58 protein-coding genes and 1 pseudogene (1 of these 59 only partly in view) are annotated in these 57,141 nt (G+C 69.3%); 53 read left to right on the top strand and 6 right to left on the bottom strand.

The features are described 5' to 3' along the window. The 5 genes from FPZ47_RS04575 to rplL all read left to right on the top strand — a co-directional run. Nucleotides 1-2,851, top strand: the 3' portion of a protein-coding gene (locus FPZ47_RS04575) for a glycoside hydrolase family 38 N-terminal domain-containing protein (RefSeq protein WP_144951053.1). Its footprint begins 1,334 nt before the window's first position; the window shows 2,851 of its 4,185 coding nt (coding positions 1,335-4,185); its start codon lies off the left edge, out of view; its stop codon occupies nt 2,849-2,851. Then, nucleotides 2,848-3,465, top strand: coding sequence for a DUF7158 domain-containing protein (locus tag FPZ47_RS04570; protein ID WP_168209360.1), 618 nt, complete (start codon nt 2,848-2,850; stop codon nt 3,463-3,465). The genes FPZ47_RS04575 and FPZ47_RS04570 overlap by 4 nt, the downstream gene beginning before the upstream one ends. Before the next feature lie 5 nt (nt 3,466-3,470). Then, the gene (locus tag FPZ47_RS04565; RefSeq protein ID WP_144951050.1) at nt 3,471-4,394 is read left to right on the top strand and encodes an ROK family protein; all 924 of its coding nucleotides are present in this window, start codon (nt 3,471-3,473) and stop codon (nt 4,392-4,394) included. Nucleotides 4,395-4,675: 281 nt separating this feature from the next. Then, on the top strand, nt 4,676-5,287 hold the full coding sequence (gene rplJ / locus FPZ47_RS04560; RefSeq protein ID WP_144951048.1) for a 50S ribosomal protein L10: 612 nt from the start codon (nt 4,676-4,678) through the stop codon (nt 5,285-5,287). 32 nt (nt 5,288-5,319) lie between these two features. Next, nucleotides 5,320-5,712, top strand: coding sequence for a 50S ribosomal protein L7/L12 (gene rplL / locus FPZ47_RS04555; RefSeq protein ID WP_144951047.1), 393 nt, complete (start codon nt 5,320-5,322; stop codon nt 5,710-5,712). A 51-nt stretch (nt 5,713-5,763) separates the two neighbouring features. On the opposite strand, the gene FPZ47_RS04550 is transcribed toward rplL, so the two are convergent. After that, complete coding sequence (locus FPZ47_RS04550) at nt 5,764-6,474, bottom strand: TetR/AcrR family transcriptional regulator (RefSeq protein WP_210419833.1); 711 nt, start codon at nt 6,472-6,474, stop codon at nt 5,764-5,766. A gap of 62 nt (nt 6,475-6,536) precedes the next feature. Between FPZ47_RS04550 and FPZ47_RS04545 the strand changes: the two genes are divergently transcribed. The 10 genes and pseudogenes from FPZ47_RS04545 (at nt 6,537) to FPZ47_RS04500 (ending at nt 23,184) form a co-directional block, all read left to right on the top strand. Continuing rightward, entirely contained in the window at nt 6,537-8,018 is a 1,482-nt protein-coding gene (locus FPZ47_RS04545) for a carotenoid oxygenase family protein (protein ID WP_144951044.1), read from the top strand. Nucleotides 8,019-8,179: 161 nt separating this feature from the next. Then, complete coding sequence (locus FPZ47_RS04540) at nt 8,180-9,190, top strand: ABC transporter ATP-binding protein (protein ID WP_144951042.1); 1,011 nt, start codon at nt 8,180-8,182, stop codon at nt 9,188-9,190. A gap of 420 nt (nt 9,191-9,610) precedes the next feature. Then, complete coding sequence (rpoB, locus tag FPZ47_RS04535) at nt 9,611-13,135, top strand: DNA-directed RNA polymerase subunit beta (protein ID WP_144951040.1); 3,525 nt, start codon at nt 9,611-9,613, stop codon at nt 13,133-13,135. A gap of 40 nt (nt 13,136-13,175) precedes the next feature. Continuing rightward, nucleotides 13,176-17,126, top strand: a complete 3,951-nt coding sequence (locus tag FPZ47_RS04530; protein ID WP_144951038.1) for a DNA-directed RNA polymerase subunit beta' — start codon at nt 13,176-13,178, stop codon at nt 17,124-17,126. A gap of 146 nt (nt 17,127-17,272) precedes the next feature. Beyond that, nucleotides 17,273-18,220, top strand: coding sequence for a type IV toxin-antitoxin system AbiEi family antitoxin domain-containing protein (locus FPZ47_RS04525; RefSeq protein ID WP_246133377.1), 948 nt, complete (start codon nt 17,273-17,275; stop codon nt 18,218-18,220). 10 nt (nt 18,221-18,230) lie between these two features. Then, on the top strand, nt 18,231-18,989 hold the full coding sequence (locus FPZ47_RS04520) for a deoxyribonuclease IV (protein WP_144951036.1): 759 nt from the start codon (nt 18,231-18,233) through the stop codon (nt 18,987-18,989). Nucleotides 18,990-19,040: 51 nt separating this feature from the next. Further along, entirely contained in the window at nt 19,041-20,669 is a 1,629-nt protein-coding gene (locus tag FPZ47_RS04515; protein WP_144951034.1) for an acyl-CoA dehydrogenase family protein, read from the top strand. An 85-nt stretch (nt 20,670-20,754) separates the two neighbouring features. Continuing rightward, nucleotides 20,755-21,694 (top strand): annotated as a pseudogene (locus FPZ47_RS04510) (crotonase/enoyl-CoA hydratase family protein). 3 nt (nt 21,695-21,697) lie between these two features. Beyond that, entirely contained in the window at nt 21,698-22,420 is a 723-nt protein-coding gene (locus FPZ47_RS04505; protein WP_144951032.1) for a PaaX family transcriptional regulator C-terminal domain-containing protein, read from the top strand. Then, nucleotides 22,417-23,184 (top strand): crotonase/enoyl-CoA hydratase family protein, encoded by a 768-nt coding sequence (locus tag FPZ47_RS04500; protein ID WP_144951030.1) that lies wholly within the window; start codon nt 22,417-22,419, stop codon nt 23,182-23,184. Before FPZ47_RS04505 ends, FPZ47_RS04500 begins: the two co-directional genes overlap by 4 nt. 4 nt (nt 23,185-23,188) lie before the next feature. Here FPZ47_RS04500 and FPZ47_RS04495 read toward each other — a convergent pair whose 3' ends face one another. Together FPZ47_RS04495 and FPZ47_RS04490 are read right to left on the bottom strand one after the other, a co-directional pair. Beyond that, nucleotides 23,189-23,677: a DUF3060 domain-containing protein gene (locus FPZ47_RS04495; RefSeq protein ID WP_144951062.1), complete on the bottom strand. Its 489-nt coding sequence runs from the start codon at nt 23,675-23,677 to the stop codon at nt 23,189-23,191. A gap of 55 nt (nt 23,678-23,732) precedes the next feature. Continuing rightward, complete coding sequence (locus FPZ47_RS04490; RefSeq protein WP_144951028.1) at nt 23,733-24,110, bottom strand: DUF3060 domain-containing protein; 378 nt, start codon at nt 24,108-24,110, stop codon at nt 23,733-23,735. A 152-nt stretch (nt 24,111-24,262) separates the two neighbouring features. Here FPZ47_RS04490 and FPZ47_RS04485 point away from each other — a divergent pair, with 152 nt between their 5' ends. The 7 genes from FPZ47_RS04485 to FPZ47_RS04455 all read left to right on the top strand — a co-directional run bounded on the left by FPZ47_RS04485 (nt 24,263) and on the right by FPZ47_RS04455 (nt 31,920). Beyond that, entirely contained in the window at nt 24,263-24,916 is a 654-nt protein-coding gene (locus FPZ47_RS04485) for a TetR/AcrR family transcriptional regulator (protein ID WP_144951026.1), read from the top strand. Between the two features lie 270 nt (nt 24,917-25,186). Continuing rightward, nucleotides 25,187-25,561, top strand: a complete 375-nt coding sequence (gene rpsL, locus FPZ47_RS04480) for a 30S ribosomal protein S12 (RefSeq protein ID WP_007167812.1) — start codon at nt 25,187-25,189, stop codon at nt 25,559-25,561. Continuing rightward, nucleotides 25,561-26,031: a 30S ribosomal protein S7 gene (rpsG, locus tag FPZ47_RS04475; protein WP_044509806.1), complete on the top strand. Its 471-nt coding sequence runs from the start codon at nt 25,561-25,563 to the stop codon at nt 26,029-26,031. The genes rpsL and rpsG overlap by 1 nt, the downstream gene beginning before the upstream one ends. A gap of 82 nt (nt 26,032-26,113) precedes the next feature. After that, nucleotides 26,114-28,219 (top strand): elongation factor G, encoded by a 2,106-nt coding sequence (gene fusA, locus FPZ47_RS04470; protein WP_144951024.1) that lies wholly within the window; start codon nt 26,114-26,116, stop codon nt 28,217-28,219. A gap of 164 nt (nt 28,220-28,383) precedes the next feature. After that, nucleotides 28,384-29,574 carry an elongation factor Tu gene (gene tuf, locus FPZ47_RS04465; protein WP_144951022.1) on the top strand — a complete coding sequence of 397 codons (1,191 nt, stop codon included), beginning with the start codon at nt 28,384-28,386 and terminating at the stop codon, nt 29,572-29,574. Nucleotides 29,575-29,886: 312 nt separating this feature from the next. Further along, nucleotides 29,887-30,705, top strand: a complete 819-nt coding sequence (locus FPZ47_RS04460; RefSeq protein WP_168209359.1) for a mycofactocin-coupled SDR family oxidoreductase — start codon at nt 29,887-29,889, stop codon at nt 30,703-30,705. A 9-nt stretch (nt 30,706-30,714) separates the two neighbouring features. Further along, nucleotides 30,715-31,920, top strand: a complete 1,206-nt coding sequence (locus FPZ47_RS04455) for an NAD(P)/FAD-dependent oxidoreductase (protein WP_425461773.1) — start codon at nt 30,715-30,717, stop codon at nt 31,918-31,920. Between the two features lie 28 nt (nt 31,921-31,948). Here the strand turns inward: FPZ47_RS04455 and FPZ47_RS04450 are convergent, their stop codons facing one another. Further along, nucleotides 31,949-32,971: a DUF2332 domain-containing protein gene (locus FPZ47_RS04450; protein ID WP_246133379.1), complete on the bottom strand. Its 1,023-nt coding sequence runs from the start codon at nt 32,969-32,971 to the stop codon at nt 31,949-31,951. A gap of 20 nt (nt 32,972-32,991) precedes the next feature. Continuing rightward, on the bottom strand, nt 32,992-33,585 hold the full coding sequence (gene mftR, locus FPZ47_RS04445) for a mycofactocin system transcriptional regulator (protein WP_144951013.1): 594 nt from the start codon (nt 33,583-33,585) through the stop codon (nt 32,992-32,994). 99 nt (nt 33,586-33,684) lie between these two features. Between mftR and mftA the strand changes: the two genes are divergently transcribed. The 7 genes from mftA (at nt 33,685) to mftG (ending at nt 40,299) form a co-directional block, all read left to right on the top strand. Then, complete coding sequence (mftA, locus tag FPZ47_RS04440; protein WP_144951011.1) at nt 33,685-33,774, top strand: mycofactocin precursor MftA; 90 nt, start codon at nt 33,685-33,687, stop codon at nt 33,772-33,774. Between the two features lie 4 nt (nt 33,775-33,778). Beyond that, a complete protein-coding gene (gene mftB, locus FPZ47_RS04435) occupies nt 33,779-34,051 on the top strand; it encodes a mycofactocin biosynthesis chaperone MftB (protein ID WP_144951009.1) in 273 nt (90 codons plus the stop codon). Further along, the gene (mftC, locus tag FPZ47_RS04430; RefSeq protein ID WP_144951007.1) at nt 34,048-35,241 is read left to right on the top strand and encodes a mycofactocin radical SAM maturase; all 1,194 of its coding nucleotides are present in this window, start codon (nt 34,048-34,050) and stop codon (nt 35,239-35,241) included. Before mftB ends, mftC begins: the two co-directional genes overlap by 4 nt. Before the next feature lie 2 nt (nt 35,242-35,243). Next, a complete protein-coding gene (mftD, locus tag FPZ47_RS04425) occupies nt 35,244-36,431 on the top strand; it encodes a pre-mycofactocin synthase MftD (RefSeq protein WP_145039334.1) in 1,188 nt (395 codons plus the stop codon). A 139-nt stretch (nt 36,432-36,570) separates the two neighbouring features. Then, nucleotides 36,571-37,296, top strand: a complete 726-nt coding sequence (gene mftE / locus FPZ47_RS04420; RefSeq protein WP_144949681.1) for a mycofactocin biosynthesis peptidyl-dipeptidase MftE — start codon at nt 36,571-36,573, stop codon at nt 37,294-37,296. After that, nucleotides 37,293-38,705 carry a mycofactocin biosynthesis glycosyltransferase MftF gene (gene mftF, locus FPZ47_RS04415; protein ID WP_144949683.1) on the top strand — a complete coding sequence of 471 codons (1,413 nt, stop codon included), beginning with the start codon at nt 37,293-37,295 and terminating at the stop codon, nt 38,703-38,705. Before mftE ends, mftF begins: the two co-directional genes overlap by 4 nt. Before the next feature lie 154 nt (nt 38,706-38,859). Then, a complete protein-coding gene (mftG, locus tag FPZ47_RS04410) occupies nt 38,860-40,299 on the top strand; it encodes a mycofactocin dehydrogenase MftG (protein ID WP_144949685.1) in 1,440 nt (479 codons plus the stop codon). A gap of 36 nt (nt 40,300-40,335) precedes the next feature. Here mftG and FPZ47_RS30170 read toward each other — a convergent pair whose 3' ends face one another. Continuing rightward, a complete protein-coding gene (locus FPZ47_RS30170; RefSeq protein WP_144949687.1) occupies nt 40,336-41,202 on the bottom strand; it encodes a PE family protein in 867 nt (288 codons plus the stop codon). Between the two features lie 1,358 nt (nt 41,203-42,560). Between FPZ47_RS30170 and rpsJ the strand changes: the two genes are divergently transcribed. The 24 genes from rpsJ to rplO all read left to right on the top strand — a co-directional run bounded on the left by rpsJ (nt 42,561) and on the right by rplO (nt 57,056). After that, the gene (gene rpsJ / locus FPZ47_RS04395; protein WP_003873519.1) at nt 42,561-42,866 is read left to right on the top strand and encodes a 30S ribosomal protein S10; all 306 of its coding nucleotides are present in this window, start codon (nt 42,561-42,563) and stop codon (nt 42,864-42,866) included. A gap of 15 nt (nt 42,867-42,881) precedes the next feature. Further along, a complete protein-coding gene (gene rplC, locus FPZ47_RS04390) occupies nt 42,882-43,535 on the top strand; it encodes a 50S ribosomal protein L3 (protein WP_144949691.1) in 654 nt (217 codons plus the stop codon). Beyond that, on the top strand, nt 43,535-44,188 hold the full coding sequence (gene rplD / locus FPZ47_RS04385; protein ID WP_144949693.1) for a 50S ribosomal protein L4: 654 nt from the start codon (nt 43,535-43,537) through the stop codon (nt 44,186-44,188). Before rplC ends, rplD begins: the two co-directional genes overlap by 1 nt. Then, complete coding sequence (rplW, locus tag FPZ47_RS04380; protein WP_144949695.1) at nt 44,188-44,490, top strand: 50S ribosomal protein L23; 303 nt, start codon at nt 44,188-44,190, stop codon at nt 44,488-44,490. The genes rplD and rplW overlap by 1 nt, the downstream gene beginning before the upstream one ends. Nucleotides 44,491-44,519: 29 nt before the next feature. After that, complete coding sequence (gene rplB, locus FPZ47_RS04375) at nt 44,520-45,362, top strand: 50S ribosomal protein L2 (protein ID WP_144949697.1); 843 nt, start codon at nt 44,520-44,522, stop codon at nt 45,360-45,362. A 17-nt stretch (nt 45,363-45,379) separates the two neighbouring features. Then, nucleotides 45,380-45,661, top strand: a complete 282-nt coding sequence (gene rpsS / locus FPZ47_RS04370) for a 30S ribosomal protein S19 (RefSeq protein ID WP_010908582.1) — start codon at nt 45,380-45,382, stop codon at nt 45,659-45,661. Then, nucleotides 45,658-46,179 carry a 50S ribosomal protein L22 gene (gene rplV / locus FPZ47_RS04365; protein WP_144949699.1) on the top strand — a complete coding sequence of 174 codons (522 nt, stop codon included), beginning with the start codon at nt 45,658-45,660 and terminating at the stop codon, nt 46,177-46,179. The genes rpsS and rplV overlap by 4 nt, the downstream gene beginning before the upstream one ends. Beyond that, nucleotides 46,179-47,015: a 30S ribosomal protein S3 gene (gene rpsC, locus FPZ47_RS04360; protein ID WP_144949701.1), complete on the top strand. Its 837-nt coding sequence runs from the start codon at nt 46,179-46,181 to the stop codon at nt 47,013-47,015. The genes rplV and rpsC overlap by 1 nt, the downstream gene beginning before the upstream one ends. Before the next feature lie 3 nt (nt 47,016-47,018). Further along, the gene (gene rplP / locus FPZ47_RS04355; RefSeq protein WP_144949703.1) at nt 47,019-47,435 is read left to right on the top strand and encodes a 50S ribosomal protein L16; all 417 of its coding nucleotides are present in this window, start codon (nt 47,019-47,021) and stop codon (nt 47,433-47,435) included. Further along, nucleotides 47,435-47,677, top strand: a complete 243-nt coding sequence (rpmC, locus tag FPZ47_RS04350; RefSeq protein ID WP_144949705.1) for a 50S ribosomal protein L29 — start codon at nt 47,435-47,437, stop codon at nt 47,675-47,677. Before rplP ends, rpmC begins: the two co-directional genes overlap by 1 nt. Further along, nucleotides 47,677-47,982: a 30S ribosomal protein S17 gene (rpsQ, locus tag FPZ47_RS04345; protein ID WP_144949707.1), complete on the top strand. Its 306-nt coding sequence runs from the start codon at nt 47,677-47,679 to the stop codon at nt 47,980-47,982. The genes rpmC and rpsQ overlap by 1 nt, the downstream gene beginning before the upstream one ends. Nucleotides 47,983-48,162: 180 nt before the next feature. Beyond that, nucleotides 48,163-50,538: an arylsulfatase gene (locus FPZ47_RS04340; RefSeq protein ID WP_246133305.1), complete on the top strand. Its 2,376-nt coding sequence runs from the start codon at nt 48,163-48,165 to the stop codon at nt 50,536-50,538. 145 nt (nt 50,539-50,683) lie between these two features. Next, the gene (locus tag FPZ47_RS04335; protein ID WP_144949711.1) at nt 50,684-51,613 is read left to right on the top strand and encodes a DUF4436 domain-containing protein; all 930 of its coding nucleotides are present in this window, start codon (nt 50,684-50,686) and stop codon (nt 51,611-51,613) included. A gap of 34 nt (nt 51,614-51,647) precedes the next feature. Beyond that, entirely contained in the window at nt 51,648-52,517 is an 870-nt protein-coding gene (locus FPZ47_RS04330) for a formylglycine-generating enzyme family protein (RefSeq protein ID WP_144949713.1), read from the top strand. 234 nt (nt 52,518-52,751) lie between these two features. Then, nucleotides 52,752-53,120 (top strand): 50S ribosomal protein L14, encoded by a 369-nt coding sequence (gene rplN, locus FPZ47_RS04325; protein ID WP_003403649.1) that lies wholly within the window; start codon nt 52,752-52,754, stop codon nt 53,118-53,120. Beyond that, entirely contained in the window at nt 53,121-53,438 is a 318-nt protein-coding gene (rplX, locus tag FPZ47_RS04320) for a 50S ribosomal protein L24 (protein ID WP_144949715.1), read from the top strand. Next, a complete protein-coding gene (gene rplE, locus FPZ47_RS04315; RefSeq protein WP_144949717.1) occupies nt 53,438-54,001 on the top strand; it encodes a 50S ribosomal protein L5 in 564 nt (187 codons plus the stop codon). Before rplX ends, rplE begins: the two co-directional genes overlap by 1 nt. A gap of 2 nt (nt 54,002-54,003) precedes the next feature. Next, a complete protein-coding gene (locus FPZ47_RS04310; protein ID WP_144949719.1) occupies nt 54,004-54,189 on the top strand; it encodes a type Z 30S ribosomal protein S14 in 186 nt (61 codons plus the stop codon). A 157-nt stretch (nt 54,190-54,346) separates the two neighbouring features. After that, nucleotides 54,347-54,745, top strand: a complete 399-nt coding sequence (gene rpsH, locus FPZ47_RS04305) for a 30S ribosomal protein S8 (RefSeq protein ID WP_144949721.1) — start codon at nt 54,347-54,349, stop codon at nt 54,743-54,745. A 24-nt stretch (nt 54,746-54,769) separates the two neighbouring features. Then, on the top strand, nt 54,770-55,309 hold the full coding sequence (gene rplF, locus FPZ47_RS04300) for a 50S ribosomal protein L6 (protein WP_144949722.1): 540 nt from the start codon (nt 54,770-54,772) through the stop codon (nt 55,307-55,309). A gap of 41 nt (nt 55,310-55,350) precedes the next feature. Then, nucleotides 55,351-55,719: a 50S ribosomal protein L18 gene (gene rplR, locus FPZ47_RS04295; RefSeq protein WP_168209361.1), complete on the top strand. Its 369-nt coding sequence runs from the start codon at nt 55,351-55,353 to the stop codon at nt 55,717-55,719. A gap of 40 nt (nt 55,720-55,759) precedes the next feature. Further along, nucleotides 55,760-56,434, top strand: coding sequence for a 30S ribosomal protein S5 (gene rpsE, locus FPZ47_RS04290; RefSeq protein WP_144949726.1), 675 nt, complete (start codon nt 55,760-55,762; stop codon nt 56,432-56,434). 2 nt (nt 56,435-56,436) lie between these two features. Beyond that, a complete protein-coding gene (gene rpmD, locus FPZ47_RS04285) occupies nt 56,437-56,619 on the top strand; it encodes a 50S ribosomal protein L30 (protein ID WP_144949728.1) in 183 nt (60 codons plus the stop codon). Continuing rightward, nucleotides 56,616-57,056 carry a 50S ribosomal protein L15 gene (gene rplO / locus FPZ47_RS04280; protein WP_144949730.1) on the top strand — a complete coding sequence of 147 codons (441 nt, stop codon included), beginning with the start codon at nt 56,616-56,618 and terminating at the stop codon, nt 57,054-57,056. Before rpmD ends, rplO begins: the two co-directional genes overlap by 4 nt. Nucleotides 57,057-57,141 lie beyond the last annotated feature (85 nt).

Genomic DNA, 57,141 nt, shown 5'->3' with positions numbered 1-57,141 from the left:
GTCCAAGGCGTGGGTGCAGCTGGCCTACGGGGCCCACCACGACGCGATCACCGGCTCGGAGTCCGACCAGGTCTACCTGGACCTGCTGACCGGCTGGCGCGACGCGTGGGAGCTGGGCTGCGCGGCCCGCGACAACTCGCTGATGCTGCTCTCCGAGGCGGTGGCCGGGGACGTCACCGTGTGGAACCCGCTGGCCAGGCGGCGCACCGACATCGTCACCGCCCGGCTCGACCCCGCCCCCGGGCCGGGGGTGCGGGTGGTCGACGCCGACGGTGCCGAGGTGCCCGCCCACGTCGAGCACGACGGCCGGTCGGTCACCTGGCTGGCCCGCGACGTGCCGTCGCTGGGCTGGCGCGCCTACCGCCTGATCCCCGGCGGGGAACCCACCGGCTGGGAGCCGGTGCCCGGCTGCGAGATCGCCAACGAGCACTACCGGTTGCGGGCCGATCCGGCGCGCGGCGGGGGCGTGGCGGCGCTGTGGCACGGGGCGAGGCAGCTGATCGCCGACGGCCGGGTGGGCAACGAGCTGGCCGTCTACGAGGAGTACCCGTCCCACCCGACGCAGGGCGAGGGCCCCTGGCACCTGCTGCCCAGGGGACCGGTGGTGTGCTCGGCCGCTTCCCCCGCGCGGGTGCAGGCTTACCGCGGCCCGCTCGGTCAGCGGCTGGTCGTCCACGGCCGCATCGGCACGCTGCTGCGCTACACCCAGACCGTGACCCTGTGGCGCGGCGTGGCGCGGGTGGACTGCCGCACCACCGTCGACGAGTTCACCGGCGCCGACCGCCTCGTGCGCCTGCGCTGGCCGTGCCCGGTGCCCGGTGCCATGCCGGTCAGCGAGGTGGGCGACGCCGTGATCGGGCGGGGTTTCGCCCTGTTGCACGACGGGGAGCGCTCGGTGGACACCGCGCAGCACCCGTGGACCCTGGACAACCCGGCCTACGGCTGGTTCGCGCTGTCGTCGGCGGCCCGGGTGCGCGTCGGGGGCGACGTGCGGGCGGTGTCGGTGGCCGAGGTGGTGTCACCGGACGAGACGACCTCCGGACCGCTGGCCCGCGAGCTGATGGTGGCGCTGGTCCGCGCCGGTGTCACGGCCACTTGCGGCGACGCCGGCAAGCCGCGCTACGGCCACCTCGACGTCGACTCCAACCTGCCCGACGTGCGGATCGCGCTGGGCGGGCCGACCCGTAACGCCTTCACCGAAGCCGTTCTCGCGCAGGCTGATCCGGCATACTCGCGCGAACTCGACCGGCAGCTGGCCGCGACCGGCAGGGCCAGGGTGTGGGTGCCGGCGGCGGCCCCGCTGGCGGCGGTCTGGGTGCCCGGCGCCGACCTGCGCCCGCCGCGGGCGCTGCCGGTGCTGGTGATCGCCGGCCGCGGCGAGCAAGGCCTGCGCGCCGAGATCGCGGCGGTGGCCGAGGACCTCGCCGACGCCGAGGTATGCGTCACGCAGCGGGCGCCGTCGGGGATGGGTCCCTGCGAAGACCGCACCGTCGCGCTGCTCAACCGCGGCGTGCCCAGCTTCGCCGTCGACGCCGGGGGCACGCTGCACACCGCGCTGCTGCGGTCCTGCACCGGCTGGCCGTCGGGCGTCTGGATCGACGAGCCGCGCCGCACCGCGCCCGACGGCTCGAACTTCCAGCTCCAGCACTGGACGCACGCCTTCGACTACGCGCTGGCCTGCGGCGACGGCGACTGGCGGCGCGCCGGGATCCCGGCGCGCAGCGCGGAGTTCTCCCACCCGTTGCACGCCGTCGTCGCCCCGGCCCGACGCCGGTTGCTGCCGCCGGCCGGGTCGCTGCTGCACGCCGAGCCCGCCGACGCGGTCACGGTGGCGGCCCTCAAGGCGGCGGGCAACCCGCTGGCGGCGGGCCGCGCCCGGCCGGTCGATCCCGGCGCGGTGGCGCTGCGGTTGGTGCAGACGACGGGGGCCCCCACCCGCGTGGTGCTGGGATCGTCGATCGCCGCGATCACCGGCCTGCGCGATGCCGACCTGCTGGAAGAGGCGGGCGAACCCGTCGACGCGGTGCAGCTGCCCGGCTATCAGGTGGCCACCGTGCTGGCGCGACTCGAAACACCCAGGTTGACGACGGAACCGGTCGAGCTGGCGCCGCGCGCCGAGGCCGCCCAGCCGCTCTACGCGCGCTACTGGCTGCACAACCGGGGGCCCGCGCCGCTCGGCGGGTTGCCCGCGGTCGCCCACCTGCACCCCGCGCGCGTGTCCGCCGACCCCGGCACCGAGGTGGTGCTGCGGCTGACCGCGGCCAGTGACTGCGGCGACGCGGCGCTGGACGGCGCGGTGACGCTGGTGTGCCCGGACGGCTGGTCGGCCACGCCGGGCTCGCTGCCCGTGGTGCTGGACCCCGGCGGGCACCGGGAGGCCGACGTGACGGTGGCGATCCCGGCGCGGGCACGACCCGGGTTGTATCCCGTCCGCGCGCAGCTCCGCCTGGGCGGCCGCGAAATCCCCCCCGCGTGGCGCCAGGTGGTCGAGGATGTGTGCGTGGTGGCGGTGGGCGGCGACACCGATCCCGGCGGACTGGCCTACCTCGTTGACGGGCCCGCCGACGTCACGCTGCGCGCCGGCGACGCGGCCCGGCTGACCGTCCGGGTCGGCACACACGCCCGGGCCGACGTGGCACTGGAGGTGCATCTGATCAGCCCGTGGGGCACCTGGGAGTGGATGGGCCCGGCCGCGCGCGGTGCGGTGCTGCCCGCCGGCGGCGCGGTCGAGCTGGGCTTCGAGGTGGCCCCGCCGGCGTGGCTGGAGCCGGGCCGCTGGTGGGCCCTGGTCCGGGTGGGCTGTGCCGGGCGGCTGGTCTACTCTCCGGCGGTGCGGGTGACCGTGACGTGAGCATCCAGCCGGTCGCCACCGTCGGCGGCGCGCCCGTCGCGCTCGCCGACGTCGACGCGGCCGAGGCGCGGTTGCGTGGCGGTCCGCTGGCGGCGGCGCTGCCCGCCGCCGGCACCGGCGAGGGGCGGCAGCTGCGGCGCTGGCTGACCCAGCTGATCGTCACCGAGCGGGTGGTCGCCGCCGAGGCGGCCGCGCGGGGGCTCACCGCGGGTGGCGCCCCGACCGAGGCCGAGCTGCTGCCCGACGTCACGGCCCGGCTGGAGATCGGCAGCATCGCCGCCGCGGCGCTGGCCGATCCGCGCGCCCGGGCGCTGTTCGCCGCGGTCACCGCCGGGGTCGCGGTGACCGACGACGACGTCGCCGCCTACCACCTGCGCAACCCGCTCCGGTTCGCCGCGCCGACCCCGGCCCGGCACGGCTGGCGGGCCCCGCCGCGGTCCGCCCCGCCGCTGGCGGAGGTGCGGTGCGCGGTCGCCGAGCATCTGCTGGGCGCCGCGCGGCGCCGCGCCTTCCGGATCTGGCTGGAGGGGCGCCGGGCGGCGCTGGTCCGGCTGGCCCCCGGGTACGAGCATCCCGGGGACCCGAGCCAACCCGACAACACCCACCGGCACTGAGCGCCATGTACACCCTCTGCCTGGACATCGGGGGCACCAAGATCGCCGCCGGGCTGGCCGACGCCGCGGGCGCGCTGGTGTACTCCGCCGTGCGCCCCACCCCCACCGACGGCGTCGCCGAAGGGGTGTGGGACGCCGTCGCCGCGGCGATCGCCGACGCGCGGCGCGTGGCGGATGCTCCCGTCGGCGCCGTCGGCGTCGCGTCGGCCGGCCCCGTCGACCTGCGCCGCGGAACCGTCAGCCCCATCAACATCACGTGCTGGCAGCGCTTCCCGCTGCGCGACAGGGTCGCGGCCCTGATACCCGGTGCGCCGGTGCGGCTGGGCGGCGACGGCCTCTGCATGGCCCTGGGCGAGCACTTCCGGGGCGCGGGGCGTGGGGCGCGTTTCATGCTGGGCATGGTGGTCTCCACCGGCGTGGGCGGCGGGCTGGTGCTCGACGGTATGCCCTACGCCGGGCGTACCGGCAATGCCGGGCACGTCGGCCACGTGGTGGTCGAACAGGACGGGCGGCCCTGCGCGTGCGGCGGCCACGGCTGCGTCGAGACCGTGGCGTCGGGACCCTCGATGGTGCGCTGGGCGCGGGCACACGGTTGGTCCGCGCCGCCCGGCGCGGGCGCCCGGGGCCTCGCCGCCGCGGCGGTGGCCGGGGACCCGGTGGCGCAGCAGGCCTTTCGCCGGGGCACCACCGCGCTGGCGGCGATGATCGCCTCGGTGGCCGCGGTGTGCGACCTGGACCTGGTCGTCGTCGGGGGAGGGGTCGCGAGGTCGGGTCCTCTGCTGTTCGACCCGTTGCGCGCGGCGCTGGCCGATTACGCCGGGCTGGAGTTCCTGGCCGGCCTGCGGGTGGTGCCCGCGGAGCTGGGCGGGGAGGCCGGCCTGGTCGGCGCGGCCAGGCTGGTCGCCCTGGCTTCACCCTGGACGCCCTGAACGCTCACTCGACCCACGCGGGTGCGAGTCGACCCGGGGAGACGCGACGTTTTGGCCGACGGCGGGTGGTCGGGCTATCCTGATCGTCGATCCACCGAAGACCGTCGGTCACCGAGAAATCGGTCGAAGGTCCGGGAGCATCCCGGCGGCCCGCGCAGGAGGACGAGGCATCATCGCCGGCGCTCAGGCCGGTGCACACTTGACGCCCCGGCCGCTCTGCGCCGGGGCGTTCGTCGTTCTTCCGGTAGGTCACATGGACACGACCACACCAGGAGGTAGGCATGGCCAGGGCTGACAAGGCCACCGCCGTTGCAGACATCGCCGAGCAGTTCAAGGGCTCGACTGCCACCCTGATCACCGAATATCGCGGCTTGACGGTGACCAACCTGGCCGAGTTGCGCCGGTCGCTGGGGGCGTCGACCACCTACTCGGTCGCCAAGAACACGCTGATCAAGCGGGCCGCGTCGGAGGCCGGGATCGAGGGGCTCGACGAGCTGTTCGTGGGCCCGACAGCCATCGCGTTCGTCACCGGCGAACCCGTCGACGCCGCCAAGGCCATCAAGACCTTCGCCAAGGAGCACAAGGCGCTGGTCATCAAGGGCGGCTACATGGACGGCCGCGCCCTGACGGTCGCCGAGGTCGAGCGCATCGCCGACCTCGAGTCCCGCGAGGTGTTGCTGGCCAAGCTGGCCGGCGCGATGAAGGGCAACCTCGCCAAGGCGGCCGGACTGTTCAACGCCCCGGCCTCGCAGATCGCCCGGCTCGCGGCGGCGCTGCAGGAGAAGAAGGCCGCCGAGTCGGCCGCGGCGCCGGCTTCTGAGCCGGCTCCGGCGGCACCACCATCTTCGGAAGCCCCGACGGAATCTGCTGAGACCCCGGCCGAAGCCGAATAAACCCCAAACCGAAACCAGGAAGGACCCACACCATGGCAAAGATGTCCAGCGACGAACTGCTCGACGCGTTCAAGGAAATGACCCTGTTGGAGCTGTCGGACTTCGTCAAGAAGTTCGAGGAGACCTTTGAGGTCACCGCGGCCGCCCCGGTCGCCGTCGCCGCGGCCGGCCCGGCCGGCGGTGGCGCGCCCGCCGAGGCCGCCGAGGAGCAGTCCGAGTTCGACGTCATCCTCGAGGGTGCCGGCGACAAGAAGATCGGCGTGATCAAGGTGGTCCGCGAGATCGTCTCCGGCCTGGGCCTCAAGGAGGCCAAGGACCTGGTCGACGGTGCGCCCAAGCCGCTGCTGGAGAAGGTCGCCAAGGAGGCCGCCGAGGAGGCCAAGGCCAAGCTCGAGGCCGCCGGCGCCACCGTCACCGTCAAGTAGTTCGCACCCGCGCAGACCCCCGGGACCGCGCGTCCCGGGGGTTTCGTGCTCTCAGCCGGCACGCGTCGCCAGTTCCAGCGAGGAAGCCACCCGCTCGGGTGTATCTCCCAGCGCGACAAGCAGTTTGGATCTCATCGAGTCGAGCACCAGCGCGACGGCTGAGCCGTCGTCACCGTAGAAGCCGCCCAGTTCGAGCATCACGAACCCGTGCAGCAACGCCCAGAACTGCGCGGCCGTCGCAATCACGGCCGCGTCGTCGGCCACCGAGCTCGCGGTGATCCGGCCCGCGCGCATGCAGCGCTGCACCGCTCGCACCAGATGGGCGAAGCTGGGGATGTGTTGCTCGATCTCGGTAACCGACAGGGTCAGGACGTTGCCCGTCGGCGCGTTGATGCCGTGCGCGCTGGTGCTGCCGAACATCAGGCGATACAGGTGTGGCCGCCCGATGGCAAAGCGCCGGTATGCGAGGCCGAGGGCGAACAAGTCGGCGACCGGGTCAGCGGTCTCCGGCGCCATGAGTGCGGCGTCCAGCTGCCGGAAACCCTCGTCGGCGAGTTCGGCGACGAGCCCCCGCATTCCGCCGAAGTGGGTGTACACCGCCATCGTCGACGTGCCGGCCGCGCCGGCGATCTTTCGCGTCTGCAACGCATCCGGTCCGTGCTCGCGCAGCAGGTCGACCGCGGCCAGCAGCATGTCCTGACGAACACTGCGCTGCAGCGGTGGACTCGTGTCAGGGGGCGCTTTGGAAACCATCGTTGCCATTCTCGCATTCGGGGCGTACGTTACTCATAACGCTGGCATAACGATGTTATAGGAGCTCAGCCGTGACGTCCACGCGAACCGCCGAAACCGCTAACCCGTACATCGAAGGCTTCCTGGCGCCGGTGAGCTCCGAGGTCACCGCCTACGACCTGCCGGTCACCGGGCACATCCCGGACCACCTCGACGGGCGCTACCTGCGCAACGGCCCCAACCCGGCCGCCGAGGTCGATCCGGCGACGTACCACTGGTTCAGCGGCGACGGCATGGTGCACGGCGTCGCGCTGCGCGACGGCAAGGCTCGGTGGTACCGCAACCGGTGGGTGCGCAGCCTGTCGGTGTGCACAACGCTGGGCGAGCAGGCGCCGGCCCGGCTCGACCCGCGGGCGGGCATCCTCTCGCTGGGGGCCAACACCAGTGTGCTGAGCCACGCCGGACGCACTCTGGCACTGGTCGAGGGCGGCGTCGCGAACTACGAGCTCACCGACGAGCTGGACACCGTGGGGACCTGCGACTTCGACGGGACTCTGTATGGCGGCTATACCGCCCATCCGCACCGCGATCCGCGCACCGGCGAATTGCATGCGGTGTCGTACTCCTTCGCCCGCGGGCGAACGGTGCAGTACTCGGTGATCGGCACCGACGGGCGGGCCCGCCGAACGGTCGACATCACGGTCTCGGGATCGCCGATGATGCACGATTTCTCGCTGACCGACAAATACGTCGTGATCTACGACCTGCCGGTGACCTTCGAGGCCGCGCAGGTCCTCCCGGCCAACATGCCGCGCTGGCTGGATCTGCCGGCGAGGTTGGTGGCGCAGTCGCTGATCGGCCGTGTCCGCGTGCCGGGTCCCATCAACGCGATGTTCAACCGCAGTCCCAAGCACTCCGACCAGATGCCCTACGCGTGGAACCCCCGCTATCCGGCCCGCATCGGGGTCATGCCGCGCGAGGGGGGCGACAAGGACGTGCGGTGGTTCGACATCGAACCGTGCTACGTCTACCACCCGCTCAATGCCTACTCCGAGATGCGCAACGGGCAGGAGATGCTGATCCTCGACGTGGTGCGCTATCCACGGATGTTCGACCGCGACCGGCACGGCCCGGGCGAGGCCCCGCCCACGCTGGAGCGGTGGACCGTCAACCTGGCGACCGGCGCGGTCGGCACCGAATGCCGCGACGACCGGCCGCAGGAGTTCCCCCGCATCAACGAGGCCCGGCTGGGGGCGCGGCACCGCTACGGCTACACCATCGGCGCGTACTTTGCCGACCGCTCGTCGGCGCTGTACAAGCACGACTACGCGACGGGCTCCACGACGACGGCCGCGCTCGACCCCGACCTCCTGATCGGGGAGGTGTGTTTCGTGCCCGACCCCGGGGCGGACGCCGAGGACGACGGCATCCTGATGGGTTACGGCTACCACCGCGGCCGGGACGAGGGCCAGCTGCTGTTGCTGGACGCGCGGACCTGCGAGCCGGTGGCCACCGTGCACCTGCCGCAGCGGATACCGATGGGGTTCCACGGCAACTGGGCGCCGACCCGCTGACCTCATGTTCCCGGGGGGCCGCCGGCGCGGGTCGGGGGTCGGCCACTTTTGTTTGGCGGGGCCGCGCAACCGTGATGTCACCCCTCGGGCGTTGCGCTACAGTGACTCAAGCCACAGAAACGGGCAGGTGGTGGGCACACGCGAGGACGGAAGGATCTCCTATGGGCGTCGCTATCGAGGTCAACGGACTGACCAAGTCCTTCGGCGCCTCGAGGATCTGGGAAGACGTGAGCTTGGAAATCCCCCCGGGGGAGGTCAGCGTCCTGCTCGGACCGTCGGGTACCGGCAAATCCGTCTTCCTGAAGTCCCTGATCGGGCTGTTGCGCCCGGAGCGCGGCTCGATCGTCATCGACGGCACCGACATCATGCAGTGCTCGGCGCGCGAGCTGTACGAGATCCGCACGCTGTTCGGCGTGATGTTCCAGGACGGCGCGCTGTTCGGGTCGATGAACCTGTTCGACAACGCGGCGTTCCCCCTGCGTGAGCACACCAAGAAGAAGGAAGGCGAGATTCGTGACATCGTCATGGAGAAGCTTTCGCTGGTGGGCCTGGGCGGCGACGAGAAGAAGTTCCCCGGCGAGATCTCCGGTGGTATGCGCAAGCGCGCCAGCCTGGCCCGGGCGCTGGTGCTCGACCCGCAGATCATCCTGTGCGACGAGCCGGACTCGGGTCTGGATCCGGTGCGCACCGCATACCTGAGCCAGCTGATCCTGGACATCAACGCCCAGATCGACGCCACGGTGCTGATCGTGACGCACAACATCAACATCGCCCGCACCGTCCCGGACAACATGGGCATGTTGTTCCGCCGCAAGCTGGTCATGTTCGGGCCCAGGGAGGTGCTGCTGACCAGCGACGAGCCGGTGGTGCGGCAGTTCCTCAACGGCCGTCGCATCGGGCCGATCGGCATGTCCGAGGAGAAGGACGAGGCCACCATGGCCGAGGAGCAGGCCGCCTTCGAGGCCGGCCAGCACGCCGGCGGCGTGGAGGAGATCGAGGGCGTGCCGCCGCAGATCGTGGCGTCGCCCGGCATGCCGGAACGCAAGGCGGTGGCTCGTCGCCAGGCCCGGGTGCGCGAGTTGCTGCCCACGCTGCCCAAGAAGGCTCAGGCCGCGATCCTCGACGACCTGGAGGGAACCCACAACTACCGATCGCACGAGTTCGGCGGCTAGCGGCGCGGGGCACGGCCTCATTCGCCGTTAATTCGCCGCAACTTGCCGCCCCGCCCCCTTGACGACGAGGCCCAAACGGGTCAATCTGTTGGGCAGCATGTGTCCACGGGAAAGTCGAGATGCCAGCCAGCGCCGATGCCCCCACGGGCTGGGAGTTATCGCTAGTTGAGGAATGCGCCGCCCTGCGCTATTGTTGGACGTTGCGCTGGCTACCTCCTGCCCACCTCACCCGCCACTAACACAGTGGTCCCACTAACACAGTGGTTCTAGGTTGAGTCGCCCTTTGCGGCTCAGCTGTCTAGTTGCGTGCGTGAGATCCGGACAGTTCGTTCGTCGGCGCAACCGACACAATGTCGCGGCGAACAGGCCCGGTGGCCGCCGGTTCCACGTGAGTCGCATGAGGTGCTGGAAGGATGCATCTTGGCAGATTTCCGCCAGAGCAAGACGGATCGCCCACAAAGTTCCTCCCCTGGAAGTTCCTTGAACGGCTCCGTACCCGGCGCGCCAGACCGAATCTCCTTTGCCAAGCTGCGCGAACCCCTCGAGGTTCCGGGGCTGCTCGACGTTCAGACCGACTCGTTCGAGTGGCTGATCGGATCGCCGCGCTGGCGGGAGTCGGCTCTGGCCCGGGGTGGGGGCAAGCCGGTGGGCGGCCTCGAAGAGGTGCTCTCCGAGCTGTCGCCGATCGAGGACTTCTCCGGCTCCATGTCGCTGTCGTTCTCCGACCCCCGCTTCGACGAGGTCAAGGCGCCGGTCGACGAGTGCAAAGACAAGGACATGACGTACGCGGCCCCGCTGTTCGTCACGGCCGAGTTCATCAACAACAACACCGGCGAGATCAAGAGCCAGACGGTGTTCATGGGTGACTTCCCGATGATGACCGAGAAGGGCACCTTCATCATCAACGGGACCGAACGTGTCGTGGTCAGCCAACTGGTGCGCTCACCCGGTGTGTACTTCGACGAGACCATCGACAAGTCGACGGAGAAGTTGCTGCACAGCGTCAAGGTGATCCCCAGCCGGGGTGCGTGGCTGGAGTTCGACGTCGACAAGCGTGACACCGTCGGCGTGCGCATCGATCGCAAGCGCCGCCAGCCCGTCACCGTGCTGCTCAAGGCGCTGGGCTGGACCAACGAGCAGATCCAGGAGCGCTTCGGCTTCTCCGAGATCATGATGTCCACGCTGGAGAAGGACAACACCGTCGGCACCGACGAGGCGCTGCTGGACATCTACCGCAAGCTGCGGCCGGGCGAACCGCCGACCAAGGAGTCCGCGCAGACGCTGCTGGAGAACCTGTTCTTCAAGGAGAAGCGCTACGACCTGGCCCGTGTCGGCCGCTACAAGGTCAACAAGAAGCTGGGGCTCAGCGCGGAGCCGGCCCAGACGTCATCGACCACGCTGACCCAAGAGGACATCGTCGCCACGATCGAGTACCTGGTGCGCCTGCACCACGCTGCGCAGGATGGCCAGCCCGCGGTCATGACCGTCCCGGGCGGGGTCGAGGTGCCGGTGGAAACCGACGACATCGACCACTTCGGCAACCGCCGGCTGCGCACGGTGGGCGAGCTGATCCAGAACCAGATCCGGGTCGGCATGTCCCGGATGGAGCGGGTGGTCCGCGAGCGGATGACCACCCAGGACGTCGAGGCGATCACGCCGCAGACCCTGATCAACATCCGGCCGGTGGTGGCCGCGATCAAGGAGTTCTTCGGCACCAGCCAGCTGTCGCAGTTCATGGACCAGAACAACCCGCTGTCGGGTCTGACCCACAAGCGCCGCCTGTCGGCGCTGGGGCCGGGCGGTCTGTCCCGTGAGCGCGCGGGCCTGGAGGTCCGGGACGTGCACCCGTCGCACTACGGCCGCATGTGTCCGATCGAGACGCCGGAAGGCCCGAACATCGGCCTGATCGGCTCGCTGTCGGTGTACGCGCGGGTCAACCCGTTCGGGTTCATCGAGACCCCGTACCGCAAGGTCGTCGACGGTGTGGTCACCGACGAGATCCACTACCTGACCGCCGACGAGGAGGACCGCCACGTCGTCGCCCAGGCCAACTCGCCGATCACCGACGACGGCCGGTTCGTCGAGTCGCGCGTACTGGTACGGCGGAAGGCCGGCGAGGTGGAGTACGTGGCCTCGTCCGAGGTGGACTACATGGACGTCTCGCCGCGCCAGATGGTGTCGGTGGCGACCGCGATGATCCCGTTCCTCGAGCACGACGACGCCAACCGTGCCCTGATGGGCGCCAACATGCAGCGTCAGGCGGTTCCGCTGGTGCGCAGCGAGGCGCCGCTGGTGGGCACCGGCATGGAGTTGCGCGCGGCGATCGACGCCGGTGACGTCGTCGTCGCCGAGAAGGCCGGGGTGATCGAGGAGGTGTCCGCCGACTACATCACCGTGATGGCCGACGACGGCACCCGGCACACCTACCGGATGCGCAAGTTCGCCCGCTCCAACCACGGCACCTGCGCCAACCAGTCGCCGATCGTGGACGCCGGCGACCGGGTCGAGGCCGGCCAGGTGATCGCCGACGGCCCGTGCACCCAGAACGGCGAAATGGCGCTCGGCAAGAACCTGCTGGTGGCCATCATGCCGTGGGAGGGTCACAACTATGAGGACGCGATCATCCTGTCCAACCGGCTGGTCGAAGAAGATGTGCTGACCTCGATCCACATCGAGGAGCACGAGATCGACGCCCGCGACACCAAGCTGGGCGCCGAGGAGATCACCCGGGACATCCCGAACGTCTCCGACGAGGTGCTCGCCGACCTCGACGAGCGCGGCATCGTGCGCATCGGCGCCGAGGTCCGCGACGGCGACATCCTGGTCGGCAAGGTCACCCCGAAGGGGGAGACCGAGCTGACGCCGGAGGAGCGGCTGCTGCGCGCGATCTTCGGCGAGAAGGCCCGGGAGGTCCGCGACACCTCGCTGAAGGTGCCGCACGGCGAGTCCGGCAAGGTGATCGGCATCCGGGTGTTCTCCCGGGAGGACGATGACGAACTGGCCGCGGGTGTCAACGAGTTGGTGCGTGTCTACGTGGCCCAGAAGCGCAAGATCTCCGACGGCGACAAGCTGGCCGGACGACACGGCAACAAGGGCGTCATCGGCAAGATCCTGCCGGCCGAGGACATGCCGTTCCTGCCCGACGGGACCCCGGTGGACATCATCCTCAACACCCACGGGGTGCCGCGACGGATGAACATCGGCCAGATCCTGGAGACCCACCTCGGGTGGGTGGCCAAGTCGGGCTGGAATATCGAGGGTTCGCCCGAGTGGGCGGTCAACCTGCCCGAGGAGTTGCTGCACGCCGAGCCCGACCAGATCGTCGCGACCCCGGTGTTCGACGGCGCCAAGGAGGAGGAGCTGCAGGGCCTGCTCTCGTCTACGCTGCCCAACCGCGACGGCGAGGTGCTGGTGAACGGGGACGGCAAGGCGAGGTTGTTCGACGGGCGCAGCGGCGAGCCGTTCCCGTACCCGGTGACGGTGGGCTACATGTACATCATGAAGCTGCACCACCTGGTGGACGACAAGATCCACGCCCGCTCCACCGGCCCGTACTCGATGATCACCCAGCAGCCGTTGGGCGGTAAGGCTCAGTTCGGTGGTCAGCGGTTCGGCGAGATGGAGTGCTGGGCCATGCAGGCCTACGGCGCCGCCTACACGTTGCAGGAGCTGCTGACCATCAAGTCCGACGACACCGTCGGGCGGGTCAAGGTCTACGAGGCGATCGTCAAGGGCGAGAACATTCCCGAACCCGGCATCCCCGAGTCGTTCAAGGTGCTCCTCAAGGAGCTGCAGTCGCTGTGCCTCAACGTCGAGGTGCTGTCGTCCGACGGTGCGGCGATCGAGCTGCGCGAAGGCGAGGACGAAGACCTCGAGCGGGCCGCGGCCAACCTGGGAATCAACCTGTCGCGCAACGAATCCGCATCCGTTGAGGATCTTGCGTAACCAAGTCGGTAATTAATCCCGCAAGGGGAAAGGGAGTTACGTGCTCGACGTCAACTTCTTCGATGAGCTCCGCATCGGTCTGGCCACCGCGGAGGACATCAGGCAATGGTCTTACGGCGAGGTCAAGAAGCCCGAGACGATCAACTACCGGACGCTGAAGCCGGAGAAGGACGGCCTTTTCTGCGAGAAGATCTTCGGACCGACTCGCGACTGGGAGTGCTACTGCGGCAAGTACAAGCGCGTCCGCTTCAAGGGCATCATCTGTGAGCGCTGCGGCGTCGAGGTGACCCGGGCCAAGGTGCGCCGGGAGCGGATGGGCCACATCGAGTTGGCGGCGCCCGTCACGCACATCTGGTACTTCAAGGGCGTGCCGTCGCGGCTCGGGTACCTGCTCGACCTGGCCCCGAAGGATCTCGAGAAGATCATCTATTTCGCGGCGTACGTGATCACCGCGGTCGACGGCGAGATGCGGCACAACGAACTGTCGACGCTCGAGGCCGAGATGATGGTGGAGCGCAAGGCCGTCGAGGACCAGCGCGACGCCGACCTGGAGGCCCGCGCGCAGAAGCTCGAGGCCGACCTGGCCGAGCTGGAGGCCGAGGGCGCCAAGGCCGACGCGCGGCGCAAGGTGCGCGACGGCGGCGAGCGGGAGATGCGCCAGCTGCGCGACCGGGCCCAGCGTGAGCTGGACCGGCTGGACGACATCTGGAACACCTTCACCAAGTTGGCTCCCAAGCAGCTGATCGTCGACGAGAACCTGTACCGCGAGCTCGTCGACCGCTACGGGGAGTACTTCACCGGCGCCATGGGCGCGGAGTCGATCCAGAAGCTGATCGAGAACTTCGACATCGACGCCGAGGCCGACATCCTGCGTGACGTCATCCGAAACGGCAAGGGGCAGAAGAAGCTTCGCGCCCTCAAGCGGCTGAAGGTGGTTGCCGCGTTCCAGCAGTCGGGCAACTCCCCCATGGGCATGGTGCTCGACGCGGTGCCGGTGATCCCGCCCGAGCTGCGCCCGATGGTGCAGCTCGACGGTGGCCGGTTCGCCACGTCGGACCTCAACGACCTGTACCGCCGGGTGATCAACCGCAACAACCGGCTCAAGAGGCTGATCGACCTCGGGGCCCCCGAGATCATCGTCAACAACGAGAAGCGGATGCTGCAGGAGTCGGTCGACGCGCTGTTCGACAACGGCCGCCGCGGCCGCCCGGTCACCGGGCCGGGCAACCGTCCGCTGAAGTCCTTGAGCGACCTGCTCAAGGGCAAGCAGGGCCGTTTCCGGCAGAACCTGCTCGGTAAGCGCGTCGACTACTCCGGCCGCAGCGTCATCGTGGTCGGCCCGCAGCTCAAGCTGCACCAGTGCGGCCTGCCCAAGCTGATGGCACTCGAGCTGTTCAAGCCGTTCGTGATGAAGCGGCTCGTCGACCTCAACCACGCGCAGAACATCAAGAGCGCCAAGCGCATGGTGGAGCGCCAGCGTCCGCAGGTGTGGGACGTGCTCGAAGAGGTCATCGCGCAGCACCCGGTGCTGCTGAACCGCGCGCCCACCCTGCACCGTCTCGGCATTCAGGCTTTCGAGCCGATGCTGGTGGAGGGCAAGGCGATCCAGTTGCACCCGCTGGTGTGTGAGGCCTTCAACGCCGACTTCGACGGCGACCAGATGGCCGTGCACCTGCCGCTTTCCGCGGAGGCGCAGGCCGAGGCCCGCATCCTGATGCTGTCCTCCAACAACATCCTCTCGCCGGCATCCGGCCGCCCCCTGGCCATGCCGCGTCTGGACATGGTGACCGGGCTGTACTTCCTGACCACCGAGGTCGACGGCGACACCGGCGAGTACCGGCCGGCCGACGGCAACGGTGCGGAGTCGGGCGTGTACTGCTCGCCGGCCGAGGCCATCATGGCGTTCGACCGCGGCGTGTTGTCGGTGCGGGCCAAGATCAAGGTGCGGCTGACGCAGCTGCGGCCGCCGGCCGAGATCGAGGCCGAGTTGTTCGGCGTCAACGGCTGGCGGTCGGGCGATGCCTGGACGGCGGAGACCACGCTGGGTCGCGTGCTGTTCAACGAGCTGCTGCCGCACGGCTACCCGTTCGTGAACAAGCAGATGCACAAGAAGGTGCAGGCGTCGATCATCAACGACCTGGCAGAGCGCTACCCGATGATCGTGGTCGCGCAGACCGTCGACAAGCTCAAGGACGCCGGTTTCTACTGGGCGACGCGCAGCGGGGTGACCGTGTCGATGGCCGACGTGCTGGTGCCGCCGCGCAAGAAGGAGATCCTCGACCACTACGAGGAACGTGCCGACAAGGTCGAAAAGCAGTTCCAGCGTGGCGCTTTGAACCACGACGAGCGCAACGAGGCGCTGGTGGAGATCTGGAAGGAAGCCACCGACGAGGTCGGCCAGGCGCTGCGCGAGCACTACCCCGCCGACAACCCGATCATCACGATCGTCGACTCGGGCGCCACGGGTAACTTCACCCAGACCCGGACGCTGGCCGGCATGAAGGGCCTGGTGACCAACCCCAAGGGTGAGTTCATCCCGCGTCCGGTCAAGTCCTCGTTCCGCGAGGGCCTGACCGTGCTGGAGTACTTCATCAACACCCACGGCGCCCGAAAGGGTTTGGCGGACACCGCGTTGCGCACTGCCGACTCCGGTTATCTGACCCGTCGTCTGGTGGACGTGAGCCAGGACGTCATCGTCCGCGAGCACGACTGCCAGACCGAGCGCGGCATCCTCGTCGAGCTCGCCGAGCGGTCGGCCGACGGCACCGTGATCCGTGACCCGTACATCGAAACCTCGGCGTACGCAAGGACTTTGGGAGCGGACGCGGTCGACGAGGCCGGCAACGTCGTCGTCGCCCGCGGCGAGGACCTCGGCGACCCGGAGATCGACGCGCTGCTGGCGGCGGGCATCACGTCCGTCAAGGTGCGCTCGGTGCTGACCTGCACCACCGGCACCGGCGTGTGCGCGACCTGCTACGGGCGTTCCATGGCCACCGGCAAGCTGGTCGACATCGGGGAAGCCGTGGGTATCGTGGCGGCCCAGTCCATCGGCGAGCCCGGCACGCAGCTGACCATGCGGACCTTCCACCAGGGCGGTGTGGGTGAGGACATCACCGGCGGTCTGCCCCGGGTGCAGGAGCTGTTCGAGGCCCGCGTCCCGCGCGGCAAGGCGCCCATCGCCGACGTCACCGGTCGGGTCCATCTCGAGGACGGGGACCGCTTCTACAAGATCACCGTTGTTCCCGACGACGGGGGCGAGGAGGTCGTGTACGACAAGCTCTCCAAGCGGCAGCGGCTGCGGGTGTTCAAGCACGAGGACGGTTCCGAGCGGGTGCTGTCCGACGGCGACCACGTCGAGGTGGGCCAGCAACTGCTGGAGGGTTCGGCCGACCCGCACGAGGTGCTGCGCGTGCAGGGCCCCCGCGAGGTGCAGATCCACCTGGTCCGCGAGGTCCAGGAGGTCTACCGCGCCCAGGGTGTGTCGATCCACGACAAGCACATCGAGGTGATCGTCCGCCAGATGCTGCGCCGGGTCACCATCATCGACTCGGGTGCCACGGAGTTCCTGCCCGGCTCGCTGATCGACCGCGCGGAGTTCGAGGCCGAGAACCGTCGGGTGGTGGCCGAGGGCGGCGAGCCCGCGGCCGGCCGCCCGGTGCTGATGGGTATCACGAAGGCGAGCCTGGCCACCGACTCGTGGCTTTCCGCGGCGTCGTTCCAGGAGACCACGCGCGTGCTGACCGATGCGGCGATCAACTGCCGCAGCGACAAGCTGCAGGGTCTGAAGGAGAACGTGATCATCGGGAAGCTGATCCCGGCCGGTACCGGAATCAACCGCTACCGCAACATCCAGGTGCAGCCCACCGAGGAGGCCCGGGCCGCGGCGTACACGATCCCGTCCTACGAGGATCAGTACTACAGCCCGGACTTCGGCCAGGCCGCCGGTGCCGCGGTTCCGCTGGACGACTACGGGTACAGCGACTACCGGTAACCTCGCGAGCAGACGCAAAAGCCCCCGCACGCACGGCGTGTCGGGGGCCTTTGCGTCTGGTGGCGGCGTCCACAGCTGGGCATTCATCCCCAGATTTGACGTAGCCGGCTACCGCTGCGCCGACTGCGGCGGCAGCGTGTGCCGCCATGGATATCGAGAGCGTGCTGCTGTCGCGGGGCGGTCTGGCGACCACCGCCGAGCTGCTGACGGTTATCACCCGGAAGCGTCTCGCCGGATTCGTCAAGGCGGGCAGGCTGATTCGGGTGTGCCACGGCGTCTACGCGGCGAGCGAGCCGGATCTGGTGGGAAAGCTGGCCGCGCTGGACCTGTTCGCGGGTAAGCGGGTCGTCGCCTGCATGGGTACCGCCGCGGCGCTGTACGGTTTCGACACCGAGGACACGTCGCGGCTGCACGTCCTGGATCCCGGCGTGCGGATGCGGCCGTCGTCGAACCTCATGGTCCATCAGCGCATCGGTGCACCGCTGCGCCGGGTCGACGGCCGACTCGCGACGGCGCCGGCATGGACGGTGATCGAAGTCGCGAGGACGTTGCGACGGCCGCGCGCCCTGGCGACGCTGGATGCGGCCCTGCACGTGGGCGCGTGTACGACGGGCGAACTGCACGCGGCCATCCGCGAGCAGAAGGGGCGCCGCGGCATCGTACGGGTGCGCGAATTGATCGGCCACGCCGATCGTCGTGCCGAGTCGCCGATGGAAAGCGAAGCGCGCCTGGTGTTCATCGACTACGGGGTCCCCAGGCCGGAGTTGCAGTACAGCATCGTGGATTGCTCCGGCAGGACCTGGCGCGTCGATTTCGCCTGGCCCGACGCGCTGGTCGTCGCCGAATACGACAGCGTGGAGTGGCACGTCGGCCGCGAGGCGCTACTGCACGACAGGCTCAAGACCGCGCGGCTGCTGGAATGCGGCTGGACCACCATTCCGATGACGGTCGACGACATCCGGCACGACCCGATCGGGCTCTCCGCTCGCATCAACTACCACCTGCTCAACGGCGCGAGCAGACGCAAAGGCACCCGCACGCACGGCGTGTCGGGGGCTTTTGCGTCTGCTCGCCATAAAAAGGTGGGCCACTAGACTGGCCGGCATGCTCATCGGTTCACACGTCAGCCCCCGGGATCCGCTGGCCGCGGCGCGGGCCGAGGGCGCCGACGTCGTCCAGATCTTCCTGGGCAACCCGCAGAGCTGGAAGAAGCCGAAGCCGCGCGAGGACGCCGCGACGCTGAAGGCCGCGGCTCTGCCGATCTATGTGCACGCGCCCTACCTGATCAACGTCGCCTCGGCCAACAACCGGGTGCGGATCCCGTCGCGCACGATGCTGCAGGACACGTGCGACGCGGCGGCGGCCATCGGCGCCGCCGCGGTGATCGTGCACGGCGGCCACGTGGCCGACGACGACGACCTCGACGAGGGATTCGGCCGCTGGCGCAAGGCGCTCGACCGGCTGGAGACCAGCGTGCCGGTGTACCTGGAGAACACCGCCGGCGGCGACCATGCGATCGCCCGGCATTTCGACACCATCGCCCGGCTCTGGGATGTCATCGGGGACAACGGGATTGGGTTCTGCCTGGACACCTGTCACGCGTGGGCGGCGGGGGAGGTGCTCGTCGACGCCGTGGAACGCATCAAGGCCATCACCGGTCGGATCGACCTGGTGCACTGCAACGATTCCAAGGACGCCGCGGGCTCGGGACGGGACCGTCACGCCAACCTGGGTAGCGGCCAGATCGACACAGAACTGCTGGTTGCGGCGGTCAAGGCCGCCGACGCGCCGGTGATCTGCGAGACCGCCAACGAGGGTCGCAAGGACGACATCGCATTCCTGCGGGACAAGACCGCCGGTTGAGCCGCGGTTACACCTCTTGTGCGGTTGTCGAAAAAATGTAACATGGGTGGCATGCCAGACACCCACGCCGTCACCAACCAGGTCCCGCCCCTGGAGAACTACAACCCCGCCGCCTTCCCGGCGCTCGTCGAGGCGCTGATCCGCGAAGGCGGACAGTGGGGTTTGGACGAAGTCAACGAAGTAGGTGTGCTGTCCGGGTCGCGCCAGGGGCAGCGCTGGGGAGAGCTGGCCGACCGCAACCGGCCGGTGCTGCACACCCACGACCGCTACGGGTACCGGGTTGACGAGGTGGAGTACGACCCGGGCTATCACGAGCTGATGACCGCGGCCATCGGCCACGGTCTGCACGCCGCGCCGTGGGCCGATGACCGGCCGGGCGCCCACGTGGTGCGGGCCGCCAAGATGTCGGCGTGGAACTGCGAACCCGGCCACGTCTGCCCGATCTCGATGACCTACGCCGTGGTGCCGGCGCTGCGCCACAACCCCGAGCTGGCAGCGGTGTACGAGCCGTTGCTCACCAGCCGCGACTACGACCCGGAACTGAAACTCGCCACCACCAAATCGGGCATCACCGCGGGCATGTCGATGACCGAGAAGCAGGGTGGTTCCGACGTGCGCGCCGGGACCACGCAGGCCACGCCCAACGCCGACGGCAGCTACAGCCTGACCGGGCACAAGTGGTTCACCTCGGCGCCGATGTGCGACATCTTCCTGGTGCTCGCGCAGGCGCCGGGCGGGTTGTCGTGCTTCCTGCTGCCGCGCATCCTTCCCGACGGAACCCGCAACCGCATGCTCCTGCAGCGGCTCAAGGACAAGCTGGGCAACCACGCCAACGCGTCCAGCGAGGTCGAATACGACGGCGCGGTCGCGTGGCGGGTCGGCGAGGAGGGCCGTGGCGTCCCCACCATCATCGAGATGGTCAACCTCACCCGCCTGGACTGCGCGCTGGGCAGTGCCACCAGTATGCGCAGCGGCCTGACCCAGGCCGTCCACCACGCCCAGTACCGAAAGGCCTTCGGCGCCTATCTGATCGACCAGCCGCTGATGCGCAACGTGCTCGCCGACCTGGCCGTGGAGGCCGAGGCCGCCACGATGGTCGCGATGCGGATGGCCGGTGCCACCGACAAAGCGTTGCGCGGCGACCAGACCGAGGCGCTCTTCCGCCGGATCGGACTGGCGGCCAGCAAGTACTGGGTGTGCAAGCGCTCCACCCCGCACGCCGCCGAGGCGCTGGAATGCCTGGGCGGCAACGGCTACGTCGAGGACTCCGGGATGCCGCGGCTGTTCCGAGAGGCGCCGCTGATGGGGGTCTGGGAGGGCTCAGGAAATGTCAGCGCGCTGGATACGTTGCGCGCCATGGCAACTCGCCCCGAATGCGTCGAGGTGCTGTTCGGCGAACTCGAGGAGAGCGCCGGCCAGGACCCGCGGCTGGGTGCCCATGTCGAGCGCCTGCGCAGCGAGCTGGCCGACCTCGACACCATCGAGTACCGCGCCCGCAAGGTGGCCGAGGACATCTGCCTGGCGCTGCAGGGTGCGCTGCTGGTGCGCCACGGACACCCCGCGGTCGCCGAGGCGTTTTTGACCACGCGGCTCGACGGCCGGTGGGGCGGGGCGTTCGGCACCATGCCCGCCGGGCTGGACGTCGCACCCATTCTGGAGCGCGCCCTGGTCAAGGGCTGAGCGCCAACATGACGCGCGCCGGCGACGATGCAGAGCGAAGCGATGAGGTGGGGGCACCTCCCGTTTGCGGGGGAGAGCGGCGCCGATGACCCATGCAATCAGGCCGGTCGACTTCGACAACCTGAAGACGATGACCTACCAGGTCACCGACCGGGTCGCGCGGATCACCTTTGACAGGCCGGAAAAGGGCAACGCGATCGTCGCGGACACCCCCCCTGGAGCTCTCCGCGCTCGTCGAACGCGCCGACCTCGACCCGAACGTGCACGTCATCCTCGTGTCCGGTCGCGGAGAGGGTTTCTGCGCGGGTTTCGACCTGAGCGCCTACGCCGACCGCACCGGCTCCGCCGGCGGCACGGGCGCGTATGAGGGCACCGTGCTGGACGGCAAGACGCAGGGGATCAACCACCTGCCGAACCAGCCGTGGGACCCGATGATCGACTACCAGATGATGAGCCGGTTCGTGCGCGGCTTCTCCAGCCTGATGCACGCCGACAAGCCGACGGTGGTCAAGATCCACGGCTATTGCGTGGCCGGCGGCACCGACATCGCGTTGCACGCCGACCAGGTGATCGCGGCCGCCGACGCCAAGATCGGCTACCCGCCAACCCGGGTGTGGGGCATTCCGGCGGCCGGCCTGTGGGCCCACCGGCTCGGCGACCAGCGCGCCAAACGACTGCTGTTCACCGGCGACTGCATCACCGGCGCGCAGGCCGCCGAGTGGGGGTTGGCGGTCGAGGCGCCGGACCCCGGGGAACTCGACGAGCGCACCGAGCGACTCGTAGAGCGGATCGCCGCAGTCCCGGTCAACCAGCTCATCATGGCCAAGCTCGCGCTGAATTCGGCACTGCTGCAACAGGGCGTGGCCGCCAGCAGGATGGTCGGCACCGTCTTCGACGGCGTGGCACGGCACACCCCCGAGGGGCACGCCTTCGTCGCCGACGCTGTCGAGCACGGCTTCCGCGCCGCGGTCCGGAACCGCGACGAGCCCTTCGGCGACCACGGCCGCAGAGCCTCCGGGGTCTAGCCCATGCCGAACATGACGGCCCGGTCGGTGGTGCTCAGCGTGCTGCTGGGCGCCCATCCCGCCTGCGCCACCCCCGGCGAGTTGATCGGGCTGACGGCTGATTTCGGCATCAAGGAGACCACGTTGCGGGTGGCGCTGACCCGCATGGTCGGTGCCGGGGACCTGATCCGCTCCGCGGACGGCTACCGGCTCTCGGAGCGATTGCTGGCCCGCCAGCGCCGCCAGGACGACGCCATGCGCCCGCGCACCCGGACCTGGCGCGGGGACTGGCTGACTCTGATCGTCACCACCGTGGGCACCGATGCCCGCACCCGGGCGGCCCTGCGAACCACCATGCACCACAAGCGCTTCGGAGAGCTACGCGAAGGGGTGTGGATGCGGCCGGACAACCTCGACCCGGATCTGGGCCCCGACACGCTGCACCGGGTCCGGGTGCTCAAGGCCCGCGACCCCGCACCCGCCGAGTTGGCCCGCGAGCTGTGGGACCTGCCCGCCTGGTCCGCAACCGGCCACCGGCTGCTCGACGAGATGGCCGCCGCCGCCGACGTTCCCGGCCGGTTCATGGTGGCCGCGGCGATGGTGCGCCACCTGCTGACCGACCCGGTGCTGCCCGACGAACTGCTGCCGGCCGGATGGCCGGGCGCCCGGCTGCGGACGGCCTACCACGACTTCGCCATCGAACTGGCGAAACGGCGCGAGGCGACCCGACTGGTGGAGGTGACGTGAGCGATCCGGTGCGGGTGGAGCGCAACGGCGCGGTGACCACGGTGATCATCGACCGCCCGGCGGCGCGCAACGCGGTCAACGGCCCGACCGCCGCCGCGCTGTACGCGGCGTTCGACGACTTCGACCGCGACGACACCGCGTCGGTGGCCGTGCTGTGGGGCGACGGCGGAACATTTTGCGCGGGAGCCGATTTGAAAGCCTTCGGCACCCCCGAGGCCAACGCCGTGCACCGGAGGGGCCCCGGCCCGATGGGGCCGACGCGGATGGTGCTGTCCAAGCCGGTGATCGCGGCGGTCAGCGGCTACGCCGTCGCGGGGGGGCTCGAGCTGGCCGTCTGGTGCGACCTGCGGGTGGCCGAGGAGGACGCCGTGTTCGGGGTGTTCTGCCGGCGCTGGGGCGTCCCGCTCATCGACGGGGGCACCGTGCGACTGCCCCGGCTGATCGGGCACAGCCGGGCGATGGACATGATCCTCACCGGCCGGGCCGTGGCCGCCGACGAGGCGCTGGCGATCGGGCTGGCCAACCGGGTCGTGCCCAAGGGCCGGGCCCGGCAGGCCGCCGAGGAGCTGGCGGCCCAGCTCGCGGCGCTGCCGCAGCAGTGCCTGCGCTCGGACCGGCTCTCGGTGCTGCACCAGTGGGGGACAACGGAATCCGAGGCGATCGACTTCGAATTCGCCAGCATCTCCCGCGTCGCCGCGGAGGCCAACGAAGGGGCCGGGCGGTTCGCCGCGGGCGCCGGACGGCACGGCGACCCGGCGAGCTAGCGGGTCAGCTGCCCTTGCTGATGGTGTTGCCCGTGCCGATGTCGTCCACCTTCGGGCTGCCGCCCTTGTAGGTGACGGTGTTGTTGAGCCCGAGCACGGTGATGCGGGTGTTGACCTTGTCGAAGGTGATCGTGTTGTTGGCGCCGCCGACGGACACCGTCTCGCAGGTGCCGGTGACGGTCAGCGTGTTGTCGTTACCGCCCACGTTCAGCGACTTGCCATCACCGCAGTCCAGGGTGGCCGTCGTCCCCATGGACCCGTAGTTGAGCGTGTTGCCGATCTCGACGGAGGCGGTGGTGCTGCCGCTGCTCGTGCTCGTCGGCGCGGCCCCGCCGCTCGTTGTCGGGGCCGTACTGCTCGACGTCGTCGTCGAGGCGGAGGTTCCGGGCGGGTTGGCCGTCGAACTGCATCCTGCCAGCACAACGGCCGCGACGGCCGGGGCCAGGGCGAGCGCGCCCAGGCGAAGGGGGTGGTCGGTGAAGTGGGCGCGCATCGCTTCCGGGTTCTCCTCGCTGGTTGACGGCAATCTGGGTGGCAGTCGATCTGCCTTACGCGGGCACCTGCTGGAGACGGTTTACCATGCCCAGTTCGCGGCCGCGGTCCCAGAGGAACGGCGCGCCGTTGTGGAAGAACACCGTCTCGTCCGATCCGTAGACGGTGATGTCGTGCGTGACCGTGTCGGCGACGACGGTGTTGCCCGAGCCCATGACCGTCACCGCGTAGCAGGTTCCCAGCGCGGTGACGACGTTGCGGGTGCCGTTGACCAGCAGCGTCGCATCGTTGCAGTCGACCGTCTGCTCGACGCCCTCGCCGATGACATGGGTGTCGCCGTTCTTGGCCTGCGCGGCCGGGGGCGGCGCTACGGGGACAGCGGCCAGGGTGACGGCGCAGGTTGCCAGCGACCCGGCGACGGCTGTCCAGTTCACTGCGGCCCCCTTTGCGACGGGTGAATCTGCACGATTGAGACTACGTGCACCCCGCCGTCCGATGGCAGGGCTAATGGCAGGGCTATTTGCATTTACCGGTCCGCACTAGAGTCATTAGTCGACCCCAGTCAGCGCAACCGAAGGGCATCCGCATGGCAGCTCAGCCGGAAACTCCGGCGGCCGGGCGCCAGCGGGGCGGGAAGTCCGCCTCGCGGCCGGCGAAGCTGAGCCGCGAGGGCATCGTCGACGGCGCCCTGGCCTTCCTGGACCGGGAGGGTTGGGACTCGCTGACCATCAATGCGCTCGCGACGCAGCTGGGGACCAAGGGTCCCTCGCTGTACAACCACGTGGACAGCCTCGAGGACCTGCGGCGCGCGGTGCGGATCCGGGTCATCGACGACATCATCATGATGCTGAACCGGGTCGGCGAGGGGCGGGCCCGCGACGACGCGGTGTTGGTCATGGCGGGCGCCTACCGCAGCTACGCGCACCACCACCCCGGGCGGTACTCGGCGTTCACCCGCATGCCGCTGGGCGGTGACGACCCCGAGTACACCTCCGCGACCAGGAGCGCGGCCGCACCGGTGATCGCCGTGCTGACCTCCTACGGCCTCGGCGGTGACGAGGCCTTCCACGCGGCGCTGGAGTTCTGGTCCGCCCTGCACGGGTTCGTGCTGTTGGAGATGACCGGCGTCATGGACGAGATCGACACCGATGCGTTGTTCTCCGACATGGTGCTGCGCCTGGCGGCGGGCCTGCCCAAGCGCACCGAGGAGCACGCCGCGGCGGGCGGTGCCCGAGGGTGACGGCCGCCGCTTTGACCTGTCAGACCGGCGCCGGGTATCGTGGAAGCTCGTGCCTGGCGGCTTACGGCGCCTGACGTAAGTAAAGGGATGCCGGGCAAATTCGCATGTCCACGGCGCAACGGCGAAATCCGCCGCCGGACGCATGCGACACACCCGGCCGCGGGGTAGTGCGGTTGGGCAAAACCGCAGTGAGAAGACTTGGACACCGCCCGCAGTACCTGAACACCTCGAACGCTCAACACAGAACGCTCAACACAGAAAGCCGCCTAGATGCCAACCATTCAGCAGCTGGTCCGCAAGGGCCGCCGGGACAAGATCGCTAAGGTCAAGACCGCGGCCCTCAAGGGCAGCCCGCAGCGTCGTGGCGTGTGCACCCGCGTGTACACCACCACTCCGAAGAAGCCGAACTCGGCGCTTCGGAAGGTCGCGCGCGTGAAGCTGACGAGCCAGGTGGAGGTCACGGCCTACATCCCCGGCGAGGGCCACAACCTGCAGGAGCACTCGATGGTGCTGGTGCGCGGTGGTCGGGTGAAGGACCTGCCCGGTGTGCGGTACAAGATCATCCGCGGTTCGCTCGACACCCAGGGCGTCAAGAACCGCAAGCAGGCTCGCAGCCGCTACGGCGCCAAGAAGGAGAAGAGCTGATGCCGCGCAAGGGACCCGCGCCCAAGCGTCCGTTGGTCAACGACCCGGTCTACGGGTCGCAACTGGTCACCCAGCTGGTGAATAAGGTTTTGCTCCAGGGGAAGAAATCGCTGGCGGAGCGCATTGTCTATGGTGCGCTCGAGCAAGCCCGTGACAAGACGGGGACCGACCCCGTCATCACGCTCAAGCGCGCGCTCGACAACGTCAAGCCCGCCCTGGAGGTCCGCAGCCGCCGCGTCGGCGGTGCGACCTATCAGGTGCCCGTCGAGGTGCGTCCGGACCGGTCCACCACGCTGGCGCTGCGCTGGCTTGTCAGCTTCTCGCGGCAACGCCGGGAGAAGACCATGATCGAGCGGCTGGCCAACGAGATTCTCGATGCCAGCAACGGCCTGGGAGCCTCCGTCAAACGGCGCGAGGACACCCACAAGATGGCCGAGGCCAACCGCGCCTTTGCGCATTACCGCTGGTAGGAGCCGGAACCGGCGCCGATTGGCAGCGTGGCCGGGCGCAACCAGGACAGCGAACTAAGCAATCGAAAGTGGGAAGACTTCTGTGGCACAGAAGGACGTGCTGACCGACCTGACCAAGGTCCGCAACATCGGCATCATGGCGCACATCGACGCCGGCAAGACGACGACCACCGAGCGGATCCTCTATTACACCGGCATCAGCTACAAGATCGGTGAGGTCCACGACGGTGCGGCCACGATGGACTGGATGGAGCAGGAGCAGGAGCGCGGGATCACCATCACCTCCGCGGCCACCACCTGCTTCTGGAACGACAACCAGATCAACATTATTGACACGCCTGGTCATGTTGATTTCACCGTGGAGGTGGAGCGCAGCCTGCGCGTGCTCGACGGCGCGGTCGCGGTCTTCGACGGCAAGGAAGGTGTCGAGCCGCAGTCCGAGCAGGTCTGGCGCCAAGCCGACAAGTACGACGTGCCGCGGATCTGCTTCGTCAACAAGATGGACAAGATCGGCGCCGACTTCTACTTCTCGGTCAAGACCATGGAGGATCGCCTCGGCGCCAACGTCATCCCGATCCAGCTGCCCGTGGGCTCGGAGGGTGACTTCGAGGGTGTCGTCGACCTGGTCGAGATGAAGGCCAAGGTGTGGCGGGGTGAGACCAAGCTGGGCGAGACCTACGAGACCATCGACATCCCGCAGGACCTTCGGGAGAAGGCCGACGAGTACCGCACCAAGCTGCTCGAGGCGGTCGCCGAGACCGACGAGTCGCTGCTGGAGAAGTACTTCGGCGGCGAGGAATTGTCGGTCGAGGAGATCAAGGGTGCGCTGCGCAAGCTCACCGTCAGTTCCGAGGCCTATCTGGTGCTGTGCGGCAGCGCGTTCAAGAACAAAGGCGTGCAGCCCATGCTGGACGCCGTGATCGACTACCTGCCTTCACCGCTTGACGTGCCGCCCGCCGTGGGCCACGCCCCGGGCAAGGAGGACGTGGAGGTCATCCGCAAACCGTCGACCGACGAACCGTTCTCGGCCCTGGCGTTCAAGGTCGCCACGCACCCGTTCTTCGGCAAGCTCACTTACGTGCGGGTGTATTCGGGCAAGGTCGATTCCGGGTCACAGGTCATCAACTCCACCAAGGGCAAGAAGGAGCGGCTGGGCAAGCTGTTCCAGATGCACGCCAACAAAGAAAACCCGGTGGAGACGGCCAGTGCCGGCCACATCTACGCGGTGATCGGGCTCAAGGACACCACCACCGGTGACACCCTGTGCGACCCGAACGACCAGGTCGTGCTCGAGTCCATGACCTTCCCCGCCCCGGTCATCGAGGTGGCCATCGAGCCCAAGACGAAGAGCGACCAGGAGAAGCTGTCGCTGTCGATCCAGAAGCTCGCCGAAGAGGATCCGACCTTCAAGGTGCACCAGGACGCCGAGACCGGCCAGACCGTGATCGGTGGCATGGGCGAGCTGCACCTGGACATCCTGGTGGACCGCATGCGCCGCGAGTTCAAGGTGGAGGCCAACGTCGGCAAGCCGCAGGTGGCCTACAAGGAGACCATCAAGCGCACGGTCGACAAGGTCGAGTACACCCACAAGAAGCAGACCGGCGGTTCGGGCCAGTTCGCGAAGGTGCTGATCAGCATCGAGCCCTTCCACGGTGAGGACGGTGCGACCTACGAGTTCGAGAACAAGGTCACCGGTGGGCGCATCCCGCGCGAGTACATCCCGTCGGTGGACGCCGGCGCCCAGGACGCCATGCAGTACGGCGTGCTGGCGGGCTACCCGCTGGTCAACTTGAAGGTCACCCTGCTCGACGGCGCCTTCCACGAGGTCGACTCGTCCGAGATGGCGTTCAAGATCGCCGGTTCGCAGGTGCTGAAAAAGGCTGCGCAGCAAGCACAGCCGGTCATCCTGGAACCGATCATGGCCGTCGAGGTCACCACGCCCGAGGACTACATGGGCGAGGTCATCGGCGACCTGAACTCCCGCCGTGGCCAGATCCAGGCCATGGAGGAGCGGGGCGGTTCGCGCGTCGTCAAGGCGCACGTGCCGCTGTCGGAGATGTTCGGCTACGTCGGCGACCTGCGGTCCAAGACCCAGGGCCGGGCGAACTACTCCATGGTTTTCGACTCGTACGCCGAAGTGCCGGCGAACGTGTCGAAGGAGATCATCGCGAAGGCGACGGGTCAGTGACCCCCACCGCGAAGACGACGGCGAGCAAGCGCAGCTTGGGAGCAAGGAGTCGAGCAGCCAGCATGGAGTAACCTTGCCGGGTCACTGCAATGCCTTGGGCGCGGCACAACTGAAAACATCAACACTGCTTTAACGAGCACCAACAAGTCCAGGAGGACACAGAAGTGGCGAAGGCGAAGTTCGAGCGGACGAAGCCGCACGTCAACATCGGGACCATTGGTCACGTTGACCACGGTAAGACCACGCTGACCGCGGCGATCACCAAGGTGTTGCACGACAAGTACCCCAATCTGAACGAGTCGCGTGCATTCGACCAGATCGACAACGCGCCCGAGGAGCGTCAGCGCGGTATCACGATCAACATCTCCCACGTGGAGTACCAGACCGAGAAGCGTCACTACGCGCACGTCGACGCCCCCGGCCACGCCGACTACATCAAGAACATGATCACCGGCGCGGCGCAGATGGACGGCGCCATCCTGGTGGTCGCCGCTACCGACGGCCCGATGCCGCAGACCCGCGAGCACGTGCTGCTGGCCCGCCAGGTGGGTGTCCCCTACATCCTGGTCGCGCTGAACAAGGCCGACGCCGTGGACGACGAGGAGCTCCTCGAGCTCGTCGAGCTGGAGGTTCGCGAGCTGCTGGCCGCTCAGGAGTTCGACGAGGACGCCCCGGTGGTCCGCGTCTCGGCGCTCAAGGCGCTCGAGGGCGACGCCAAGTGGGTGGAGTCGGTCGAGGAGCTGATGAACGCCGTCGACGAGTCGATCCCGGACCCGGTCCGCGACACCGACAAGCCGTTCCTGATGCCCGTCGAGGACGTCTTCACCATCACCGGACGTGGCACCGTGGTCACCGGCCGGGTGGAGCGCGGCGTCATCAACGTGAACGAGGAAGTCGAGATCGTCGGCATCAAGCCGACCAGCACCAAGACCACGGTCACCGGTGTGGAGATGTTCCGCAAGCTGCTCGACCAGGGGCAGGCCGGCGACAACGTCGGGCTGCTGCTGCGTGGTATCAAGCGTGAGGACGTCGAGCGCGGCCAGGTCGTGGTGAAGCCCGGCACCACCACGCCGCACACCGAGTTCGAGGGCCAGGTCTACATCCTGTCCAAGGACGAGGGCGGCCGGCACACGCCGTTCTTCAACAACTACCGTCCGCAGTTCTACTTCCGCACCACCGACGTGACCGGTGTGGTGACGCTGCCGGAGGGCACCGAGATGGTGATGCCCGGTGACAACACCAACATCACGGTGAAGCTGATCCAGCCCGTCGCCATGGATGACGGTCTGCGCTTCGCGATCCGCGAGGGTGGCCGTACCGTCGGTGCCGGCCGGGTCGTCAAGATCATCAAGTAGTGGCTCGACAGCGCGGCGGCGCCCATCCGAAAGGGTGGGTGCCGCTGCGCGTTTGCGCGCTGACCTCACACGAGTCGTCGCTCGTGTCATCGTTCGCTCGTGTCATCGTTCGCTCGTGTCAGGGGGCGAAGGCGCCGGCGCGCTTGGCCGACGACCACACAACCCACCACCTGAGCGGGCAGGCCGGCCCGCTGATGGAGATCCGGCAGATCCTCGCGATCATCTCCGAGATCTGATCGGCACGGGCAACTAGAACGCGTTTCAGTTTCGCTGCTAGCCTGGCTCCGGCACAGTGCGGCGAAAGGGGCAGACGTGGCTGGATCACTGCAGGGCCGGGTGGCGTTCGTGACCGGGGCGGCCCGGGGCCAGGGGCGCGCGCACGCGGTGCGCCTGGCCGCCGAGGGGGCCGACGTCATCGCGCTCGACATCTGCGCGCCGGTGTCGGACACCCTGACGTACACGCCGGCCACGCCGGAGGACCTCAGCGAGACCGTCCGCCTGGTGGAGGCGCAGGGCCGCAAGGTGCTCGCCCGCGAGGCCGACGTCCGCGACGACGCCGCGGTGCGCCGGCTGGTGGCCGACGGTGTGGAGCAGTTCGGCCGGCTGGACGTCGCGGTGGCCAACGCCGGTGTGCTGGGCTGGGGCCGGGTCTGGGAGCTCACCGACGAGCAGTGGGACACGGTCATCGGAGTCAACCTGACCGGCACCTGGCGCACCCTGCGCGCGTCGATCCCCGCGATGATCGACGCCGGCAACGGGGGCTCCATCGTGGTGGTCAGCTCGGCGGCGGGAGTGAAGGCCACACCCGGCAACGGGCACTACGCGGCCAGCAAATACGGGCTCACCGCGCTCACCAACACCCTCGCGATCGAGCTCGGTGAATACGGTATCCGGGTCAACTCCATCCACCCCTATTCGGTGGACACCCCGATGATCGAGCCCGAAGCGATGATGGAGATCTTTGCCAGGCATCCGGCGTTCGTGCACAGCTTCCCGCCAATGCCGTTGCAGCCGAAGGCCTTCATGGGTGCCGACGAGGTTGCCGACGTGGTGGCCTGGCTCGCCGGTGACGGCTCGGGGACACTGTCGGGCACCCAGGTCAACGTCGACAAGGGCGCCTTGAAGTACTGATCGGCGATCGTGTATGAACACCACGTGACCAGTAGCTCCGAACAGGGTGTCGTGATCGTCGGCGGGGGACTCGCCGCGGCCCGGACGGCCGAGCAGCTGCGCCGGTCGGGCTACACCGGGCGCGTCACGATCGTCAGCGACGAGATGCACGTGCCCTACGATCGCCCGCCGTTGTCCAAAGAGGTGCTGCGCAAAGAGGCCGACGACGTCGCGCTCAAACCGCGCGAGTGGTACGACGAGAACGACATCACGCTGCGACTGGGCGCGGCCGCCACCGGCCTGGACACCACCGCGCAGACGGTGACGCTGGCCGGCGGGACCGCGCTCGGCTACGACGAACTCGTCATTGCGACCGGCCTGGTGCCGCGCCGCATTCCGGCGTTCGGAGATCTCGGGGGCATCCACGTGCTGCGCTCGTTCGACGAGAGCCTGGCGTTGCGCGAGCACGCCGTGCGGGCCCGCCACGGGGTGGTCGTCGGGGCGGGCTTCATCGGCTGCGAGGTCGCGGCAAGTCTGCGCGGCCTCGGGGTCGACGTGGTGCTGGTCGAGCCCCAGCCGACGCCGCTGGCCGCGGTGCTCGGCGAGCGGATCGGCGAACTGGTCGCCCGGCTGCACCGCGACGAGGGCGTCGACGTGCGCCTCGGCGTGGGTGTCGCGGAGGTGCGCGGGCAGGGGTCCGTCGAGGCCGTGGTGCTGACCGACGGCACCGAACTGCCGGCCGATCTCGTCGTCGTCGGCATCGGGTCGCATCCGGCGACGGACTGGCTGGCCGGCAGCGGCGTCGAGGTCGACGGTGTCGATGGTGGCGTGCTCTGCGACGAGGCCGGCCGCACCACCGCCCCCAATGTGTGGGCGCTCGGCGACGTGGCCTCGTGGCGCGATGCCACGGGACACCAAGCGCGCGTTGAACACTGGAGCAATGTGGCCGATCAGACCCGGGTCGTGGTGCCGGCGATGCTGGGCCAGGAGGTGGCCCCGACGACGGTCGTCCCCTACTTCTGGAGCGACCAGTACGACGTCAAGATCCAGTGCCTGGGGGAGCCGGAGGCCACCGACACCGTGCACCTCGTCGAGGACGACGGCCGCAAGTTCCTCGCCTATTACGAACGCGACGGGGTGCTCGTCGGGGTGGTGGGCGGCGGCATGCCCGGCAAGGTCATGAAGGTCCGCGCGAAGATCGCCGCCGGTGCGCCCATCTCCGAAATGCTGGGATAGCGAGTGGTTTTCATGCTCTCTCGCGGCCCTAGTGCCAGGTCACGGGCACGCCGTGCGGAGGGCATTGCCCCAGGACCGCGAGCCGGCCGCCCGGCCAGCGGCGGGCCCGCACCAGGAACCGGAACCCGGAGCCGGACCAGTCCCGCGCGGGTTCCATGGTGAGGTGGGCGAAGGGCGAGCGGTCGCCGGCGCGCCCGGCCAGCGCGCTCACCCCCTCGCGCACCGCCCGGCGCTCGTCGGCGCCCAGGTACTGCCACACGATCGAGTGCCACAGCACCGTCAGCGCGCCGTCGGCCGGCGTCAGGCCCGCGACCGCGTCGGCCGCCGTGCGGCGCTCCAGCCGCGCCGGAACCTCGCGGGCCACCGCGATGGCGCCGCGCAGCCGGTCCAGCCGGGCGCCCTGGTCGGGCCAGACGTAGCTCAACAGGGTCGTTTCCCCGTCGGTCCCGCCGACGTCGATGGGGGCGATGTCGTATCCGTATCGTTCGACGACGTCGAGGGCGCCCTCGGGCGGCAGCCGGCCGCGCCAGGCGTCGTCGATCGTCACCGGCGCGTCGGGCGGTCCCCACTGCCTGCCGGCGAAGCGGTAGCGGTAGCGGTCGGCGCGCAGGTTCAGCCCCGCGCTCGTACCGATCTCAAAAAGCCTTATCGGCCAACCCAATTCGTGGTCAAGGCACAACAGTCCGCCGATCAGCGCCGCGGACCGGCCGACCTCGTTGGTCTGGGGCGGCCGCTGCAGGCCGGCCCGCAGCGCGGCGACGTGGCCGGCTGCGGCGCGGACGATCTCGGGCCAGGCGGCCTCGGCTCCCCACACGCCGCCGGTGCTGGGGTACCAGCGGCGCAGCGCCGGCGCGCGGCCGTCGAGAACCAGCCGGTGCAGCGCGCCGAGCAACCGCAGCGGCACCGCGTCGCGCGACCGGTCGTTTTCGTGTCCGGCCAACACGGTGGCGAACACGCCGCCGGATTCCACGTCCCTGGCCACCAGCTCCAGCAGCTCGCCGTACATCGGGGAACCCAGCTCGGCGCAGAACCGCCCCTGGGCCCGCAACATGTGCGGCAGGTGCCCCGGCTTCACGGGTCCAGCCTTGCCAGCCCGGTGCCGACGGCGTCGAACGCGTTGCCCAGCGCCACGGGCAGTGGCACCGACTCGTCGGCCAGCCAGTGCTGGTAGGCGGCCAGCGCCACCCCGAGCATCGTCCAGGCGACGGTCTGGGGCAGCAGGTCGGACGCCTCGGCGCCCAGCCGGCGCGCTACGAACCCGGCGATCACCCCCCGCCAGCCGGCGTACATCGTCATCGAATACGCCTGCAACTCGGCGGTTTCCAGGATGACCCGCATCCGCTGTCGGTGCCGCGCGGTCTCCGAGGCGTCGAAGGTGTTGAACGCCAGCAGCGCGGCCCGCAGGGTCTCGCCCAGCGGCGTCGCCGGGTCGGCATTGTCGAGCAGGTCGCGCAGGTGCGCGAGGTGGGTGTCGAAATCGCCCCAGGGGATCGCGTTCTTGGAGGCGTAGTAGCGGAACAGCGTGCGGCGCGCGATGCCGGCGGCCTGCGCGACGTCGTCGACGCTGACCTCGGCGAAACCGCGCGCGGTGAACAGTTCGATGGCGACGTCGGTGATCTGGTGCGGTGTCGTCGAACGGCGCCGGCCGACCCGGGACTGCGGCATCGTCGGACCCGCCCTTCCTTTTCGGCACTCGATGCCATATTCTGGCGACGATTGTGACTCGACTCATAGTTGTCAAGAACCGACGAAAGGCCAAGCCCCGTGGACCACGAGACCCACACCGACACCGAACTGGTCACCGAGACGCTGGTCGAAGAGGTTTCCATCGACGGAATGTGCGGGGTCTACTGACCCCGTGTTCGACCCCGATCGCGGCTGGCGGCTGCACCCGCAGGTGGCGGTTCGCCCGGAGCCGTTCGGCGCGCTGCTCTACCACTTCGGCACCCGCAAGCTGTCGTTTTTGAAGAACCGCGCCGTCCTGAAGGTGGTGCGGTCGCTGGCCGAGCATCCCGATGCCCGGTCCGCCTGCCGCGCCGCGGGTGTGGATGACGGCGAACAGGAGCCGTATCTGCACGCGCTGGGCGTGCTGGCCGATTCGACGATGCTGGTACCCCAGGAGACCCGATGACCCAGGCAGCCACGGCGCCCCGGCTCGTCGAGCAGTTCGAACGCGGCCTGGACGCGCCCATCTGCCTGACCTGGGAACTGACGTACGCGTGCAATCTGGCCTGCGTGCACTGCCTTTCGTCGTCGGGCAAGCGCGATCCGCGCGAGCTGTCCACGCGCCAGTGCACGGACATCATCGACGAGTTGGAACGCATGCAGGTGTTCTACGTCAACATCGGCGGCGGGGAACCCACGGTGCGGCCGGACTTCTGGGAGCTGGTCGACTACGCCACCGCGCATCACGTCGGCGTGAAGTTCTCCACCAACGGGGTCCGGATCACCCCGGAGGTCGCCGCCCGGCTGGCGGCCAGCGACTACGTCGACGTCCAGATCTCGCTGGACGGTGCCACGGCCGAGGTCAACGACGCCGTCCGGGGCCCCGGGTCGTTCGCGATGGCGGTGCGGGCGCTGGAGAACCTGGCCGCCGCGGGATTCACCCAGAACGGGGGCGCCAAGATCTCGGTCGTCGTCACCCGGCACAACGTCGGGCAGCTCGACGAGTTCGCCGCGCTGGCAAGCCGCTACGGCGCCACGCTGCGGATCACCCGGCTGCGCCCGTCGGGGCGGGGCGCGGACGTGTGGGAAGACCTGCACCCCACCGCCGCCCAGCAGGCTGCGCTCTACGACTGGCTGGTCGCCAAGGGGGAGCGGGTGCTCACCGGTGACTCGTTTTTCCATCTGTCGCCGCTGGGTTCCTCCGGTGCGCTGGCGGGGTTGAACATGTGCGGGGCCGGCCGGGTCGTGTGCCTCATCGACCCCGTGGGCGACGTGTACGCGTGCCCGTTCGCCATCCACGACCGCTTCCTGGCCGGCAACGTGGCATCCGACGGCGGATTCGACAACGTCTGGAAGAACGCCCCGCTGTTTCGCGAACTGCGCGAGCCGCAGTCCCCGGGGGCCTGCGGCAGCTGCGGGCACTACGACAGCTGCCGGGGCGGATGCATGGCGGCCAAGTTCTTCACCGGCCTGCCGATGGACGGCCCGGACCCCGAATGCGTCCAGGGTCACGGCGAGCCCGCGCTGGCCCGCGAGCGCGACACACCGCGGCCACGGGCCGACCACTCCCGGGGCGCCCCGGTGCCGCTGACGCTGACCGTGCGGCCGCCGGTGGCCGCGCCGCCCGCGCGCCCGTGCCACGAGAGCCCGCTGTAGCCATGGCCGAGTGGTTCGAAACGGTTGCCATCGCCCAGCAACGCGCCAAGCGGCGGTTACCCAGATCGGTGTATTCGTCGCTGATCTCGGCCAGCGAAAAGGGCATCACGGTCGCCGACAACGTCGCGGCGTTCAGCGAACTCGGTTTCGCCCCGCACGTCGTGGGCGCACAGGAAAAGCGAGAGCTGTCGACCACGGTCATGGGGCAGGAGATTTCTCTGCCGGTGATCATCTCGCCGACCGGAGTGCAGGCGGTCCACCCCGACGGCGAGGTCGCGGTGGCGCGCGCCGCAGCGGCGCGCGGCACCGCGATGGGTCTCTCCTCGTTCGCCAGTAAGCCGGTCGAGGAGGTCGTCGCCGCCAACCCCAAGGTGTTCTTCCAGGTCTACTGGCTCGGTGGGCGCGACGCGATCGCCGAACGGGTGGAACGGGCGCGTGCGGCCGGCGCGGCCGGCCTGATCGTCACCACCGACTGGTCGTTCTCGCACGGCCGCGACTGGGGCAGTCCCACGATCCCCGAGAAGATGAACCTGCGGACGATCCTGCGGTTGTCCCCGGAGGCGATCGTCCGGCCCCGGTGGCTCTACATGTTCGGCAAGACGCTGCGACCGCCGGAGCTGCGGGTGCCCAACCAGGGCCGCCGCGGCGAGCCCGGCCCGCCCTTCTTCGCCGCCTACGGCGAGTGGATGGGCACACCACCGCCGACCTGGGAAGACATCGCCTGGCTGTGCGAGCTGTGGGGCGGACCGTTCATGCTCAAGGGCGTGATGCGGGTCGACGACGCCAAAAGGGCTGTGGACGCCGGTGTTTCGGCGATCTCGGTGTCCAACCACGGCGGCAACAACCTGGACGGGACGCCGGCGTCGATCCGCGCGCTGCCCGCGGTGGCGGCAGCGGTCGGGGACCAGGTCGAGGTGCTGCTCGACGGCGGCATCCGGCGCGGGAGCGATGTCGTCAAGGCGGTGGCGCTGGGTGCGCGGGCGGTGATGATCGGTCGGGCCTACCTGTGGGGCCTCGCCGCGGCCGGCCAGCCCGGCGTCGAAAACGTCCTCGACATCCTGCGCGGCGGGATCGACTCGGCGCTGATGGGCCTGGGGCACTCCTCGGTGCACGACCTGCGCGCGGACGACGTCCTGGTGCCGGCCGGCTTCACCCGGGCACTGGGCGTGCCTCCCGCCGCCCGGGACTAGGCCGGACCAGGCCCCGGCGGGGGTGGGGTTCCTGGTGCCTACGAGGCAACCGTGACGCGCGTGTCCCGAGAATCGGGGTGCTCGATGAACGGCCCAGAAAAAAATTTGTTTTCGGGGGACAACAATTGGTGCACGCCAGGTGAATTGGCCTTACCATCGGCGAGTGCCCGTACTCGGCGAACTGGGAAGTGCGACGTCGAGCCAGCTGTTCTCGCCGTCGCTGCTGATCCCGTTGGGGTCCACCGAACAGCACGGCCCGCATCTGCCCCTGGACACCGACACCCGCATCGCGACTGCGGTCGCGGCGCAGGCCCGGGCGCTTCTCGGGCAGGAATGGCTGGTCGCACCCGCCATCGCCTACGGCGCCAGCGGCGAGCATCAGAGCTTCGCCGGAACCGTCTCCATCGGCACCGAGGCGCTGACGACGCTGCTGGTGGAGTACGCCAGGTCGGCCTCCTGCTGGGCCCGGCGCCTGGTCTTCGTCAATGGCCACGGCGGCAACGTCGCCGCCCTGGGCGCCGCAGCGGGCCGGCTGCGTGCCGAGGGCTGCGACGCCGGCTGGGTCCCGTGCGCGGCGGCGGGCGCCGACGCGCACGCCGGCCACACCGAGACATCGGTGTTGCTCCACATCTGCGCCGCCGAGGTGCGGACCGACCGGTGGCTGCCCGGCAACGACGCACCGGTGTCGGAGTTGCTGCCCTCGATGCGCCGGGGCGGAGTGGCGGCCGTCAGCCCGGTGGGCGTGCTGGGCGATCCGACGACCGCGACCGGGCACGAGGGGAAGCGCCTCTTCGCGGAGATGGTCGACGGGTGTGTGCGCCGGGTCGCCCGGTGGTTGCCCGGGCCCGACGGGATGCTGACATGAGCCAAGCCCGGCTCCCGGACGGGTTCGCCGTTCAGGTCGATCGCCGCGTGCGGGTGCTCGGCGACGGTTCGGCGCTGCTCGGTGGTTCGCCGACGCGCCTGCTGAAGCTGGCTCCGGCCGCCCAGCACATGCTCTCCGACGGCCGGTTGAAGGTCCGCGACGACGTCAGCGCCCAGCTGGCCCGCACCCTGCTGGACGCCACGGTGGCCCACCCGCGGCCCGCCGGTGGCCCGTCGCACCGCGACGTGACCGTGGTGATTCCGGTGCGCGACAACGTGTTCGGCGTGCGGCGCCTGGTCAGTTCGCTCCGCGGGCTGCGCGTCGTCGTCGTCGACGACGGGTCGTACCCGCCCCTGGAGCCGGACGACTTCGTCGGCGCACACTGCGACGTCGAGGTACTACGCCACGTGCGCGCCAAGGGTCCGGCGGCGGCCCGCAACACGGGGCTGGCCGCCTGCAAGACCGAGTTCGTCGCATTCCTGGATTCCGACGTCGCCCCGCGCCGCGGCTGGCTCGAAGCGCTGCTCGGTCACTTCTGCGATCCCACCGTCGCCCTCGTCGCACCCCGCATCGTGGGCCTGTCGCACAGCGAGAACGTGGTGGGGCGCTACGAGGCGGTGCACTCGTCGCTGGACCTCGGTGAGCGGGAAGCACCGGTGCTGCCGCACAGCACGGTGTCCTATGTCCCCAGCGCCGCGATCGTCTGCCGCTGTTCGGCCATCCGCGGGGTCGGCGGGTTCGACGAGACCATGCAGTCCGGTGAGGACGTCGACCTGTGCTGGCGCCTCATCGAGTCGGGTGCCCGGCTGCGCTACGAGCCGATCGCGCTGGTCGCCCACGACCATCGCACGGAGCTTCGGGATTGGCTGGCGCGCAAGGCATTCTACGGCGGGTCGGCCGCCCCGCTGTCGGTGCGTCACCCGGACAAGACGGCCCCGTTGGTGATCTCGGGCTGGGCACTGGCCGCCTGGGTCCTGATGGCGCTCGGGAGCAGCCTGAGCCGGCTGGCCTCGGTCGGGATCGCGCTGTTGACCGGCCGGCGGATCGCGATGGCCATGCGCAGCGTCGAGACGTCGCCTGCCGATGTGCTGGTGATCGCGGCCCGCGGCCTGTGGTCGGCGGCGCTGCAACTGGCGTCGGCCGTGTGCCGGCACTATTGGCCGCTGGCGCTGCTCGCGGCCCTGACGTCGCGGCACTGCAGACGCGTCGTGGTGGTCGCGGCGGTCATGGACGGGGTGGTGGACTGGCTGCGCCGCCGAGACGCCACCGGCGAGGACGCCGAACCGATCGGGCTGCTGACCTACCTGCTGCTCAAGCGCGTCGACGACCTGGCTTACGGCTTGGGCCTGTGGTGGGGCGTGCTGCGCGAACGCAATCTGCGGGCGCTCAAGCCGCAGATTCGCAGCTAGTGCCGCGAGTCGTCGGCCCGCCGCCACGGAGGGCGACCGGCGTGGCCTCTGATGCGCGCCGAATGTGGTGGTCAGGTGCGGATTTCAAGCAACTTTGGTGCACGCCACCCACTGTCGGCGAATGGGTTCACGGCAAGCGAAGTCAATCCCGGCCTTGACCGCACCCGCCCAGCACAGCGACGTGCTGATCGTCGGCGCGGGCAGCGCCGGATCGGTGGTGGCCGAGCGCCTGTCCGCCGACCCGGGCTGCGCCGTCACCGTCCTCGAGGCGGGACCGGCGCTCGCCGACGCGAGGCTGCTGGCGCTGACTACCAACGGGCTGCAGCTGCCGATCGGCGCGGGCAGCCCGCTGGTGCAGCGCTACCAGACCCGCCTCACCGATCGGCCCGAGCGCCGGCTGGCGATCGTGCGCGGTGCCACGGTCGGCGGTTCGGGCGCGATCAACGGGGGCTACTTCTGCCGCGGGCTTCCTCGCGATTTCGATCTGGCGGCCATACCCGGCTGGGCGTGGTCCGACGTTCTCGGCCATTTCCGCGCGATCGAAACGGACCTGGATTTCGACGGTCCCGCGCACGGCGACAGCGGACCGATTGCCGTTCGCCGCACCCACGAGATGACGGGTGTCTCGGAACTCTTCATCGCCGCCGCGCAACGCGCCGGGTTTGCCTGGATTCCCGATCTCAATGACGTTGGACCGGAGTCAGTTTCGGGAGTTGGGGCCGTCCCGCTCAACATCGTCGACGGCATACGCAGGGGGTCCGGCGCGGGATTCCTGCTTCCGGCCCTGGGCCGGCCGAACCTCACCCTGCTGGGCCGGACGCGCGCGGTGCGACTGCGTTTCGCGGGCGCCAGCGCGGTCGGCGTCGACGCGATCGGTCCGCGGGGTCCGGTGACCCTGACGGCGAGCCGAATCGTGTTGTGCGCCGGTGCGATCGAGTCAGCGCACCTGCTGATGCTCTCCGGCATCGGGGACGAGGCGGCGTTGCGGGCCGTCGGCGTGCCGGTGGTGGCGCCGCTGCCGGTGGGGCGGTCCTGCAGCGATCACCCGGAATGGGTGCTACCGACCGATTGGCCGGTCGCGGCCGGCCGTCCCGTGCTGGAGGTCATGCTGAGCGCGGACGACGACATCGAAATTCGGCCCTATACAGGGGGATTCGTCGCCATGACCGGTGACGGCACAGCGGGTCATCCCGACTGGCCGCACATCGGGGTGGCGCTGATGCGGCCGCGGGCACGGGGGACTGTCACCCTGGTGTCTTCGGATCCCGGCGTGCCGCCGCGAATCGAGCACCACTACGACAGCGAGCCCGACGACATCGCGGCGCTGCGCCGGGGCAGCGAATTGGCCCGCGAATTGGCCAGTGCGGCGACATCTGTCGGGGAGCCCCTCTGGTCGACGTCGCAGCACCTGTGCGGGAGCGCGCCGATGGGCACCGATGACGACCCGCGCGCCGTCGTCGATCCCCGCTGCCGGGTGCGGGGAATCGGAAACCTGTGGGTGATCGACGGGTCCGTGCTGCCGGCGATCACCGGCCGTGGCCCGCACGCGACCATCGTGATGCTGGGCCACCGGGCGGCCGAATTCGTCGGGTGAACCGCCGCGTGGCCGCGCGCCGCGTGGGCGCGCCGGTCACTGCGCGGCGGAGCTCCAGTGCGCCGCGGGCGCGGCAGCCACCGCCGTCTCCTCGCGAGCGGCCGCCGCGGGGGCCGCCGCCGGAGAATACGGCGGGGTCGCCGGGGAGTAGGCCGCCGAGGCCGCCGCGGCCACCGGCGTGCCGGTGCCGACGGGCATCGGCGGCATCGTCGTCGGTGCGACGGCAGCCGCTTCCGCCTGCACCGCCGCCGGGGCGCTGACCGCCGGCGGCACGTCGGCGGGCCCCGCGGCCACCGTCGCCGGGGCATAGGCGGGCGTCGGCGCCTGCATCGGTGCCGCGGGCGCGCCCGTCGCCACCGCCGAGGCCGCCGGAACCGCCGAGATCGGTGCGCTGGGCGCCAGCGCCGCCGGGGCCGGCGCAACCGCGGACGTCAGGGGCGCCACCGGGGCGGCCGGTGCGGTTGCGCCGGCCAGGCCCGCCGTTGCCGAGGGCACCGCAGCCGCCGCGGAACCCGCCGGTGCGGCGGCGCTCATCAACGGCTGCGCGTGCGTCAAGGCCTGGCCGGACTGGTTGCCTGCGGTGCTCAGCACGCCCTGATGGGCCGTCTGCAGCGGCGAGGCGTTGGCCGCCTCGGTGAGGGCGTACTGCGCCGCGCCGCCGTTCATCAGCTGCACGAACTGGGCGTGAAAAGCCGCGGCCTGGGCGCTGAGCAGCTGGTAGGCCTGGGCGTGCGCGCCGAACAGCGCGGCGATGCTCGCCGAAACCTCGTCGGCACCGGGAGGCGTCACGGTCGACGCCGGGCCCATCGCCGCGGAGTTCGCCGAACTGATGGTCGAGCCGAGATTCGCCAAGTCCGTCGCCGCCGCGGCCACCTGTTCCGGTGCCGCGATCACGTATGACATTTCACTTCCCCCGTGTGTCGAATCACGTCCAACCGGATGGTATCCCCCGCCCCGGGTTCCCCGAGGGCTTTTGGCCCGAAGATACCGTTGGGTCCGCACGCGGTCGACCCGTTCGCAGCCAAACCCGGCCCCGCGCCCGGCCCAAGAAAGGGCGGGCCGCGCCTCCGGACAGTTGCCGGTGCGGGCGCGACCCGCCGGTGAGGGTGGCGACGTTCATGCGGTCCACGTAGATGGCCACGACAGGTGGCGATGCGCGCGCTGCAAAGCGTCAGGCGCGAACAATGCGTCGCAAAAAGCGTGGACGGCACGACGCCGCGTCATGGGCTTGTGCGTCATGAATCAGCCTTCGCCTCTCACCTCCTTTCGCTCGCTGATGCCCTACGCCGAGCCGACCATGCGCGGTGGCAGGCGCCCGACGCCGTCCCGGCCGTCGCCGGGCAGATCCATTACCTGAATACAGTTCCGGGACAAGCGAATCCCGGGAGCGAGTCGCCAGCAATCAACACCACATCCACCCCAAACCGTCGAGATGATCTGTATTTGTCGATATAGATTTCTGATACCAGAAAGAGAAGAGGTTCGCAAGGGGGCGCGTCGCCGCGGAGCGCGACGGGTGCGGCGCGACCCGGCGCACCGGGCGGAGCGCTCGCCCGTCGTGCGCGGGCTCCCGGAGCCCGATCACCACCGCGGCGACGGCGACGATGACGGCCATGCCATGGCCGGCGCTCGGGCCCGACCTCGACGGGTTGCCCGAGCCCGGGCGTGCCCGCGGTTTCTGTCCGCCGAATGCGCCCGCGCGGCGGTCGACGGGTTCCTGCACGTTCAGCGCGCGCAGAACCGCGCCGGTGCGGCGAGCGGTGCGGCGAGTGTCGAATCGGCGGGTGCCCGAGTCCCGTGCGGGTCGGCCCCCGCGGACCGCCGCGGGGACGGGTTCGGGGTCCGCGAACGCGGAGCGGGCCGGCGTACCGGCGGGCCGCTGGTAGCGTTCCCGTGAGGCGTGCCCGAGAGTCGGCCGGGGATTTGGCCCGGGGCATGATCGTCAGGCATACTGTTCGGGTTGCCTTGCGCCAGGTTTTGGCCTGGCCGGGCATGCGACCAGCGCCCGAACGGGCGCGTCCGGTCCCATCCTTGAGTGCGACTGATCGGTCGCGCACGAGGCTGCGTGCGGGTGACACACCCGACCGCGGGGGTCGGTGGACCACGACAGGTAAACAGCGGCGCAGCATCCGGCGCGACGCTAGGCCGGCCGGAAAACGGTCGGTCGATCTGCGCGCCGGAGGGCACCAGGCCCGGACACCGGGCCTCAGGAGCGAACGAAGCCCGGACGGGCTTCACGAGGGAATCAGGTAGGGAGAAGCGTGGCGGGACAGAAGATCCGCATCAGGCTTAAGGCCTACGACCACGAGGCTATCGACGCGTCGGCGCGCAAGATCGTCGAAACCGTCGTCCGCACCGGTGCCAGCGTCGTAGGGCCGGTGCCGCTGCCGACCGAGAAGAATGTGTACTGCGTCATCCGCTCTCCGCACAAGTACAAGGACTCGCGGGAGCACTTCGAGATGCGCACGCACAAGCGGTTGATCGACATCCTCGATCCGACGCCGAAGACCGTTGACGCCCTCATGCGCATCGACCTTCCGGCCAGCGTCGACGTCAACATCCAGTAGGAGCTCGGCGAACTCATGGCAAGAAAAGGCATTCTGGGCACCAAGCTGGGCATGACGCAGGTGTTCGACGAGAACAACCGGGTCGTGCCGGTCACCGTGGTCAGGGCGGGGCCCAACGTGGTGACGCGCATCCGCACCCCCGAGCGCGACGGCTACAGCGCCGTCCAGCTGGCCTACGGCGAGATCAGCCCGCGCAAGATCAACAAGCCGGTGACCGGCCAGTACGCCGCCGCGGGCGTCAACCCGCGCCGCTACCTGGCCGAGCTGCGGCTCGACGACGCGGAGGCGACCGCCGACTACGAGGTCGGCCAGGAGCTGACGGCCGAGATCTTCGCCGACGGTGCCTACGTCGACGTGACCGGAACCTCGAAGGGTAAAGGCTTCGCCGGCACGATGAAGCGGCACGGCTTTCGCGGCCAGGGCGCGAGTCACGGTGCCCAGGCGGTGCACCGTCGCCCGGGATCCATCGGCGGCTGCGCCACCCCCGCGCGAGTTTTCAAGGGCACACGCATGGCCGGCCGGATGGGCAACGACCGGGTGACGGTGCAGAACCTGGTGGTGCACAAGGTTGATCCCGAGAACGGCGTGCTGCTGATCAAGGGTGCGATCCCCGGGCGCACCGGTGGACTCGTGATGGTCCGTAGCGCGGTCAAACGAGGTGAGAAGTGATGGCACTCAAAATCGACGTCAAGACGCCGGACGGCAAGGTGGACGGCTCGGTCGAGCTGCCCGCCGAGTTGTTCGATGCGCCGGCCAACATCGCGCTGATGCATCAGGTGGTCACCGCGCAGCGGGCGGCGGCCCGGCAGGGCACGCACTCGACCAAGACGCGCGGTGACGTCAGTGGCGGTGGCCGCAAGCCGTACCGGCAGAAGGGCACCGGTCGCGCCCGGCAGGGCTCGACGCGGGCCCCGCAGTTCACCGGCGGTGGCGTCGTGCACGGCCCCAAGCCGCGCGACTACAGCCAGCGCACGCCCAAGAAGATGATCGCCGCGGCGTTGCGCGGGGCGTTGTCCGACCGGGCCCGCAACGGGCGCATCCACGCGGTCACCGAGTTGGTGTCCGGTCAGACGCCGTCGACCAAGAACGCCAAGGCGTTCCTGGACAGCCTGACCGACCGCAAACAGGTGCTGGTGGTCATCGGCCGCAGCGACGAGACCGGCAGGAAAAGCGTCCGCAACCTGCCCGGTGTGCACATCCTGTCGCCCGGTCAGCTCAACACCTATGACGTGCTGCATTCCGATGACGTGGTGTTCAGCGTCGAGGCGCTGAACACCTACATCGCCGCGAACACGACCAGCTCCGAGGAGGTTTCGGCCTGATGGCGACCCTCGCCGACCCCCGCGACGTCATTCTGGCGCCGGTCATCTCCGAGAAGTCCTATGCGCTGCTCGACGACAACGTGTACACGTTCGTGGTGCACCCCGATTCGAACAAGACGCAGATCAAGATCGCCGTCGAGAAGATCTTCTCGGTGAAGGTCGCATCGGTGAACACCGCAAACCGGCAGGGCAAGCGCAAGCGCACCCGCACCGGATACGGCAAGCGCAAGAGCACCAAGCGGGCCATTGTGACCCTGGCGCCGGGCAGCAAGCCGATCGACCTGTTCGGGGCGCCGGCCTAGCCGGGCGCAAGAGAGAGGCCTGATAAGACATGGCAATTCGCAAGTACAAGCCCACGACCCCCGGTCGTCGCGGCGCGAGCGTGTCCGACTTCGCCGAGATCACGCGGTCGACGCCCGAGAAGTCGCTGGTGCGCCCGTTGCACGGTCACGGTGGTCGCAACGCCCACGGCCGGATCACCACCCGGCACAAGGGCGGCGGCCACAAGCGCGCCTACCGGGTGATCGATTTCCGCCGCAACGACAAGGACGGCGTCAACGCCAAGGTCGCCCACATCGAGTACGACCCGAACCGCACCGCCAACATTGCGCTGCTGCACTATTTCGACGGCGAGAAGCGCTACATCATCGCCCCGCAGGGACTCTCGCAGGGTGACGTGGTGGAGTCGGGTGCCAACGCCGACATCAAGCCGGGCAACAACCTGCCGCTGCGCAACATCCCGGCCGGCACGGTCGTCCACGCTGTGGAGCTGCGGCCCGGCGGCGGCGCCAAGCTCGCGCGGTCGGCCGGGTCCAGCATTCAGCTGCTCGGCAAGGAGGGAAGCTACGCGTCGCTGCGCATGCCCAGCGGGGAGATTCGCCGGGTCGACGTGCGCTGCCGCGCCACCGTCGGCGAGGTGGGCAACGCCGAGCAGGCGAACATCAACTGGGGCAAGGCCGGTCGCATGCGGTGGAAGGGCAAGCGCCCCTCCGTCCGCGGTGTGGTCATGAACCCGGTGGACCACCCGCACGGCGGCGGTGAGGGTAAGACCTCCGGTGGCCGCCACCCGGTCAGCCCGTGGGGCAAGCCCGAGGGCCGTACCCGTCATCCCAACAAGGCCAGCAACAAACTCATCGTCCGGCGCCGTCGCACCGGCAAGAAGCACGGACGCTAGGAAGTTCAGGAGCACTCATGCCACGCAGCCTGAAGAAGGGCCCGTTCGTCGACGACCACCTGCTCAAGAAGGTGGACGTGCAGAACGAGAAGAACACCAAGCAGGTCATCAAGACCTGGTCGCGGCGTTCGACGATCATTCCGGACTTCATCGGTCACACCTTTGCGGTGCACGACGGACGTAAGCACGTCCCGGTGTTCGTCACCGAGGCCATGGTGGGTCACAAGCTCGGCGAGTTCGCGCCGACGCGCACCTTCAAGGGGCACATCAAGGACGACCGGAAGGCCAAACGTCGATGACCGCAACTGAATTCCCGTCGGCGGTGGCCAAAGCGCGTTTCGTGCGGGTGTCGCCGAGAAAGGCGCGCCGGGTGATCGACCTGGTGCGCGGCAGGTCGGTGGCCGACGCGCTCGACATCCTGCGCTGGGCGCCACAGGCCGCCAGCGAGCCGGTCGCCAAGGTGATCGCCAGCGCGGCGGCGAACGCGCAGAACAATGCCGGCCTGGACCCGTCGACCCTGGTGGTCGCCACGGTCTACGCCGACGAGGGTCCGACCGCCAAGCGCATCCGGCCACGCGCCCAGGGACGCGCGTTCCGGATCCGCAAGCGCACCAGCCACATCACGGTCGTGGTGGAAAGCCGGCCGGTCCGCGACGAGCGGTCGGCGAAGTCGGCGCGCGCCCGCCGCGCCGAGGCCAGCAAGGCCGCCGCCAAGGCGGCGCCGGCCAAGAAGGCGCCCGCCAAGGCGGAGCCGGCCAAGACGGCGCCCGCCGAGACGACCTCTGAGACTTCTGCACCGAAGGGAGGCTCAGACTAGTGGGCCAGAAGATCAATCCGCACGGCTTCCGTCTGGGCATCACCACCGACTGGAAATCCCGGTGGTACGCCGACAAGCAGTACGCCGACTACGTCAAGGAAGACGTCGCGATCCGCCGGCTGCTGTCCACCGGCCTGGAACGCGCCGGGATCGCCGACGTGGAGATCGAGCGGACCCGTGACCGCGTCCGCGTGGACATCCACACCGCCCGCCCCGGCATCGTCATCGGCCGCCGCGGCACCGAGGCCGACCGGATCCGCGCGGACCTGGAGAAGCTGACCAAAAAGCAGGTGCAGCTCAACATCCTCGAGGTGAAAAACCCCGAGTCCCGAGCGCAATTGGTGGCCCAGGGCGTCGCCGAACAGTTGAGCAACCGCGTGGCGTTCCGTCGCGCGATGCGCAAGGCGATCCAGTCGGCGATGCGCCAGCCCAACGTCAAGGGCATCCGGGTGCAGTGCTCCGGGCGCCTCGGCGGCGCCGAGATGAGCCGCTCGGAGTTCTACCGCGAGGGCCGCGTGCCGCTGCACACCCTGCGCGCCGACATCGACTACGGCCTGTACGAGGCCAGGACCACCTTCGGCCGGATCGGCGTGAAGGTGTGGATCTACAAGGGCGACATCGTCGGCGGCAAGCGCGAATTGGCCGCGGGCACGGCGGCGGGCGGCGAGCGCCCGCGCCGCGAGCGGCCCTCGGGTACCCGTCCCCGTCGCAGCGGCGCGTCTGGCACCACGGCGACCAGCACTGAGGCCGGGCGCGCCGCGGGCGCCGACGAAGGCGCCGCGCCCGCACCCAGCGAAGGCGCGCCGGCCCCCGAAACGCAGAGCACGGAGAGCTGAATCATGCTGATTCCCCGCAAAGTCAAGCACCGGAAGCAACACCACCCCCGCCAGCGCGGCATCGCCAGCGGTGGCACCGAGGTGAGCTTCGGCGACTACGGCATCCAGGCGCTCGAGCACGCCTATGTCACCAACCGGCAGATCGAGTCCGCTCGTATCGCCATCAACCGGCACATCAAGCGTGGCGGGAAGGTGTGGATCAACGTCTTCCCCGACCGTCCGCTGACCAAGAAGCCCGCCGAAACCCGCATGGGTTCGGGTAAGGGCTCCCCGGAGTGGTGGGTGGTCAACGTCAAGCCGGGACGGGTGCTGTTCGAGCTGAGCTACCCGAACGAGGCGATCGCCCGGGCGGCGCTCACCCGAGCGATCCACAAGTTGCCGATCAAGGCCCGCATCGTAACCCGAGAGGATCAGTTCTGATGGCAGTGGGAATTTCGCCTGGCGAACTGCGTGAGCTCACCGACGAGGAGCTGACGGACCGCCTGCGCGAATCCAAGGAGGAGCTGTTCAACCTGCGCTTCCAGATGGCGACCGGGCAGCTGTCCAACAACCGCCGGCTCCGTGCGGTGCGTCAGGAAATCGCGCGCGTCTACACCGTGCTGCGGGAACGAGAACTGGGCCTGGCCTCCGGGCCCGGCGGTGCTGATGGTGAGGAATCGTGATGGCTGAAGCCAAGACCGAAAAGGGTGACAAGCACACTCCGCGCAACCCCAAGACCCGCGGCCGGCGCAAGACCCGCATCGGCTACGTGGTGAGCGACAAGATGCAGAAGACCATCGTGGTCGAGCTCGAGGACCGGGTGCGGCACCCGTTGTACGGCAAGATCATCCGTACCACCACGAAAGTCAAGGCGCACGACGAGAACAGCACCGCCGGCATCGGCGACCGCGTCGCGCTGATGGAGACGCGCCCGTTGTCGGCGACCAAGAGATGGCGGCTGGTCGAAATCCTGGAAAAGGCCAAGTAGCCGAACGACACTCCCGCACCCGCGCGAGTAGTCCCCCCGCAAGCGGGAGGTACCCCCAGCGAAAACCCCCGGCGCCACGGCGTGTCGGGGGCTTTCGCGTCTTCCCGCGCGGGCGGCGGTTCCGGCCGTGTAGTCTCCGACGCGACGCCGGGGGATACCGAGAGCGGAGTGTGAGCGATGGTGAGTGAGTCGGCAGAGTCCGGGCGCTCGGGAGGCTTCAACGGCAAGATCGCGCTGGATATCCGTGACTCCGAACCGGACTGGGGCCCTTTCGCCGCGCCGGTGGCGCCGCAGAACTCGCCGAACGTGCTCTACCTGGTCTGGGATGACACCGGCATCGCGACGTGGGATTGCTTCGGCGGACTGGTCGAGATGCCGGCGATGACCCGGATCGCCGACCGCGGGATCCGGCTGTCGCAGTTCCACACCACCGCGCTGTGCTCACCGACGCGGGCTTCGCTGTTGACCGGCCGCAACGCCACCACCGTCGGCATGGCCACCATCGAGGAGTTCACCGAGGGGTTCCCCAACGCCAACGGCCGCATCCCGGCGGACACCGCACTGCTCTCGGAGGTGCTCGCCGAACGCGGCTACAACACGTACTGCATCGGCAAGTGGCACCTGACCCCGCTGGAAGAGGCCAACCTGGCGTCGACCAAGCGGCACTGGCCCACCTCGCGCGGCTTCGAACGGTTCTACGGCTTCCTCGGCGGCGAGACCGACCAGTGGTACCCGGACCTGGTCTACGACAACCACCCCGTCAGCCCGCCGGGAACGCCGGAAGAGGGCTACCACCTCTCGAAAGACCTCGCCGACAGGACAATCGAATTCATCCGCGACGCCAAGGTGATCGCCCCGGACAAGCCGTGGTTCAGCTACGTGTGCCCGGGCGCCGGACACGCGCCGCACCACGTCTTCACGGAGTGGGCGGACCGCTACGCAGGCCGGTTCGACATGGGCTACGAGCGGTACCGCGAGATCGTGCTGGAGAACCAGAAGTCGCTCGGGCTCGTGCCGCCCGACACCGAACTGTCGGCGGTCAACCCGTACGCGGACGTGACGGGACCCGAGGGCCAGCAGTGGCCGCTGCAGGACACGGTCCGGCCGTGGGACGCGCTGAACGACGAGGAGAAGAAACTCTTCAGCCGGATGGCCGAGGTGTTCGCCGGATTCATGAGCTACACCGACGACCAGATCGGCCGAATCCTGGACTACCTCGAGGAATCCGGCCAGTTGGACAACACCATCGTCGTGGTGATCTCCGACAACGGGGCCAGCGGTGAGGGCGGACCCAACGGATCGGTCAACGAGGGCAAGTTCTTCAACGGTTACATCGACACCGTCGAGGAGAGCATGAAGCTCTTCGACCGCCTCGGCGGGCCGCAGACGTACAACCACTACCCGATCGGGTGGGCGATGGCCTTCAACACGCCCTACAAGCTCTACAAACGCTACGCCTCCCACGAGGGCGGCATCGCCGATGCGGCGATCATCTCGTGGCCCGACGGGATCGCGGCGCACGGGGAGATCCGCGACAACTACGTCAACGTCTGCGACGTCACGCCGACCGTCTACGACCTGCTGGGGATCACACCGCCCGAGACCGTCAAGGGCATCGTGCAGAAGCCGTTGGACGGCGTGAGCTTTAAAGCGGCACTTGACGATCCGGGCGCTGACACCGGCAAGCACACGCAGTTCTACACCATGCTCGGCACCCGCGGGATCTGGCACGACGGCTGGTTCGCCAACACCGTGCACGCGGCCACACCGGCGGGCTGGTCGCACTTCGACACCGACCGCTGGGAGCTCTTCCACATCGAGGCCGACCGCAGCCAGTGCCACGACCTGGCCGCCGCACACCCCGACAAGCTCGAAGAACTCAAGGCGCTGTGGTTCTCCGAGGCCGCGAAGTACAACGGCCTGCCGCTGGCCGACCTGAACATCATCGAGACGATGATGCGCTCGCGGCCCTACCTGGTCGGCGAACGGGAGACCTACGTCTACTATCCCGGTTGCGCGGACGTCGGCATCGGCGCGGCCGCCGAGCTTCGCGGCCGCTCCTTCGCCGTGCTGGCCGACGTGACGGTGGACACCACCGGCGCCGAGGGCGTGCTGTTCAAGCAGGGTGGGGCCCACGGCGGGCACGTGCTGTTCATCCAGGACGGACGGCTGCACTACGTCTACAACTTCCTCGGTGAGCGCCAGCAACAGGTTTCGTCCTCCGGGGCGGTCCCGCTGGGCAGGCACGTGTTCGGCGTGCGCTACGCGCGGACGGGAACCGTGCAGAACAGCCACACCCCGCTCGGCGACGCCACGCTGTTCATCGACGACACCGTCGTGGGCTCGCTCGCGGATGTGGCGAGCCATCCGGGGACGTTCGGGTTGGCCGGCGCCGGCATCACCGTCGGACGCAACGGCGGATCCGGGGTGTCGAGCTGCTACAAGGCGCCGTTCAACTTCACCGGCGGCACCATCGCCCAAGTCACCGTTGACATTTCGGGCAGGCCCTACGAAGATCTGGAACGCGAACTCGCGCTGGCCTTCGCGCGCGACTGAGGCGCGCTGGCACATCGCGACGCGTGCGCCGCGCAGCGCACAAACCGCGCCGTGACGGCTGGCGGCTGGCGGCTGGCGGCTGGCGGCTGCTAGCATCACGCCGTGTCTGGCAAGGGCTCGCAACAACTTTCCGGGGTGATGGCCCATGTCCGCTGAGCCCGGTCCGCTCCCGTCGGCGCCGCCGGAGTCGCGACGCCGGCAAACGGCGATCACCCTGGGGGTCGTCGTCGCCGTGATCGTCATCTACGTCCTGTCCCTGATCGCCGTGCACCTGCTGGCCGGATCCGCGCCCCCGCTGCCCGCGGTGGATCTGAGCAAGGTCGAGTCCGAGGACAGCGTTGTCGCGGTGCGCATCGAGAAACTGGAAACCGTGGCAAACCACCTCACGGTGAATGTGCTTGTATATCCCAAGGATTCGCTGTACGACAAGAACTTCGGTGTGCTGACCACCGACGCGGCCGTGCGGCTGTATCCGGAGAACGACCTCGGCGACCTGCACTACCCGGTCGGGAAGGCGCCGGCGCAGGTCACCACCACCATCGCCGCGCACGGCGACCCGAACAACTGGCCCTTCGACTCGTACCAGACGGAGGTGGTCGCCGCCGACGTGTTCACCGGCTCCGGCCGGAACCGGGAGAAGACACCCGCCCGGGTGGAAGTAACCGGTCAGCTGGACGGGTGGGACGCGACGGTGGCCCGCGTGCACGACCCCGACGAGTCCAACCCCGCCGTCCAGGACGACGTGATCATCACGCTGCACAGGTCCAAGGGCTCGCTGATCTTCGATGTCGGGATCTGCCTGGTGCTGCTCGCCCTGCCGGCCTTGGCGCTGTGGGTGGCCATACCGATGGCTCTGGGCCGGACGTCGTTCGTGCCGCCGTTCATCACCTGGTACGGGGCAATGCTTTTCGCCATTGTCCCGCTGCGCAACATTCTGCCGGGCGGCCCGCCCTATGGTGCGTGGGTCGACCAGGCCGTCGTGCTGTGGGTGTTGATCGCGCTGGTCGTCGCGATGTCCCTGTTCGTTTTCGCCTGGTGGCGGCAGCGCGATCGCAAGGTGCCGAAGAAGGCGTGACGCCGCCGGGCCGGGTTTGTCCTACCCTGAAGTGATGCTCAGCGAGCTCGTCGACCTGCCGGGCGGCTCGTTCCGCATGGGCTCAACGAGCTTCTACCCCGAAGAGGCGCCGATCCACACCGTGTCCGTGGCACCGCTCGCGGTGGAGCTGCACCCGGTGACCAACGCGCAGTTCGGCGAATTCGTCGCCGCCACGGGCTATGTGACCGTCGCCGAGCAGCCGATCGACCCGGCGCAGTTCCCGGGGGTGCATGACGTGCGGGCGGGGGCCATGGTTTTCCGACCGACGCCGGGCCCCGTCGACCTGCGCGACTGGCGGCGATGGTGGGACTGGGTGCCCGGAGCCGACTGGCGGCACCCGTACGGGCCGGACAGCGACATCGCGGGCCGGGCCGACCACCCCGTCGTGCAGGTGGCGTATCCCGACGCCGCGGCCTACGCGCGGTGGGCCGGGCGCCGGTTGCCGACCGAGGCGGAATGGGAGTACGCGGCGCGCGCCGGGAGCACGGCCACCTACGCGTGGGGGGAGGAGGCCGACCCCGACGGTCAGCTGATGGCCAACACCTGGCAGGGCAGGTTCCCCTACCGCAACGAGGGTGCGCTCGGCTGGGTCGGCACCTCGCCGGTGGGGACGTTCCCGCCCAACGCGTTCGGCCTGGTCGACATGATCGGCAACGTCTGGGAGTGGACCGCCACCGAGTTCTCCGCACACCACCGGCTCGACCGGCCGCCGAAGAGCTGTTGCACGCCGGCGGGGCCCGCGGATCCCGGCGTCAGCCAGGCGCTCAAGGGCGGTTCGCACCTGTGCGCGCCCGAGTACTGTCACCGGTACCGTCCCGCGGCGCGGTCGCCCCAGTCGCAGGACACCGCGACCACCCACATCGGGTTTCGCTGCGTGGTGTAGCGCGCCGGAGCCGTCGCTCCGGGAAGAATTTGGCTCTGAGCTGGCCGTCGCCTAGACTCTAGGGGTTGCCGTGGGCAGACCTCGGCCGGTGCGTGACAAGCGACCAGCTTTTCAGCCGGCCCCGCGTGCCCTTCGGTGACGAAGACCGCGCACGTCAGGTTGGTGAGCAGCGCCTCGGGGCCCACCGAGCTGCCTTCTCCTGCCGTGCACACGTAAACCAGGTCAGGAGATCGAGTGATTCAGCAGGAATCGCGGCTGAAGGTCGCCGACAACACCGGCGCCAAGGAGATCTTGTGCATCCGGGTGCTCGGTGGCTCGTCGCGACGCTACGCCGGCATCGGGGATGTCATCGTGGCCACCGTCAAGGACGCCATTCCCGGTGGCAACGTCAAGCGTGGCGACGTCGTCAAAGCCGTCGTGGTGCGCACCGTCAAGGAGCGCCGCCGTCCCGACGGCAGCTACATCAAGTTCGACGAGAACGCGGCCGTCATCATCAAGCCGGACAACGACCCGCGTGGGACGCGCATCTTCGGTCCGGTCGGCCGCGAACTGCGCGAGAAGCGCTTCATGAAGATCATCTCGCTGGCTCCGGAGGTGTTGTAGATGAAGGTCCGCAAGGGCGACACCGTGCTGGTGATCGCGGGCAAGGACAAAGGGGCCAAGGGCAAGGTCCTGCAGGCCTACCCGGAGCGCAACCGGGTGCTGGTCGAGGGCGTGAACCGGATCAAGAAGCACACCGCGGTTTCGACCAACCAGCGGGGGGCGCGCTCGGGCGGGATCGTCACCCAGGAGGCCGCGATCCATGTCTCCAACGTCATGGTGGTCGACTCCGACGGCAAGCCCACCCGGGTCGGCTACCGGGCGGACGAGGAGACAGGCAAACGGGTCCGTATCTCCAAGCGCAACGGCAAGGACATTTGATGACAACTGCGGAAAGAGTCAAGCCGCGGCTGAAAGAACGCTACCGCAACGAAATTCGCGATGCGCTGCACAAGCAGTTCGGCTACGGAAACGTCATGCGGATCCCCACCGTGACCAAGGTCGTCGTCAACATGGGCGTCGGCGAGGCGGCCCGGGATGCCAAGCTGATCAACGGCGCGGTCAACGACCTGGCGCTGATCACCGGGCAGAAGCCCGAGATCCGCAAGGCGCGCAAGTCCATAGCGCAGTTCAAGTTGCGCGAGGGCATGCCGATCGGCGTCCGGGTCACCCTGCGCGGGGACCGGATGTGGGAGTTCCTCGACCGGCTCACGTCGATCGCCCTGCCGCGCATCCGTGACTTCCGCGGACTCTCGCCCAAGCAGTTCGACGGCGTCGGCAACTACACCTTCGGGCTGGCCGAGCAGTCGGTGTTCCACGAGATCGACGTGGACAAGATCGACCGCGTCCGGGGCATGGACATCAACGTCGTGACCACGGCGACGACCGACGACGAAGGGCGAGCGCTGTTGCGGGCCCTGGGCTTTCCGTTCAAGGAGAACTGACTATGGCTAAGAAGGCACTGGTTAACAAGGCGGCGCGCAAGCCACGGTTCGCGGTGCGCGCCTACACCCGCTGCAACAGGTGCGGGCGCCCGCGTGCGGTGTACCGCAAGTTCGGGCTGTGCAGGATCTGCCTGCGCGAGATGGCGCACGCCGGCGAACTGCCCGGCGTGCAGAAGAGCAGTTGGTAACCGAGCCCACCCCCGATTCGAAGACCCCAGAACAGGTTGCGCGGTAGGCCCCCATGCGAAGTTTTTGGCCGGGAACCACCGCGAGGAAGGTGACAGACGCTGTCATGACCGCGACTACGACGATGCAGAGCGCCGCGATGAACAGGAGCGGGCGCAAATGACGATGACGGACCCGATCGCAGACTTCTTGACGCGTCTGCGCAATGCCAATTCGGCGTACCACGACGAGGTGAGCCTGCCGCACTCCAAGATCAAGGCCAACATCGCCGCGATCCTCAAGAGTGAGGGGTACATCAGCGACTACCGGACCGAAGACGCCCGGGTCGGCAAGTCCCTGGTGGTCCAGCTGAAGTACGGGCCCAGCCGGGAGCGCAGCATCGCGGGGTTGCGACGGGTGTCCAAGCCGGGACTGCGGGTGTACGCGAAGTCCGGCAACCTGCCGCGGGTTCTCGGCGGCCTGGGCGTGGCGATCATCTCGACCTCCTCGGGACTGCTCACCGACCGTCAGGCGGCCAGACAGGGCGTGGGCGGCGAAGTCCTCGCGTACGTGTGGTAGTGGGAGAGGCAGAGTAAACTTCAGATGTCGCGTATTGGTAAACGGCCGATTCCGGTCCCTTCCGGGGTCGACGTAACGATCGATGGACAGAAGGTCTCGGTGAAGGGGCCCAAGGGCGCCCTGGACCTGACGGTCGCCGAGCCGATCACCGTGGAGCGCAGCGAGGACGGCGCGATCCTGGTCAACCGTCCCGACGACGAGCGGCGCAACCGCTCGCTGCACGGGCTGTCCCGCACGCTGGTGTCCAACCTGGTCACCGGCGTCACCCAGGGTTACACCACCAAGATGGAGATCTTCGGGGTCGGCTACCGGGTCCAGCTCAAGGGTTCCAACCTGGAGTTCGCGCTGGGGTACAGCCACCCGGTCGTGATCGAGGCCCCCGAGGGCATATCGTTCGCGGTCGAGTCTCCGACGAAGTTCTCGGTCTCGGGGATCGACAAGCAAAAAGTCGGCCAGATCTCGGCGAACATCCGCCGCCTGCGTCGCCCGGACCCGTACAAGGGCAAGGGCGTGCGCTACGAGGGCGAGCAGATCCGCCGTAAGGTCGGAAAGACAGGTAAGTAGTCATGGCGCAATCAAAAACGGACACCGCCGCGCGAAAGCCGGTGGGGCAGAACATCTCCGCGAATCGGCGGGTATCCCGGCTGCGCAGGCACGCGCGGCTGCGCAAGAAGCTCTCCGGTACCCCGCAGCGGCCGCGGCTGGTGGTGAACCGGTCCGCGCGGCATATCCACGTGCAACTGGTCAACGACGAAAACGGCACGACGGTGGCCGCCGCGTCGTCGATCGAGGCCGACGTGCGCGGCCTGCAGGGAGACAAGAAAGCCCGTAGCGTACGGGTCGGCCAGTTGATCGCGGAGCGCGCCAAGGCCGCCGGCATCGACAGCGTGGTGTTCGACCGCGGCGGATACTCCTACGGCGGACGGATCGCGGCGCTGGCCGATGCCGCGCGCGAAAGCGGATTGCGATTCTGATGAACAACATCAGCCTGATGACAACTGGAAGGACCGCATAATGGCGGAGCAGTCGGCCGGCGGGCAGGGCGCCCAGGACAGCCGCGACTCACGTGGTGACCGCGACGGGCGCGGTCGCGGTCGCGACAGTGGTGGCCGTGGCCGTGACCGCGACCGTGACGGCGACAAGAGCAATTACCTGGAGCGGGTCGTCGCCATCAACCGCGTCTCCAAGGTGGTCAAGGGTGGACGGCGCTTCAGCTTCACCGCCCTGGTCATCGTGGGCGACGGCAACGGCATGGTCGGCGTCGGGTACGGCAAGGCCAAAGAGGTTCCGGCCGCGATCGCCAAGGGCGTCGAGGAAGCGCGCAAGAGCTTCTTCCGGGTTCCGCTGATCGGCGGCACCATCACCCACCCGGTGCAGGGCGAGGCCGCCGCCGGCGTGGTGCTGCTGCGCCCCGCCAGCCCCGGTACCGGTGTGATCGCCGGCGGGGCCGTGCGGGCGGTGCTGGAATGCGCCGGCGTGCACGACATCCTGGCCAAGTCGTTGGGCAGCGACAACGCGATCAACGTGGTGCACGCCACGGTCACAGCGCTCAAGCTGCTGCAGCGTCCCGAGGAGGTGGCCGCCCGTCGCGGGCTGCCGATCGAGGACGTCGCCCCGGCCGGGATGCTGCGGGCGCGACGGGAAAGTGACGCGCTGGCCGCGGCGGCCGCACGCGAAGGAACGGCATAACTATGGCAGCGCTCAAGATCACCCAGATACGCGGCACGATCGGTGCGCGTTGGAAGCAGCGCGAGAGCCTGCGCACCCTGGGCCTGCGGCGGATCCGCCACTCGGTGATCCGTGAGGACAACGCCCAGACCCGCGGGCTGATCGCGGTGGTGCACCATCTCGTCGAGGTGGAGGAGGTCAAGTGACGATCAAACTGCACGACCTGCGCCCGGCGCCCGGGTCGAAGACCGCACGCACCCGCGTGGGCCGCGGCGAGGGCTCCAAGGGCAAGTCGGCGGGCCGCGGCACCAAGGGCACCAAGGCCCGCAAGCAGGTGCCCGCGACCTTCGAGGGCGGGCAGATGCCGATCCACATGCGGCTGCCCAAGCTCAAGGGATTCCGGAACCGGTTCCGCACCGAGTACGAGGTCGTCAACGTCGGGGACATCAACCGGCTGTTCCCGCAGGGCGGTGCCATCGGTGTGGACGAGTTGGTGTCCAAGGGCGCGGTGCGCAAGAACTCGTTGGTCAAGGTGCTCGGCGACGGCGAGCTGACCGTCAAGGTCGAGGTGTCCGCCCACAAGTTCAGCGGCAGCGCGCGCGAGAAGATCAGCGCCGCGGGCGGCTCGGCAACCGAGCTGTAGCCCGCGCGAGCAGACGCGAAAGCCCCCAAAACATGGGTTTTTGGGGGGGTTGGGGGGGGGGGCGGCCCCAGGGGGGGGGGGGGGG

The organism is Mycobacterium helveticum (assembly GCF_007714205.1).
Lineage (GTDB): Bacteria > Actinomycetota > Actinomycetes > Mycobacteriales > Mycobacteriaceae > Mycobacterium > Mycobacterium helveticum.
Note: the sequence above shows the minus strand (reverse complement) of the source record. Positions and strands in the feature narration are given on the sequence as shown.

Coding starts and splice junctions, on each gene's coding strand:
- FPZ47_RS04485 (WP_144951026.1), top strand. CDS start 24,263: ATGGCAGCTCAGCCGGAAACTCCGGCGGCCGGGCGCCAGCGGGGCGGG.
- rpsQ (WP_144949707.1), top strand. CDS start 47,677: ATGGCTGAAGCCAAGACCGAAAAGGGTGACAAGCACACTCCGCGCAAC.
- rplB (WP_144949697.1), top strand. CDS start 44,520: ATGGCAATTCGCAAGTACAAGCCCACGACCCCCGGTCGTCGCGGCGCG.
- FPZ47_RS04565 (WP_144951050.1), top strand. CDS start 3,471: ATGTACACCCTCTGCCTGGACATCGGGGGCACCAAGATCGCCGCCGGG.
- FPZ47_RS04540 (WP_144951042.1), top strand. CDS start 8,180: ATGGGCGTCGCTATCGAGGTCAACGGACTGACCAAGTCCTTCGGCGCC.
- FPZ47_RS04515 (WP_144951034.1), top strand. CDS start 19,041: ATGCCAGACACCCACGCCGTCACCAACCAGGTCCCGCCCCTGGAGAAC.
- mftR (WP_144951013.1), bottom strand. CDS start 33,585: ATGCCGCAGTCCCGGGTCGGCCGGCGCCGTTCGACGACACCGCACCAG.
- FPZ47_RS04505 (WP_144951032.1), top strand. CDS start 21,698: ATGCCGAACATGACGGCCCGGTCGGTGGTGCTCAGCGTGCTGCTGGGC.
- FPZ47_RS30170 (WP_144949687.1), bottom strand. CDS start 41,202: ATGTCATACGTGATCGCGGCACCGGAACAGGTGGCCGCGGCGGCGACG.
- rpsL (WP_007167812.1), top strand. CDS start 25,187: ATGCCAACCATTCAGCAGCTGGTCCGCAAGGGCCGCCGGGACAAGATC.
- FPZ47_RS04310 (WP_144949719.1), top strand. CDS start 54,004: ATGGCTAAGAAGGCACTGGTTAACAAGGCGGCGCGCAAGCCACGGTTC.
- rpsS (WP_010908582.1), top strand. CDS start 45,380: ATGCCACGCAGCCTGAAGAAGGGCCCGTTCGTCGACGACCACCTGCTC.
- FPZ47_RS04525 (WP_246133377.1), top strand. CDS start 17,273: ATGGATATCGAGAGCGTGCTGCTGTCGCGGGGCGGTCTGGCGACCACC.
- mftF (WP_144949683.1), top strand. CDS start 37,293: ATGAGCCAAGCCCGGCTCCCGGACGGGTTCGCCGTTCAGGTCGATCGC.
- FPZ47_RS04330 (WP_144949713.1), top strand. CDS start 51,648: ATGCTCAGCGAGCTCGTCGACCTGCCGGGCGGCTCGTTCCGCATGGGC.
- rplJ (WP_144951048.1), top strand. CDS start 4,676: ATGGCCAGGGCTGACAAGGCCACCGCCGTTGCAGACATCGCCGAGCAG.
- rplC (WP_144949691.1), top strand. CDS start 42,882: ATGGCAAGAAAAGGCATTCTGGGCACCAAGCTGGGCATGACGCAGGTG.
- FPZ47_RS04550 (WP_210419833.1), bottom strand. CDS start 6,474: ATGGCAACGATGGTTTCCAAAGCGCCCCCTGACACGAGTCCACCGCTG.
- rplV (WP_144949699.1), top strand. CDS start 45,658: ATGACCGCAACTGAATTCCCGTCGGCGGTGGCCAAAGCGCGTTTCGTG.
- rplX (WP_144949715.1), top strand. CDS start 53,121: ATGAAGGTCCGCAAGGGCGACACCGTGCTGGTGATCGCGGGCAAGGAC.
- rplW (WP_144949695.1), top strand. CDS start 44,188: ATGGCGACCCTCGCCGACCCCCGCGACGTCATTCTGGCGCCGGTCATC.
- rpmD (WP_144949728.1), top strand. CDS start 56,437: ATGGCAGCGCTCAAGATCACCCAGATACGCGGCACGATCGGTGCGCGT.
- FPZ47_RS04520 (WP_144951036.1), top strand. CDS start 18,231: ATGCTCATCGGTTCACACGTCAGCCCCCGGGATCCGCTGGCCGCGGCG.
- rplP (WP_144949703.1), top strand. CDS start 47,019: ATGCTGATTCCCCGCAAAGTCAAGCACCGGAAGCAACACCACCCCCGC.
- rplD (WP_144949693.1), top strand. CDS start 43,535: ATGGCACTCAAAATCGACGTCAAGACGCCGGACGGCAAGGTGGACGGC.
- rpsG (WP_044509806.1), top strand. CDS start 25,561: ATGCCGCGCAAGGGACCCGCGCCCAAGCGTCCGTTGGTCAACGACCCG.
- FPZ47_RS04450 (WP_246133379.1), bottom strand. CDS start 32,971: ATGTTGCGGGCCCAGGGGCGGTTCTGCGCCGAGCTGGGTTCCCCGATG.
- mftD (WP_145039334.1), top strand. CDS start 35,244: ATGGCCGAGTGGTTCGAAACGGTTGCCATCGCCCAGCAACGCGCCAAG.
- rpmC (WP_144949705.1), top strand. CDS start 47,435: ATGGCAGTGGGAATTTCGCCTGGCGAACTGCGTGAGCTCACCGACGAG.
- rplE (WP_144949717.1), top strand. CDS start 53,438: ATGACAACTGCGGAAAGAGTCAAGCCGCGGCTGAAAGAACGCTACCGC.
- mftC (WP_144951007.1), top strand. CDS start 34,048: ATGACCCAGGCAGCCACGGCGCCCCGGCTCGTCGAGCAGTTCGAACGC.
- FPZ47_RS04495 (WP_144951062.1), bottom strand. CDS start 23,677: ATGCGCGCCCACTTCACCGACCACCCCCTTCGCCTGGGCGCGCTCGCC.
- rplL (WP_144951047.1), top strand. CDS start 5,320: ATGGCAAAGATGTCCAGCGACGAACTGCTCGACGCGTTCAAGGAAATG.
- rplF (WP_144949722.1), top strand. CDS start 54,770: ATGTCGCGTATTGGTAAACGGCCGATTCCGGTCCCTTCCGGGGTCGAC.
- rpsH (WP_144949721.1), top strand. CDS start 54,347: ATGACGATGACGGACCCGATCGCAGACTTCTTGACGCGTCTGCGCAAT.
- rpsE (WP_144949726.1), top strand. CDS start 55,760: ATGGCGGAGCAGTCGGCCGGCGGGCAGGGCGCCCAGGACAGCCGCGAC.
- FPZ47_RS04335 (WP_144949711.1), top strand. CDS start 50,684: ATGTCCGCTGAGCCCGGTCCGCTCCCGTCGGCGCCGCCGGAGTCGCGA.